The 51,691-nt window shown below is 38.2% G+C and carries 49 protein-coding genes, 1 tRNA gene, 1 other RNA gene and 1 pseudogene; 43 read left to right on the top strand and 9 right to left on the bottom strand.

Annotation, left to right across the window (positions count from 1 at the left end):
- Nucleotides 1-277 precede the first annotated feature (277 nt).
- Both COO03_RS22685 and COO03_RS22680 read left to right on the top strand, forming a co-directional pair.
- Nucleotides 278-1,039, top strand: coding sequence for a MerR family transcriptional regulator (locus COO03_RS22685; protein ID WP_097899295.1), 762 nt, complete (start codon nt 278-280; stop codon nt 1,037-1,039).
- On the top strand, nt 1,036-1,644 hold the full coding sequence (locus tag COO03_RS22680) for a hypothetical protein (RefSeq protein ID WP_097899294.1): 609 nt from the start codon (nt 1,036-1,038) through the stop codon (nt 1,642-1,644). The genes COO03_RS22685 and COO03_RS22680 overlap by 4 nt, the downstream gene beginning before the upstream one ends.
- A gap of 19 nt (nt 1,645-1,663) precedes the next feature.
- Here the strand turns inward: COO03_RS22680 and COO03_RS22675 are convergent, their stop codons facing one another.
- Nucleotides 1,664-3,073 carry an amino acid permease gene (locus COO03_RS22675; protein WP_097899293.1) on the bottom strand — a complete coding sequence of 470 codons (1,410 nt, stop codon included), beginning with the start codon at nt 3,071-3,073 and terminating at the stop codon, nt 1,664-1,666.
- A gap of 231 nt (nt 3,074-3,304) precedes the next feature.
- On the opposite strand from COO03_RS22675, the gene COO03_RS22670 reads away from it, so the two are divergent.
- The 24 genes and pseudogenes from COO03_RS22670 (at nt 3,305) to COO03_RS22550 (ending at nt 27,313) form a co-directional block, all read left to right on the top strand.
- Complete coding sequence (locus COO03_RS22670; protein WP_097899292.1) at nt 3,305-3,742, top strand: DUF4362 domain-containing protein; 438 nt, start codon at nt 3,305-3,307, stop codon at nt 3,740-3,742.
- A 331-nt stretch (nt 3,743-4,073) separates the two neighbouring features.
- The gene (locus COO03_RS22665; RefSeq protein ID WP_097899291.1) at nt 4,074-4,427 is read left to right on the top strand and encodes an ArsR/SmtB family transcription factor; all 354 of its coding nucleotides are present in this window, start codon (nt 4,074-4,076) and stop codon (nt 4,425-4,427) included.
- 1 nt (nt 4,428) lies between these two features.
- Entirely contained in the window at nt 4,429-4,869 is a 441-nt protein-coding gene (locus COO03_RS22660) for a DNA mismatch repair protein (RefSeq protein WP_097899290.1), read from the top strand.
- Between the two features lie 128 nt (nt 4,870-4,997).
- Nucleotides 4,998-6,752 carry a SulP family inorganic anion transporter gene (locus COO03_RS22655; RefSeq protein ID WP_097899289.1) on the top strand — a complete coding sequence of 585 codons (1,755 nt, stop codon included), beginning with the start codon at nt 4,998-5,000 and terminating at the stop codon, nt 6,750-6,752.
- A gap of 80 nt (nt 6,753-6,832) precedes the next feature.
- The gene (locus COO03_RS22650; RefSeq protein WP_097899288.1) at nt 6,833-7,174 is read left to right on the top strand and encodes a zinc ribbon domain-containing protein YjdM; all 342 of its coding nucleotides are present in this window, start codon (nt 6,833-6,835) and stop codon (nt 7,172-7,174) included.
- A 250-nt stretch (nt 7,175-7,424) separates the two neighbouring features.
- Nucleotides 7,425-9,401 carry an excinuclease ABC subunit B gene (uvrB, locus tag COO03_RS22645; protein WP_097899287.1) on the top strand — a complete coding sequence of 659 codons (1,977 nt, stop codon included), beginning with the start codon at nt 7,425-7,427 and terminating at the stop codon, nt 9,399-9,401.
- Nucleotides 9,402-9,406: 5 nt separating this feature from the next.
- Nucleotides 9,407-12,277, top strand: a complete 2,871-nt coding sequence (uvrA, locus tag COO03_RS22640; RefSeq protein WP_097899286.1) for an excinuclease ABC subunit UvrA — start codon at nt 9,407-9,409, stop codon at nt 12,275-12,277.
- Between the two features lie 5 nt (nt 12,278-12,282).
- Nucleotides 12,283-12,399 carry a DUF4275 family protein gene (locus COO03_RS22635; protein ID WP_230322433.1) on the top strand — a complete coding sequence of 39 codons (117 nt, stop codon included), beginning with the start codon at nt 12,283-12,285 and terminating at the stop codon, nt 12,397-12,399.
- Between the two features lie 321 nt (nt 12,400-12,720).
- Complete coding sequence (locus COO03_RS22625; RefSeq protein ID WP_097899284.1) at nt 12,721-13,095, top strand: phage holin family protein; 375 nt, start codon at nt 12,721-12,723, stop codon at nt 13,093-13,095.
- 162 nt (nt 13,096-13,257) lie between these two features.
- The gene (hprK, locus tag COO03_RS22620; RefSeq protein WP_141523273.1) at nt 13,258-14,187 is read left to right on the top strand and encodes an HPr(Ser) kinase/phosphatase; all 930 of its coding nucleotides are present in this window, start codon (nt 13,258-13,260) and stop codon (nt 14,185-14,187) included.
- 23 nt (nt 14,188-14,210) lie between these two features.
- Nucleotides 14,211-15,023 carry a prolipoprotein diacylglyceryl transferase gene (lgt, locus tag COO03_RS22615; protein WP_097899283.1) on the top strand — a complete coding sequence of 271 codons (813 nt, stop codon included), beginning with the start codon at nt 14,211-14,213 and terminating at the stop codon, nt 15,021-15,023.
- Nucleotides 15,024-15,103: 80 nt separating this feature from the next.
- Nucleotides 15,104-15,742, top strand: coding sequence for a pyrophosphatase PpaX (gene ppaX, locus COO03_RS22610; protein WP_097899282.1), 639 nt, complete (start codon nt 15,104-15,106; stop codon nt 15,740-15,742).
- 21 nt (nt 15,743-15,763) lie between these two features.
- A complete protein-coding gene (locus COO03_RS22605; protein WP_097899281.1) occupies nt 15,764-16,276 on the top strand; it encodes an acyltransferase in 513 nt (170 codons plus the stop codon).
- Between the two features lie 139 nt (nt 16,277-16,415).
- Nucleotides 16,416-17,927, top strand: coding sequence for a tetratricopeptide repeat protein (locus COO03_RS22600; protein ID WP_097899280.1), 1,512 nt, complete (start codon nt 16,416-16,418; stop codon nt 17,925-17,927).
- Between the two features lie 77 nt (nt 17,928-18,004).
- On the top strand, nt 18,005-18,961 hold the full coding sequence (gene trxB, locus COO03_RS22595) for a thioredoxin-disulfide reductase (RefSeq protein ID WP_141523274.1): 957 nt from the start codon (nt 18,005-18,007) through the stop codon (nt 18,959-18,961).
- Nucleotides 18,962-19,133: 172 nt separating this feature from the next.
- Nucleotides 19,134-19,940, top strand: coding sequence for a DUF368 domain-containing protein (locus COO03_RS22590; RefSeq protein ID WP_097899278.1), 807 nt, complete (start codon nt 19,134-19,136; stop codon nt 19,938-19,940).
- Nucleotides 19,941-20,545: 605 nt separating this feature from the next.
- Nucleotides 20,546-21,277, top strand: a complete 732-nt coding sequence (locus tag COO03_RS22585; protein WP_097899277.1) for a (Fe-S)-binding protein — start codon at nt 20,546-20,548, stop codon at nt 21,275-21,277.
- Nucleotides 21,278-21,279: 2 nt separating this feature from the next.
- A pseudogene (locus tag COO03_RS22580) lies at nt 21,280-22,729 on the top strand (LutB/LldF family L-lactate oxidation iron-sulfur protein).
- Entirely contained in the window at nt 22,695-23,396 is a 702-nt protein-coding gene (locus tag COO03_RS22575; protein WP_097899276.1) for a LutC/YkgG family protein, read from the top strand. The pseudogene COO03_RS22580 and the gene COO03_RS22575 overlap by 35 nt, the downstream one beginning before the upstream one ends.
- A gap of 283 nt (nt 23,397-23,679) precedes the next feature.
- Nucleotides 23,680-24,138, top strand: coding sequence for an NUDIX hydrolase (locus COO03_RS22570; RefSeq protein ID WP_097899275.1), 459 nt, complete (start codon nt 23,680-23,682; stop codon nt 24,136-24,138).
- Between the two features lie 20 nt (nt 24,139-24,158).
- The gene (rapZ, locus tag COO03_RS22565; RefSeq protein ID WP_097899274.1) at nt 24,159-25,040 is read left to right on the top strand and encodes an RNase adapter RapZ; all 882 of its coding nucleotides are present in this window, start codon (nt 24,159-24,161) and stop codon (nt 25,038-25,040) included.
- A 3-nt stretch (nt 25,041-25,043) separates the two neighbouring features.
- Nucleotides 25,044-25,997 carry a gluconeogenesis factor YvcK family protein gene (locus COO03_RS22560; RefSeq protein ID WP_097899273.1) on the top strand — a complete coding sequence of 318 codons (954 nt, stop codon included), beginning with the start codon at nt 25,044-25,046 and terminating at the stop codon, nt 25,995-25,997.
- Between the two features lie 88 nt (nt 25,998-26,085).
- Nucleotides 26,086-27,036, top strand: coding sequence for a DNA-binding protein WhiA (whiA, locus tag COO03_RS22555; RefSeq protein ID WP_097899272.1), 951 nt, complete (start codon nt 26,086-26,088; stop codon nt 27,034-27,036).
- A 19-nt stretch (nt 27,037-27,055) separates the two neighbouring features.
- Nucleotides 27,056-27,313 (top strand): HPr family phosphocarrier protein, encoded by a 258-nt coding sequence (locus tag COO03_RS22550; protein ID WP_097899271.1) that lies wholly within the window; start codon nt 27,056-27,058, stop codon nt 27,311-27,313.
- Between the two features lie 626 nt (nt 27,314-27,939).
- On the opposite strand, the gene clpP is transcribed toward COO03_RS22550, so the two are convergent.
- From clpP to COO03_RS22500, 8 genes are all read right to left on the bottom strand, one after another.
- Complete coding sequence (gene clpP / locus COO03_RS22535) at nt 27,940-28,521, bottom strand: ATP-dependent Clp endopeptidase proteolytic subunit ClpP (protein ID WP_097899270.1); 582 nt, start codon at nt 28,519-28,521, stop codon at nt 27,940-27,942.
- Nucleotides 28,522-28,773: 252 nt separating this feature from the next.
- Nucleotides 28,774-29,643: a DUF421 domain-containing protein gene (locus COO03_RS22530; RefSeq protein WP_097899269.1), complete on the bottom strand. Its 870-nt coding sequence runs from the start codon at nt 29,641-29,643 to the stop codon at nt 28,774-28,776.
- 20 nt (nt 29,644-29,663) lie between these two features.
- On the bottom strand, nt 29,664-29,870 hold the full coding sequence (locus tag COO03_RS22525) for a DUF1657 domain-containing protein (RefSeq protein WP_097899268.1): 207 nt from the start codon (nt 29,868-29,870) through the stop codon (nt 29,664-29,666).
- 11 nt (nt 29,871-29,881) lie between these two features.
- The gene (spoVAE, locus tag COO03_RS22520; RefSeq protein WP_097899267.1) at nt 29,882-30,232 is read right to left on the bottom strand and encodes a stage V sporulation protein AE; all 351 of its coding nucleotides are present in this window, start codon (nt 30,230-30,232) and stop codon (nt 29,882-29,884) included.
- On the bottom strand, nt 30,229-31,245 hold the full coding sequence (gene spoVAD / locus COO03_RS22515; protein ID WP_097899266.1) for a stage V sporulation protein AD: 1,017 nt from the start codon (nt 31,243-31,245) through the stop codon (nt 30,229-30,231). Before spoVAD ends, spoVAE begins: the two co-directional genes overlap by 4 nt.
- Nucleotides 31,246-31,722: a stage V sporulation protein AC gene (spoVAC, locus tag COO03_RS22510; RefSeq protein WP_097899265.1), complete on the bottom strand. Its 477-nt coding sequence runs from the start codon at nt 31,720-31,722 to the stop codon at nt 31,246-31,248.
- 34 nt (nt 31,723-31,756) lie between these two features.
- Complete coding sequence (locus COO03_RS22505) at nt 31,757-32,245, bottom strand: YhcN/YlaJ family sporulation lipoprotein (protein ID WP_097899264.1); 489 nt, start codon at nt 32,243-32,245, stop codon at nt 31,757-31,759.
- Between the two features lie 111 nt (nt 32,246-32,356).
- Nucleotides 32,357-32,563: a DUF1657 domain-containing protein gene (locus tag COO03_RS22500; RefSeq protein ID WP_097899263.1), complete on the bottom strand. Its 207-nt coding sequence runs from the start codon at nt 32,561-32,563 to the stop codon at nt 32,357-32,359.
- A 530-nt stretch (nt 32,564-33,093) separates the two neighbouring features.
- Between COO03_RS22500 and COO03_RS22495 the strand changes: the two genes are divergently transcribed.
- The 17 genes from COO03_RS22495 to ssrA all read left to right on the top strand — a co-directional run bounded on the left by COO03_RS22495 (nt 33,094) and on the right by ssrA (nt 51,071).
- On the top strand, nt 33,094-35,010 hold the full coding sequence (locus COO03_RS22495) for an APC family permease (protein ID WP_097899262.1): 1,917 nt from the start codon (nt 33,094-33,096) through the stop codon (nt 35,008-35,010).
- A 174-nt stretch (nt 35,011-35,184) separates the two neighbouring features.
- A tRNA-Arg gene (locus COO03_RS22490) sits at nt 35,185-35,260 on the top strand.
- Between the two features lie 436 nt (nt 35,261-35,696).
- On the top strand, nt 35,697-37,004 hold the full coding sequence (gene rpoN, locus COO03_RS22485) for an RNA polymerase factor sigma-54 (protein WP_097899261.1): 1,308 nt from the start codon (nt 35,697-35,699) through the stop codon (nt 37,002-37,004).
- A gap of 9 nt (nt 37,005-37,013) precedes the next feature.
- Nucleotides 37,014-37,259, top strand: a complete 246-nt coding sequence (locus tag COO03_RS22480; protein WP_097899260.1) for a glutaredoxin family protein — start codon at nt 37,014-37,016, stop codon at nt 37,257-37,259.
- Nucleotides 37,260-37,395: 136 nt separating this feature from the next.
- Nucleotides 37,396-38,424 carry a gapA transcriptional regulator CggR gene (gene cggR / locus COO03_RS22475; protein ID WP_097899259.1) on the top strand — a complete coding sequence of 343 codons (1,029 nt, stop codon included), beginning with the start codon at nt 37,396-37,398 and terminating at the stop codon, nt 38,422-38,424.
- A gap of 26 nt (nt 38,425-38,450) precedes the next feature.
- On the top strand, nt 38,451-39,455 hold the full coding sequence (gap, locus tag COO03_RS22470) for a type I glyceraldehyde-3-phosphate dehydrogenase (RefSeq protein WP_097899258.1): 1,005 nt from the start codon (nt 38,451-38,453) through the stop codon (nt 39,453-39,455).
- 134 nt (nt 39,456-39,589) lie between these two features.
- Nucleotides 39,590-40,774, top strand: coding sequence for a phosphoglycerate kinase (locus COO03_RS22465; protein ID WP_097899257.1), 1,185 nt, complete (start codon nt 39,590-39,592; stop codon nt 40,772-40,774).
- 32 nt (nt 40,775-40,806) lie between these two features.
- A complete protein-coding gene (gene tpiA / locus COO03_RS22460) occupies nt 40,807-41,562 on the top strand; it encodes a triose-phosphate isomerase (RefSeq protein WP_097899256.1) in 756 nt (251 codons plus the stop codon).
- On the top strand, nt 41,559-43,088 hold the full coding sequence (gene gpmI / locus COO03_RS22455; RefSeq protein ID WP_097899255.1) for a 2,3-bisphosphoglycerate-independent phosphoglycerate mutase: 1,530 nt from the start codon (nt 41,559-41,561) through the stop codon (nt 43,086-43,088). The genes tpiA and gpmI overlap by 4 nt, the downstream gene beginning before the upstream one ends.
- 27 nt (nt 43,089-43,115) lie before the next feature.
- Complete coding sequence (gene eno / locus COO03_RS22450) at nt 43,116-44,408, top strand: phosphopyruvate hydratase (protein ID WP_097899254.1); 1,293 nt, start codon at nt 43,116-43,118, stop codon at nt 44,406-44,408.
- Nucleotides 44,409-44,683: 275 nt separating this feature from the next.
- A complete protein-coding gene (locus tag COO03_RS22445) occupies nt 44,684-45,052 on the top strand; it encodes a CidA/LrgA family holin-like protein (RefSeq protein ID WP_097899253.1) in 369 nt (122 codons plus the stop codon).
- Entirely contained in the window at nt 45,049-45,741 is a 693-nt protein-coding gene (locus COO03_RS22440; protein WP_097899252.1) for an LrgB family protein, read from the top strand. The genes COO03_RS22445 and COO03_RS22440 overlap by 4 nt, the downstream gene beginning before the upstream one ends.
- A gap of 95 nt (nt 45,742-45,836) precedes the next feature.
- Nucleotides 45,837-46,070 (top strand): preprotein translocase subunit SecG, encoded by a 234-nt coding sequence (secG, locus tag COO03_RS22435; protein WP_097899251.1) that lies wholly within the window; start codon nt 45,837-45,839, stop codon nt 46,068-46,070.
- Between the two features lie 198 nt (nt 46,071-46,268).
- Nucleotides 46,269-47,009 (top strand): alpha/beta hydrolase, encoded by a 741-nt coding sequence (locus tag COO03_RS22430; RefSeq protein WP_179863023.1) that lies wholly within the window; start codon nt 46,269-46,271, stop codon nt 47,007-47,009.
- 505 nt (nt 47,010-47,514) lie between these two features.
- Nucleotides 47,515-49,905: a ribonuclease R gene (rnr, locus tag COO03_RS22425; RefSeq protein WP_097899249.1), complete on the top strand. Its 2,391-nt coding sequence runs from the start codon at nt 47,515-47,517 to the stop codon at nt 49,903-49,905.
- 214 nt (nt 49,906-50,119) lie between these two features.
- On the top strand, nt 50,120-50,587 hold the full coding sequence (gene smpB, locus COO03_RS22420) for an SsrA-binding protein (RefSeq protein ID WP_097899248.1): 468 nt from the start codon (nt 50,120-50,122) through the stop codon (nt 50,585-50,587).
- Between the two features lie 125 nt (nt 50,588-50,712).
- Nucleotides 50,713-51,071, top strand: a transfer-messenger RNA (tmRNA) gene (gene ssrA, locus COO03_RS22415).
- Nucleotides 51,072-51,691: the final 620 nt, after the last annotated feature.

Below are 51,691 nucleotides of genomic sequence, written 5' to 3'. Positions count from 1 at the left end.
AAGCGGTCAGGGACTTTTTCTGCCACATGCGAAGTAAAAACAGAACGAGCAAACGAGAGTAGGTTACCTTTTATTCTGCATAGCAGAGATTTAGATGTCGAGAAATTAAAATGGATTTATATACAAATAGATAAATAAAGGGAAAACGGGATGGGATTACCGATTTTATCCCGCAAAAGCTGTTTACATGAAGCGTGTAAACAGCTTTTTTGAATTTTTTCACAAAAATACTTGAAAGTTACGTTACGTCATCTTTTACAATGAAGAGGAAAGGGTGATGGAAATGATTTCGATTCAGGAACTTACAAAGGAAACGGGTGTTACTGTAAGAACGCTACGTTATTACGATCAAATAGATTTATTAAAGCCAAGCGGGAAAACGGACGGAGGCCATCGGTTATATAGTGAAGCGGATGTGATTCGGTTGCAGCAAATTTTGTTTCTAAAAGAAATGGGTTTCTCATTAAGAGAGATTACGAATATGTTAGTAACAGATGAATTCAGCTTAAAAGAATCATTGGAAAAACAACTTAAGTTTGTACAACAAGAGCAGAAAAAGTTCAACCGAATGGAACGGATTTTACAAGCTGTTGTGTATTCAGCTGAGCTAGAGGGAGAATTAGATTGGAGAATCATGTTTGAACTCATTCAACTTTCAAGGCAGTCTCCTCGTATACGCGAAATATTTCAAAAAAAGACATTTTTAGACGAGGAGCAAAAACTTCTTCGCAATTTGCCGAATATGAGCGAGGAAGATGAAAACGTTCGAGAATGGGTTGAGTTGTTAAAACAGTTGCGTGGCTTTATGAAAGAAGGCAAGGATGCATCGCATGATGAAGTGCAAGAAGCTACAAACAAACTAATGGCGAAGTGTTTAGAAATGGCGAATGGGGATGAAGCATTTTTAGATAAATTGTGGGAAGTAAGAAAATCAAAGGAAGATTCAAAGAAGATGAATATGTATCCAATTGAAGAGGAGCTTTTAATGTATATGGATGAAGCTTTTCGTATATATGATGAGAGGGAGAAGGGGAAATGAGTATACTTGCAGAATATCGTTGGTATTTTTTAATTGGTGCAGAAATTGTATTTTGGATATCGGCAATTGGATTTTTTGTACTACGTTATGGTTTTCGTTTACAGAAAGCGAGTTTTATCGCAGGCATTGTATTGCTTTTAAATGAAGTGTTTATTTTAGCGCTGGGCGCCATTGATTATTATCACACAGGTCAGTTTTCTAACTTTCAAATTATTACCGTAATTATATTATTATATGCGCTTTTATATGGAAAAAAAGATCTAAAAAAATTGGATATATGGGTACGAAAACTTGTTGCAAGATGGCGGAATGAGCCGATGCCTATAGAAGAACAATTACAGGTTACGGGCTGGGCTTATACAAAGCAAGAACTGGGGCAATGGAGCTTACATCTTATTTTGTTTACTGCTGTTCATATTGTATTTTTCTTTATGTATGGACTCGTGCCAATCGAACAGTGGGGAGATTGGTTTGAGAAAGGGATTGTTTTAAACCAAGGAGCGAGTCGTGTAAGCCAGGTATGGGGTATTGTACTTCTTATTGATACGATAATTACATTTTCATATGTCATTTTTCCAAAAAAAGAAAAAAAACTGCTGTCCTAATGGGACAACAGTTTTTTCATTATGCAACGTCTTCTTTTTGTTTATTTTGTAGCGTACTATTTTTATAACCGTAACTGAAATAAACAACAAGTCCAATTACAAGCCATATCACAAAGCCGATCCATGTGATTGCAGGCAGTTGCAATGCGAGGTATCCACAGAATAGAACAGCTAAAGCAGGAATCCATGGTACCAATGGCACTTTAAAAGCACGCGGTAGTTCTGGTTGTTTTTTGCGTAGGATAATTACTCCAATTGATACAACGATGAATGCGAATAATGTACCGATATTTGTTAATTCTGCTAGTTTATTTAAAGGAACGAAACCAGCAAAGAAAGCAACCATAGTGGCAGTAATCCAACTATTAATAACAGGTGTTTTTGTTTTTTTGTTTACACGGGAAAGTACTTTTGGTAGTAAGCCGTCTCGGCTAATTGCGTAAAATAAACGTGTTTGTCCATATAGCATAACGAGTAAAACAGTTGTAATACCAGTAATTGCTCCTAAAGAAATGAAACCAGCAACCCAATCTTGGTGAATGTATTGTAGTGCGAAAGCAACAGGATTTTTAACACCTAACTGATCGTAAGGCACAATTCCAGTCAATATCAATGAGACGACAATATATAGTATGGTACAAATTGTTAAAGAAGCAATAATCCCAATCGGCATGTTGCGCTGTGGATTTTTTACTTCTTCAGCAGCTGTTGATACAGCATCAAATCCGATGTAAGCAAAGAAAACAGTTGCAGCGCCAGTTGTTACACCAGAGAAACCAAACGGCATAAATGGTGTCCAGTTTTCAGGTTTCACATAGAAGGCACCTACACCGATAAATAGTAAGACAACAAAGAGTTTAATAGCTACCATGATAGCATTAAAGCGAGCTGATTTTTTTGCTCCCCTTGTTAATAACAGTGTCATTAGAAAAATGATACAGATTGCTGGTAAGTCTACATATGTTCCAGCTGCAGGGTTATATGCGCTTGTTAAAGCGGTAGGTAATGTAATCCCGAATCCGCTCAATAGTCCTTGGAAATATCCAGACCAGCCTGATGCAACAGCTGACGAAGCCAATCCGTATTCTAAGATTAAATCCCATCCTAAAATCCAAGCAATTATCTCTCCAAACGTTGCATAGCTATAAGTGTATGCACTACCAGATACAGGTACAGTTGATGCGAATTCAGAATAACATAATGCCGCAAATACACAGGCTAAACCGGATAAAATAAACGATAAAATAAGTGCTGGTCCTGCATGTTCTGCTGCGGCGACACCGGTAAGAACGAAAATCCCAGTTCCGATAATAGCACCGACCCCTAACATGGTAAGATCGAATGCGCCGAGTTCTTTATTTAAAGATGCCCCTTTTTGTTCGGACTGTGCTAACAATGTTGAAATGGATTTTTTGCGAAATAGATTCATATCGTTTTCTCATCCCCTTTTATTTAAAAATTCTGAAAAACATAACTTCATTTTGTCGCATAATGTCGAATCCTTGTAGTTCGTATTCTAATGTGAAAAAATAACTTTGTAAATAATTATTTTTTAGAAAATTCTACCTTTTCTGTATTTGCTGGCGTATTTACATTGCTCTTCCAGTTCATTTCGTGTTGAATGATAGTATAAAGTCAAAACGAGCTGGAGAGGATTCATATGAGAAAAGGAATTGCTTTATTGTGTTTTCTATTTTGTATCGGCAGTTTAGTAGGGTGTGTATCTTCTACAAAATCAACGGGAGATAATCAGAAAGATGATATAGTTGAAAAAGTGAGCGGAGTGACTAATTTAGATAAGTTTGAGAAATTTCTTGTTCATGTTAAAAATGGTCAGTCGGATAAAGTACGCATCGTACATTATACCGATGAAGGAGATCCAATCTTTCAAACATTGGATTATGATGGAATGAATATAAACTATACGTTTGATGATTCAAATGATAAGTTTGGTAGTACTCATAAAGGAAAAAAGAGTGATGTGTGCAGAGGAATTCTAAAAGAGGAAAGCAAGGAAAGCGTAAATTATAAATTAAGTGAATGCCAAAAAAATCTTGAATACATAAACTATTTTTTAGTGAAGGTGCCTAATGAATGAAAAAGATATTTTCATGTAAAATCTACCATTTGTAAAGGGCGTTTTGAAAAAAAGGTATGCAATATTAAGAAGATGAGTTCTGTATCAACAGAAGTCATCTTCTTTAAATTCCATTTATATCTATAATGATCTCTTAATTTCATTTTCCAACTGAGTAAAAGACTTACAAGGCTTTATTTGTGGATGCGTGAATGAGCTGCTGTTCAAATTTAATCTTTCAAAATTTGTATTGAAAATTCGAAGTCCTAGGAGTATCATATTACATATTCAAATATTTGAAGATGTAATATGATACTTTTTCAAATTAAGGGTAAGTAATGGAGGTATTTGAATGGGAAACGAAATGCAAAAATTTAAAGCTGATTTCTTTAAAGCATTAGCACATCCTTTGCGAATAGGCATTTTAGAATTATTGTCAGAGGGTGAAAAAAGCGTAAATGAAATTCAATCGATTCTTAATAAGGAAGGTTCAGCTGTTTCTCAACAATTAAGCGTACTACGTTCAAAAAATATTGTTGTTGGTACCAAAGATGGAAAACGAGTTTTATATTCTCTACGAGATCCTATGATTGTGGATTTACTGGTAGTTGCAAAGCGAATTTTTAACAACCATTTAATCGATACAATTTTAATGTTAGAGGAACTAGATGAAGCAGAGCGTGAATCGATAGTTAAGGAGGGTTAGGTTGAGCATTGAAATTAGGAAAGAAGATGTCATTCAACATGGAATAGAAATATTTCGCTCAATAGGAGCCTATCACGTTTGTAGTATTTGTATTAAAAGTGGAAATTCTTGTTGTTTTTTATGTGAATATTTACAAGATGAAGTTGGATGTCAAAAAAGAAATACAGCTTGTACAGCTTGGTTATGCGGAATTCAGAGCTCTTTATTTGACCAAATAGGATTACTAGATGAATGGAATCGTTTTTGGAGTGAAATTCCAGGACAAATGTTTCGTAGAGATATTACCCCAGATACAGTAAGGATTACATCGTTTATAGATATGAAAAAGCTAGATAGCCGGGACGGATTACTTTTAGCAGAAAGATTAAAATCCTACGTACAAGAAGGCGGAGATATAGGTAAATTAGAACGGCATTTAAGCAAAACGTATAACCAATATTAGGCTGATACTCTCTTTGTAACGAGATAGGGAGCGTTTAAATGTATTTGTAATACAAATTTATCACAAGAAAGTATTCTTTCAGAAGAAAAGAAGTACGATTGATTAAAAATAGAAAAGAAGGTTTTGTAATGAAAGGGTTATTTACAGGAAGGTTTGAAGGATATTCATTAGGGCATTTTCAAAAGGATCTTCTTTCTGGAATGATTGTCGGAGTCGTTGCGATTCCACTTGCTATGTCTTTTGCTATAGCTTCTGGCGTTAAGCCGGAGTATGGAATTTATACAACATGTATTGCCGGGATACTCGTTTCGTTATTTGGTGGTTCAAAGTATCAAATTGGAGGACCTACAGGTGCTTTTGTTCCGATTCTTTTAGGGATTGTAATTACCTATGGGTATGAAAATTTACTACTGGCCGGTTTATTAGCCGGAATTATCTTATGTCTTATGGGAATTTTTAAATTAGGATCTTTAATTAAATTTATCCCACGCCCTGTAACAATTGGTTTTACATCAGGTATTGCGGTTGGCATCTTTACGGGACAAATTGCTAGTTTTTTGGGTCTAACAGGTATAAAAAAGCATGAGGCATTTATAGCAAATTTAAAGGAAATCTTTATCCATATTGATACCATCAATTTTTATAGTATTATAACTGCTTTGATTTGCCTTTTTGTTATATTGATAACTCCAAAGATTTTGCCAAAAGTACCTGGTTCATTAGTAGGTATTGCTATTTCAACTATAATTGCTACTGTATTTTTCTCAGGTCATGTACCTACTATTGGTACAGCGTATGGTACGATTCCAAATACACTTCCACAGTTTGATATACCAGAAATCACATTAGAGCGCATAAAACAGTTAATGGGCCCTGCATTTGTTATCGCCATGCTGGGTGGTATTGAATCCCTTTTATCCGCTGTTGTAGCAGATGGTATGACAAATAGTAAACACAACAGTAACAAAGAGCTTATTGGCCAAGGAATTGCCAATGTTGTTACATCATTATTTGGAGGTATCCCAGCAACTGGAGCGATTGCCCGCACAGCAACTAATATTAAGAGTGGGGCTGTATCTCCGATGTCAGGTGTTATTCATGGAGTATTTGTGTTATCCACACTTCTACTGTTAGCGCCATATGCCTCACATATTCCACTTGCTAGTATGGCTCCTATTTTAATGGTAGTAGCTTGGAATATGAGTGAACAAAAACATTTTGTTCACATACTTAAGATGAAGACAGGGGATTCCCTTGTATTGCTTGTAACATTTTTGCTTACTGTATTTACTAGTTTGACAACAGCTGTGGAAATCGGCCTTATTTTAGCTGTTATTTTGTTTACAAAACGTATGAGTAATATGCTTGTCATATCTAAAGTGCTTCCTGATCATACAAAAAAGAATGAAAAATTGTTACCGCATGTGGTAAATAAGGCACATGATTGTCCACAAATTAGTATTTACACAATAGAGGGCCCACTATTTTTTGGTGCTGCTCAAACATTTGAACAAAACATTTTAGGGACTATTCATTATAAGCCGAAAGTTTTAATTTTACGTATGGGAAAAGTTCCGTTTATTGATACAACAGGAGAAGCATACTTTAGAAATATTATTCAGCATTTTAAAAAACAAGGTGGCGTACTTCTCATCTCAGGAATTCAATCCGAGTTAAAAATAACTCTAGATAAGAATGGATTGTACAACGAGATCGGGGAAGAAAACTTTTTTGATCATACAGGGGAAGCTATTAACTGCGCTCTAGAACATTTGAATACGAAAAAATGTATAGGGTGTAAGCATTTTGCTTTTCATGAATGTACCGGGCTTTCTCAGCAAGTTAATATAATAAATAATAAAACCAATGCATTGGATTTTTAACATTCATTTAATATACAGAGCTTATTTAATTTACTCTTTTAATGATTTTATAAAAGATAAATATGGAGGAAATAAAAAATATGTCTAATTTACCAAATTGCCCAAAATGTAATTCAGCATACACTTATGAAGATAGAAATCTTTTTGTTTGTCCAGAGTGTGCTCATGAGTGGACTTTAGAATCAGAAGCAGAAAACAATGGGAATACAAAAGTTGTTAAAGATGCAAATGGAAATGTATTAAACGACGGTGATTCTGTGACAGTCATTAAAGATCTTAAAGTAAAAGGAACTTCATCAGTTGTGAAAATCGGTACAAAAGTGAAGAATATCCGTCTAGTTGATGGAGATCATGATATTGATTGTAAAATTGATGGTTTTGGAGCCATGAAATTAAAATCTGAATTTGTTAAAAAAGTATAAATGATTTTTCATAAAATAGAATTTCGACCACTACAAATAAATTAATAGCACAGAGCCGATTTATCCTTTAGCGTACAGTTCAAGGAAATCGGCTTTTTCTTTGCAGAATTTTGCTTAGCGTATGAAATTTGCGGTTTGTTTTAAAATGAATGTCGAATTTTTTACCGAATATTTGTTCGTTTCCTTGGTTTTTTTCTGAGCGTTCGTGGTAAAATGAGAATACAGATTTTTTACGAGGAGGTCGGATTTGTTGGAACATCAATTTGAAATTGTCTCAGAATATTCCCCGCAAGGTGACCAGCCAAGAGCGATAGAACAGCTTGTAACAGGGATTAAAAATGGTAAGAAACATCAAGTGTTGCTTGGAGCGACAGGAACGGGTAAGACATTTACGATTTCAAATGTCATTAAAGAAGTGAAGAAGCCAACACTTGTAATGGCTCATAATAAAACGTTAGCAGGACAGCTATACAGTGAGTTGAAAGATTTCTTTCCGAACAATGCGGTGGAATATTTTGTTAGTTACTACGATTATTATCAACCGGAAGCGTATGTACCACAAACCGATACATTTATTGAAAAAGATGCACAAATTAATGATGAGATTGATAAATTGCGTCACTCAGCAACATCGGCTTTATTTGAACGAGATGATGTCATTATTGTAGCGAGTGTGTCTTGTATTTACGGTTTAGGTTCTCCAGAAGAATATCGTGAACTTGTTGTCTCTTTACGCGTTGGTATGGAGAAGGAACGTAATCAATTGCTTCGTGAACTTGTTGATGTGCAGTACGGCCGTAATGATATTGACTTCCAGCGTGGAACGTTTCGCGTGCGCGGGGATGTAGTTGAGATTTTTCCAGCATCCCTTGATGAACATTGTATTCGGATTGAGTTTTTTGGCGATGAGATTGATCGTATTAGGGAAGTGAATGCACTAACAGGTGAAGTATTAGCAGAACGTGAGCATGTGGCAATCTTCCCGGCATCTCACTTCGTTACACGCGAAGAAAAAATGAAAGTTGCCATTGAAAATATTGAAAAAGAATTAGAAGAACGTTTAAAAGAATTAAATGATAATGGCAAGTTGCTAGAAGCGCAGCGGATAGAGCAGCGGACGCGTTACGATTTAGAAATGATGCGTGAGATGGGCTTTTGTTCAGGGATTGAGAACTACTCCCGTCATTTAACACTTCGTCCAGCTGGTTCAACACCATATACATTGTTAGACTATTTTCCTAAAGATTTCCTCATCGTGATGGATGAGTCGCATGTAACTGTGCCACAAGTAAGGGCGATGTATAACGGAGATCAGGCGCGTAAGCAAGTGCTTGTTGATCATGGATTCCGTCTGCCATCAGCGCTAGATAATAGACCGCTTATGTTTGAAGAGTTTGAAGAGAAAACGAATCAAGTTGTGTATGTATCAGCAACGCCGGGACCGTATGAACTAGAACTTGCACCGGAAGCTGTGGAGCAAATTATTCGTCCAACTGGGCTTTTAGATCCGAAAATTGATGTAAGGCCAATTGAAGGGCAAATTGATGATTTACTAGGAGAGATACAAGACCGTATTGCGAAAAATGAGCGCGTATTAATTACGACATTAACAAAGAAAATGTCAGAGGATTTAACAGATTACTTAAAAGATGTTGGGATTAAAGTAAACTATCTTCATTCTGAAATTAAAACGTTAGAGCGGATTGAAATTATTCGCGATCTTCGCCTTGGTAAGTTTGATGTGCTTGTCGGTATTAACTTGTTGCGAGAAGGGCTTGATATTCCAGAAGTATCACTCGTAGCTATTTTAGATGCGGATAAAGAAGGTTTCTTACGTTCAGAGCGATCATTGATTCAAACAATCGGTCGTGCCGCACGTAATGAAAACGGTCATGTAATTATGTACGCAGATCGCATAACGAAATCGATGGGAATTGCGATTGAAGAGACGAAACGCCGTCGTCAAAAGCAAGAGGCTTACAATGAAGAACATGGTATTACGCCGAGAACAATTCAAAAAGAAGTGCGTGACGTGATTCGTGCAACAGCAGCAGCAGAGAGTGCGGAAGTATATGAAGCGGCGCCTGCTAAGAAGATGACGAAGAAAGAACGAGAAAAAACAATCACGAAGATGGAAGCGGAGATGAAGGAAGCGGCGAAAGCACTAGACTTCGAGCGCGCAGCTGAGCTAAGAGATTTACTGCTAGAATTAAAAGCGGAAGGGTGAAGATAGTGAGCAAAGATTTTATCGTTGTAAAAGGTGCGAGAGCGCATAACTTAAAAAATATTGATGTAACCATTCCGAGAAATCAGCTCGTTGTTGTGACAGGTCTGTCTGGTTCGGGAAAATCATCATTAGCATTTGATACGATTTATGCAGAAGGGCAGCGCAGATACGTGGAATCTTTATCCGCGTATGCGCGCCAGTTCTTAGGTCAAATGGATAAACCAGATGTGGATACAATCGAAGGGCTGTCTCCAGCGATTTCAATTGATCAAAAAACGACAAGTCGTAACCCTCGTTCGACAGTTGGGACAGTGACGGAGATTTATGATTATTTACGACTATTATTTGCACGAATTGGGACACCTATCTGTCCGAATCATGGGGTTGAAATTACATCGCAAACTGTAGAGCAAATGGTAGATCGTGTACTTGAATATCCAGAGCGTACGAAATTACAAGTGTTAGCACCGATTGTGTCAGGACGTAAAGGTACGCACGTGAAAGTATTAGAAGATATAAAGAAACAAGGTTATGTCCGTGTTCGTGTCGATGGAGAAATGCTTGATGTATCTGAAGAGATTACATTAGATAAAAATAAGAAGCATTCTATTGAAGTCGTAATTGACCGTATCGTTGTAAAAGAAGGGGTTGCAAGCCGTCTTGCAGATTCTCTTGAAAGTGCATTGAAACTTGGAGGAGGCCGTGTATTAATCGATGTGATTGGAGAAGAAGAACTTTTATTTAGTGAGCACCATGCTTGTCCGCATTGTGGTTTTTCAATCGGTGAGTTAGAGCCACGTATGTTCTCTTTCAATAGTCCATTCGGTGCATGTCCGACTTGTGATGGGCTTGGTTCGAAACTAGAAGTAGATTTAGAACTTGTGATTCCAAACTGGGATTTATCATTAAATGAGCATGCGATTGCTCCTTGGGAACCGACAAGCTCACAATATTATCCGCAATTACTGCAATCTGTTTGTAATCATTACGGAATCGATATGGATATGCCTGTTAAAGATATTCCGAAAGACTTATTTGATAAAGTACTGTACGGAAGTGGAGAAGAAAAGGTGTATTTCCGTTATGTGAATGACTTTGGTCAAGTGAAAGAAAGTGATATTTTATTTGAAGGGGTTATTCCAAATATTGAACGGCGTTATCGTGAGACGAGTTCTGATTATATTCGTGAACAGATGGAAAAGTATATGGCGGAGCAAGCGTGTCCGAAATGTAAGGGTGGCCGCTTGAAGCCAGAAAGCTTAGCTGTTTTTGTTGGCGAGAAAACAATTGCGGATGTAACGAAGTACTCAGTTCAAGAGGTTTATGATTTCTTCTCAACCATTGAACTAACAGAAAAACAAGAAAAAATTGCTCGTTTAATTTTACGTGAAATTAAAGAGCGTGTAAGCTTCTTAATTAACGTAGGGCTTGATTATTTAACTTTAAGCCGTGCCGCAGGGACGTTATCTGGTGGTGAAGCACAGCGCATTCGCTTGGCGACACAAATTGGCTCTCGTCTTACGGGCGTACTATATATTCTAGACGAGCCTTCCATCGGGTTACATCAGCGTGATAATGACCGTCTAATTCGTACATTGCAGGAAATGCGTGACTTAGGGAATACGCTCATTGTTGTTGAACATGATGAAGATACAATGATGGCTGCCGATTACTTGCTTGATATTGGTCCTGGCGCAGGGATTCATGGTGGGCAAGTTGTATCAGCAGGCTCGCCAGATGAAGTGATGAATGATGATAAATCATTAACAGGCCAATATTTAAGCGGTAAGAAGTTTATTCCGGTTCCACTTGAAAGACGAAAAGGGGACGGCCGTAAAGTTGAAATTATTGGTGCGAAAGAAAATAACTTAAAAAATGCGAAAATGTCATTCCCGCTAGGTACATTTGTAGCGGTAACAGGTGTGTCTGGTTCTGGAAAGAGTACGATGGTGAATGAGGTTTTATATAAATCGTTAGCACAGAAATTGTATAAGGCGAAGAGTAAGCCAGGGGCTCATAAGCAAATTAAAGGTCTTGAGCATTTAGATAAAGTCATTGATATTGATCAATCACCAATCGGACGTACACCGCGTTCAAATCCAGCGACATACACAGGTGTGTTCGATGATATCCGTGATGTGTTTGCTCGAACAAATGAAGCGAAGGTACGTGGATATCAAAAAGGACGCTTTAGCTTTAACGTGAAAGGCGGACGTTGTGAAGCGTGCCGCGGTGATGGGATTATTAAAATTGAAATGCATTTCTTACCAGATGTATATGTTCCGTGTGAAGTATGTCATGGTAAACGTTATAATCGTGAAACACTAGAAGTAAAATATAAAGATAAAAACATTTCTGAAGTATTAGGAATGACGATTGAAGATGGAGTAGAATTCTTTGCGAACATCCCGAAAATTAAACGGAAGTTACAGACGCTCGTAGATGTAGGACTTGGCTATATGAAATTAGGTCAGCCGGCTACTACGCTATCAGGCGGTGAAGCGCAGCGTGTGAAACTAGCATCTGAATTGCATCGCCGTTCTACAGGCCGTACGTTATATATTTTAGATGAGCCGACGACAGGTTTACATGCGCATGATATCGCACGCCTTCTAGAAGTATTACAGCGCCTTGTTGAAAGTGGTGAGACAGTGCTTGTAATTGAGCATAACTTAGATGTGATTAAGACAGCTGATTATATTGTTGACCTTGGTCCAGAAGGTGGAGACAAAGGTGGACAGATTGTTGCATCAGGTACACCGGAGCAAGTGGTCAAAGAAGAGCGTTCGTATACAGGGAAGTATTTAAAAGAAATTTTAGAGCGTGATACAGCTCGTATGAAAGAGAAGATGAAAGAGGTTGAAGTAGGGAGCTAAGCCAATTGGCTGGCTCCTTTCCTTATTTTTGGTATGTTGTAGACAAAGGGTTTAACTGGACTTATGTACAAACGCATGAAACGGGATGGTATGGTTCTTATTTTAGCTGGGAAAAATGGTAAGATTGTAAGAAAACTACTTTAGAGTGATAGGTATACAAATATGAGGGATGGAATAAGCTTTTATATAATTCTATTTTGGTTTCCTACCATATAAGTCACGGCTATGAAAAACAAAAGGTGATCTACACTCGTTTTCTCATTTTGTTTTTACATGGCATGGGGCTAAAAAAGGTCCTGACTGCTTCTAAGCATGGCCAGATGCTCTTTTCCTACCAAAAAAGAAAAGTTTTCTCTCGTTTTTTAATTTATTTACATGCTACTTGGCGTTTGCTAGCCATTAGCGTATGATTAAGTATATATGTCAAAAGGATGTGTAAGAAAATGAGATGGATTCTATCACTTCTTGTAAATAGCGTTGTGTTAATTGTTGTATCCGGTCTTCTAAAGGGAATCGCACCAGACGCATTTTACATAGAAAATATACAAACAGCAATTATTGCGAGTATTATTTTATCGATTTTAAATGTGTTTGTGAAACCTTTATTAATTTTAATTACGTTGCCAATTACTGTTTTAACATTCGGTTTCTTCCTAGTTGTGATTAATGCAATTACGCTAGAAATGACAGATTCATTATTAGGTGATGCTTTCAACATATCAGGATTTGGGGTAGCAATTATTGCGGCAATTTGTATTTCTATTTTAAATATGCTGATTGATAAAGTAATTGTTGAGCCGTTATCTGAAAAGAAATAGAAAAATGACAAAAGGAAAAACATTTCATGGGACTCATGAAATGTTTTTTTCTATTTAATAGAAACGATATTTCTTGTTTTCAGAAAAAAATGGTACAATATCGGTTAGAATGGAGTTTTACATCAAATGAGACTGAACCCGCAGCGGAGTGGAGGTTTACATATGCCGAAAGTAAGGACAAAAGATTTAATTGAACAGTTTCAATTGGAATTAGTAAGTGGTGAAGAAGGCATTCACCGTCCGATTGATACGAGTGATTTATCGCGACCTGGGATTGAAATGGCAGGATTTTTCACATATTATCCAGCGGATCGTGTACAGCTTCTTGGAAAAACAGAGCTTACTTTTTTTGATACATTAACAAATGAGCAAAAGCAAGAAAGAATGAAAGTTCTTTGTACAGAAGAGACGCCATGTATTATTGTAACGCGTAGTCAAAATGTACCTGAGGAATTGTTACAAGCATCACGTGAATCTGGTGTACCTCTTTTACGTTCTTCCCAAACGACGACAAGACTATCAAGTCGTTTAACAAACTATTTAGAAGGGAAGTTAGCACCAACAACTGCTGTTCATGGTGTATTAGTAGATATTTACGGTGTTGGTGTTTTAATTACAGGTCAAAGTGGTGTTGGGAAAAGTGAAACAGCACTTGAGCTTGTAAAACGCGGTCATCGATTAGTTGCGGATGATAGCGTCGAAATTCGTCAAGAAGATGAAGATACTTTGGTGGGAAGCTCGCCAGACTTAATTGAGCATTTACTAGAAATTCGTGGTTTAGGTATCATTAACGTAATGACACTATTTGGTGCAGGAGCAGTGCGAAACCACAAGCGCATTACACTTGTAATTAATCTTGAGATTTGGGATCAAAAGAAAAACTATGATCGTCTAGGCCTTGATGAGGAGAAGATGAAAATTATAGATACAGAAATTACGAAGATTACACTTCCAGTTCGTCCTGGTCGAAACTTAGCTGTTATTATTGAAGTAGCAGCCATGAACTTCCGATTAAAACGCATGGGAGTTAATGCTGCACAGCAATTTTCAGAGCGCTTAATGAGTGCGATTGAACTAGGTAATCAGGAGTAATTTAGGAGAGGGAGGTCATACATATGCTTTTAGGGTCTGTACCACAGTTAGACCGTATAGCAATTCAGCTTGGACCGTTCCCAGTTTATTGGTATGGGGTTATTATCGGTACAGGTGTGTTGCTTGGACTTTGGCTTGCTACTCGCGAAGGGGAACGATTAGGTGTTCCGAAAGATACATTTATCGATCTTGTTTTATTCGCAGTACCAATTTCCATTATTTGCGCGAGAACGTACTACGTTATTTTTGAGTGGCAATATTATGGGCAAAACCCGATTCAAATCTTTAATATTCGTCAAGGTGGTTTGGCGATTCATGGCGCTTTAATTGGGGCTGTTATTACGGGAATTATTTTTGCAAAAATACGCAAAGTTTCCTTCTGGAAGTTAGCTGATATTGCGGCGCCAAGTATTTTGCTTGGACAAGCAATTGGACGCTGGGGAAACTTTATGAACCAAGAGGCCCATGGCGGTGAAGTAACAAGACAGTTTTTAGAAGGTTTACATTTACCGCAATTTATTATTAATCAAATGTATATTGATGGTGTTTATTATCATCCAACGTTCTTATACGAGTCATTATGGGATTTTGCAGGTGTAATTCTATTGTTATTATTGCGCAAAGCAAATTTACGCCGTGGTGAATTATTCTTTACGTATTTAATTTGGTATTCGGTTGGACGCTTCTATGTAGAGGGTTTACGTACGGATAGCCTCATGTTAGGGCCGCTTCGTATTGCACAAGTGATGTCCATCGGGCTTATTATCATGTCTATCATTTTCATTATTGTGAGACGTAAAATGGGATATGCTAATAAAAGATATGCAGAAAAGTAGAGAAAAGTAGCATCTTACATGAGATGCTGCTTCTTTCATATTTGGGCAACTGAAGAATAGACAGGAAGGGACCAGGGAAAATGAAAATAAATACAGTGCTGTTTGATTTAGATGGGACGTTAATTAATACAAATGAACTTATTATTTCTTCTTTTTTACACACCTTAAATATATATTATCCAAATCAGTATAAGCGTGAAGATGTATTGCCATTTATCGGTCCATCTTTGCAAGAGACATTCAGTTCAATTGATGAGAGTAAAGTGGAAGAGATGATTCAGTGTTATCGTCAGTTTAACCATGAGCATCATGATGAATTAGTAGAAGAATATGAAACGGTTTATGAGACAGTTCAAGAATTAAAGAAGCAAGGGTACAAAATTGGGATTGTTACAACGAAGGTAAGACAAACGGTAGAAATGGGTTTAAAGCTTTCAAAGTTAAACGGTTTTTTTGATGTTGTTGTCACAATTGGTGACGTGGAGCATGTTAAACCACATCCAGAACCAATTCAAAAGGCGCTAAAGCTACTAAATGCAAAGCCAGAAGAAACGTTAATGGTTGGCGATAATCATCATGATATTGTAGGCGGACAAAACGCAGGTACGAAAACAGCAGCAGTGGCATGGACGATTAAAGGTAGAGAGTATCTAGAATCGTATAAGCCAGATTATGTATTAGATAAAATGAGTGATTTGTTATCCATTTTATCTGAATAGCGGGTAAGGGGAGAGAGTAAAGTGCGACGAACAACGCGCTACCCTGTTTCAGGAGCAAATTCATTATGGAATGTGTATAAAACGGTATCCTTTTGGAAGGTCATGAAAAATTTTATGGTCATTCAAATTGCGCGCTATACGCCATTTTTAACTGTGAAAAATTGGTTGTATCGCACGTTTTTACGGATGAAAGTAGGAAAGCAAACATCATTTGCACTTATGGCCATGCCAGATATTATGTTTCCAGAAAAGATTACGGTTGGAACAAATTCAGTAATTGGCTATAATACAACAATTTTAGCTCACGAATATTTAATTAAAGAATACCGTCTTGGAGAAGTCATTATAGGGAATGAAGTGATGATTGGAGCGAATTCCACTGTTTTACCAGGTGTGAAGATAGGGGACGGTGCCATTGTTTCAGCAGGTACACTTGTTCACCAGGATGTACCAAATGGTGCATTTGTAGGTGGAAATCCGATGCGTATCATTTATACGAAAGAAGAAATGGCGGTAAGAGAAGGTCAATGTTAAAAATGTAACATTTCCCTTCTCTTTTTATGAATAAAAAGGAAATAATTGATTATAATATACTGTTTTGTTTTTTACGGAATCGTTTATACTTAAAGATAGAAGAATGTATGAGCGAAGAAAACAAAAAACTGGAGGATATATGGGGAAAAATCAAAGAATATACAAGGAGAACGGACAAGTTATCTCTTTTAATCAATTAGCAGATTTCTTTTATAAAAAAGGGATGAGAGCTTATCAGGGTCATAAATTACAAGATGCAATTAAATATTTTCGAAGAGCGACACAAAGCGAGAAAGAGCCGTTTATTTTATGTCAATTAGCAACGGTATTATCGGAAGTTGGTGAGTATCAAGAATCAAATCAGATTTTCTTGAAACTGATTCGTTCGAATCCTGATATTGAACAGTGCTATTATTTTATCGCAAATAATTATGCATATCTTGGTTTGTTCCAGCAAGCAAAGAAGTATGCCGAGCAGTATTTAGAAGTAGCGACAGAACAAGAATTCGTGGAAGATACGCTAGAATTGCTTGAGATTATGGAAGAAGAATCGATGGATACGGAAGAGCTTGAAGATGAAGATGAGCTAATTGTCATGCAGGAGGAAGCAAACCGTTATATTCGTAACGGACAATTAGAGGAAGCGATTGCTACGCTTGAAGTTGTGACGAAAGATTATCCAGAATTTTGGTCGGGCTATAATAACTTAGCAATTGCGCATTTTCAATCAGGAAATGTAGATCAGGCACTCAAGCTAACCGAGATGATTTTAGAGAAAAACCCTGGTAATATGCACGCGCTTTGCAATGCGCTTATTTTTCTATATTCAATTGGGGAACATAAACAAGTAGAATTTTTAGCAGGACAATTAGAATTCGTATATCCGATGTCGTTTGAACATCGTTTAAAGCTAGGGACAACGTTTGCGACAATTGGTCACTTTGCAAATGCTTATAAGTGGTTAAGATTATTAAAACGCCAAGGATATGAAGGAGATGTTAGCTTCTATTACTGGTTTGCATACTCAGCTTATATGGTAAAAGATCACCATACAGCGGAAAAGATGTGGCAATCTGTTGTAGAATTGCACCCTGATAAAAAGGGAAAAGAGCCGTGGAATGCTTTAAATTTAGCTGATGAAGGGCAAAATGTTTTGTTTGAAGAACTGCGAAAATCTTTCCAGCAAAGTGCAACGTTAGAAGAACAAATGCTAGCTTTATATTTAATGAATGAATTAACAACACCTGAGAAAATTGGGTTTTTCTTTGATATAACGCAAGCGAAAAATGGTGTTCCAATTGTGTCACAGCTTGCGAAATACTTCTTTTTACTTAATAGTCATAAGAGTATTCCAGGCGAATTACAGCCGTTTGAACAGTGTGTTCGGATTGCGGATGCCTTATATAATTATACAAATAAAGAAGATGAATTGATTGAAGAGTGCTTACATTTTTGGTTTTGCACTTTCATACGTTTATATACATCGGGAACAGTCTTTACGAATGTATTTGGCTGGTCGGCGGCAATTGAATATATTGTACGCGGTGAACAAAGAAATAAGATGACACAGGCCGAACTTGGAAATATATATAATGTATCTGTAGCAACTGTAAGAAAATATGTGAAAGCAGTAAAGCGTACGCACGCATAGGCAAATCATTGGGAAAAAAGAGATGCTAACAGTATAATGAGGGTAAGTTATGGTAGGAATGAATAGGAGTGAATAGTGTGTCAGAAGAAAAAATTTATGATGTCATTGTTATTGGTGCTGGGCCAGCTGGGATGACAGCTGCAGTGTATACATCTCGTGCAAATTTGAGCACGCTTATGTTAGAACGTGGTATTCCAGGCGGACAAATGGCAAATACAGAAGATGTAGAAAACTATCCAGGTTATGAATCCATTTTAGGGCCTGATTTATCAAATAAAATGTTCGAGCATGCGAAAAAATTTGGTGCTGAATATGCATATGGTGATGTAAAAGAAATCATCGATGGTAAAGAGTATAAAACAGTTGTAGCTGGTAAAAAAGAATACAAAACACGCGCAATTATCGTTGCAAGTGGTGCAGAGTACAAAAAAATCGGTGTGCCAGGTGAGAAAGAACTTGGTGGCCGCGGTGTATCATACTGTGCAGTATGTGACGGCGCATTCTTTAAAGGAAAAGAACTGGTTGTTGTTGGCGGCGGAGACTCTGCTGTTGAGGAAGGTGTATATTTAACACGTTTCGCATCAAAAGTAACAATTGTTCACCGTCGTGATGCTCTTCGTGCACAGAAAATTTTACAAGACCGTGCTTTCCAAAATGAAAAAGTAGATTTCATTTGGAATCACACTGTGAAAGAAATTAACGAAGAGAACGGTAAAGTAGGTAGTGTAACACTTGTAGATGTAAACAGTGGTGAAGAGCAAGAATTTAAAACAGATGGTGCGTTCATCTACATCGGCATGTTGCCACTATCAAAACCATTTACTGAACTTGGCATTACAAATGAAAATGGTTATATCGAAACAAACGAACACATGGAAACAAAAGTTCCTGGTATTTTCGCAGCTGGTGATGTTCGCGAGAAAATGCTTCGTCAAATTGTAACAGCAACTGGCGACGGTAGTATTGCAGCGCAAAGTGCACAGCATTATGTGGAAGAATTACTAGAGGAATTAAAAACTGTAACAGAAAAATAGGGAATGTGATTCCCTTTTGAGAAGAAAGCTACATGAATCGTAGCTTTCTTTTTTTATTTTTTACCTTAAATGTCAAATGTTTGTCAAAAATTCTTTGGATTACAAGATTACCCATTGATATACTAGACTTTACGGAAAAAAATGAAAATAAGAAATGAGGAGTTTATTCGGTATGGAATGGCGTAATATATATCGAGGTTTTTGTATGGGGGTTAGTGATTTAATTCCTGGGGTGAGCGGCGGCACAATTGCTGTTGTACTAGGGATTTATGAAAGGCTGCTTGCGGCGATTAGTGGATTCTTTAGTCGTGAGTGGAAAAAACATTTGAGTTTTTTGATTCCGCTTGGTGCTGGCATAGCGGCAGCATTTTTAACATTAAGTCATGTGATTAAATATTTACTGGCAAATCATTATGAGCCAACACAGTTTTTCTTCCTTGGTTTAATCTTAAGTATTTTACCAATGTTAATGAGGGAAGCAAATGCAAAAGAAACATTTAAAGCAGGACATATTGTGATACTAATAGTTGCAGCGGCACTTGTAGCTGTAACAGCATTATTTAAGCCGGATAAAGCGGCGGACCCAATTACGACGTTAACAATTTTAAATACAATTGGTCTATTTTTTGCAGGATGGATGGCGAGTATGGCTATGCTTCTTCCAGGGATTAGTGGATCATTTATTTTATTAATTATTGGTGTCTACCCAACAGCAATTAATGCTTTAACAACATTAAATCTGCCGTTAATTGTAGTAATTGGTGCAGGTGTTATGATGGGATTTGTTGTAAGTAGTAAAGGAATTAGCTATTTATTAACACATTTTAAAAGCGCAACATTCGCTGCGATTATCGGACTTGTGATTGGATCAATCGTAGTTGTATTTCCTGGAATTCCGTCCGGTGGCATGTCAATTGTAAGTTCTATTATTACGTTTGTATTAGGGTTTGCGATTGTATCATATTTTAGTAAGAAATAAGTGATTGAGGGATAGCCCTCAATCACTTATTTTTTTGTTTAGCATGAATTGTCCGGAAAAACTTGCTTGGTTCAGTTTATATATATTGAAAAAACTGACATAAAACCCTTTCTTTTTAGGAGAGGACGAGAGCAACTGGCCGTGCGTAGAAGTGGTCAAGGCCTTTTTCTGCCACATGCAAGGTTTAAAACAAAGGGAGAAAGGGAGTGAAGGTCACGTTTTACTCTGCGTAGCAGCGACTTCTATGTTGAAAAATGATTAGTAATCAGTGTGGGGTGAAGATTACTAATCATTTTTATTAATAATTTTTGTATTTTTTACCAATAATATGTGAAAGAGGTAGATTTGAAGAAGTTGCTTGAACTTATATACATAAGTTGAATGACATAAAACCCCTTTCTTTTTAGGGGGGACGAGAGCAACTGGCCGTGCATAGAAACGGTCAGGGCCTCTTCCTACCACATTTAAAAGGGAGTGAAGGTCATGTTTTATATGTAAAAGGATATATAGTAATTACCTTTATTTTTCTAGTTTACTCCGCTATTTGCAAACAGTAAGAATCTTACCACAGGATTCAGATAAAAGCTTTATTTGGAGGTGTCTATATGAAAGTGTCGGTATTTATTACGTGTCTTGTTGATGTTTTTTATCCAGAAGTAGGAAAAGATGTTGTTGAGATTCTTGAAGATTTAGGCTGTGAAGTCGACTTTCCAAAAAACCAAACTTGCTGTGGCCAGCCTGCTTATAATAGCGGGTATCATAAAGAAACGAAAACGGCTGCAAAGCATATGATTGAAGCGTTTGCTGGTTCAGAGTATGTTGTGGCACCATCAGGCTCTTGTGTCATGATGGTTCATGAGTTTTCAAGTTTATTTTCTGAAAGTGAAACAGAATGGCGGCAAAAAGCTACGGAACTTGCAAATAAAACGTATGAATTTACGCAGTTTATTGTAGAGGTACTAGGAAAAGAAGATTTAGGTGCAAAGCTTCATAAAAAAGCAACCGTTCATACATCCTGTCATATGAGCCGGTTAATGAATATTAAAGAGCCTCCTCAAACATTATTAAAACATGTAAAAGGGTTGGAAGTCACTCCGTTGTCCCACAATTATGATTGTTGTGGATTTGGCGGTACATTCGCAGTGAAGATGGCGGAAGTCTCTGAGCAAATGGTTGATGAAAAAGTGAAGCATATTATGGAAACGGGTGCGGAATTGTTAATCGGGATGGATTGCAGTTGCTTAATGAATATAAAAGGCCGATTAACCCGTAATGGTTATCCAATTGAAGTGAAGCATATTGCGCAAGTGTTAAATGAGGATAGAGGGGGGATATAAAAATGGGAATGAAAATCGGGAACGATCCCTTTCATAAACGTGCTGAAACAGGTATTGGGGATCAATTCATGAGAAATGCTGTTAAGAAAGCGCAAGATGGTCTTAGAAGCAAGAAATTAAAAGCTACTGAGAGTCTTGGGAATTGGGAAGAATGGCGTTCTTTAGGAGAAGAGATTCGAAAGCATACATTAGAAAATCTTGATTATTATTTATATCAACTCACTGAAAAGATTGAGCAAAACGGTGGTTCTGTTTATTTCGCAGAGACTGCTGAAGATGCGAGGGAATATGTAAAAGGGATTATAAAAAAGAAAAATGCGAAAAAAATTGTAAAGTCAAAATCTATGGTAACGGAAGAAATCAGTCTAAATGAAGCAATTGAAGAAGTTGGCGGGGAAGTATTAGAAACAGACTTGGCAGAATTTATTTTACAAATTAATGATCATGATCCACCATCGCATATTGTTGTTCCATGTCTTCATAAAGATAAAGAAAGCATTTGCGAGTTGTTTAAAGAAAAAATAGGTTATACCGGGCCAGCTGATCCCGAAAAAATGGCGAGGTTTGTACGGAACTATTTGCGTAATGACTTTTTAACAGCGGATGTAGGCGTGACGGGATGTAATTTTGCTGTTGCGGAGTCCGGGTCTATTTCGATTGTAGCGAATGAAGGGAATGCGAGATTGGTTACGACCATTCCAAAAACGTTAATTACCGTGATGGGGATGGAGCGCATTGTCCCAACATGGGAAGAACTTGATGTTTTAGTAACGCTTTTGTGCCGAAGTTCTGTAGGACAAAAGTTAACAAGTTATATTACAGGTTTAACGGAACCTGGGGGGACAGATGGACCTGAGGAATTTCATTTAGTAATTGTTGATAACGGTCGTTCTAATATTTTAGGAACAGAGTTTCAAAGTGTTCTGCAGTGTATTCGGTGCGCAGCATGTATTAATGTGTGTCCAGTATATCGTCATATCGGAGGACATGCATACGGCTCAATCTATCCAGGGCCAATTGGTGCTGTATTGACACCGCTTTTAGGCGGATATGATGAATATAAGGATTTACCTTATGCATCTAGCCTGTGCGGAGCTTGTACGGAAGCGTGTCCGGTGAGAATACCTTTACATGAATTATTAATTCAGCATCGGCGACAGATTGTAGAGGAAGCAAAAAAGTCTCCTGTAGCGTGGGATATGGCAATGAAAGGATTTGAAAAAGTGGTGAAGAGCTCGAGGTCGTTCTCTTTAGCAGCGAGGACAGCTCCGTATGCATTAAAGCCTTTTACAAAAGGAGATAAAATTGAACGTGGGGTAGGACCGTTAAAAGCTTGGACAGAAGCAAGAGATTTTCCAGCTCCGAAAAAACAACCGTTTAGAGATTGGTTTGAAAAGCGGAAAAGGGAGGATCGATAATGGCCATTCAAAATCGCGAAGAATTTTTATCTAAGGTATCAGAAAGACTTGGGAGAAAACGTCCGGAAACCGTAGAAAAGCCGAGTTGGTCTGTTTCTCCGCAATGGAGCGTTTTTGATGGATTAACAAAGGATGAGCTTGTATTGAAGCTGATGGAACACTGTGAAACTATTCATACGGAAGTTCGGCGAACAGAAAAGGCTAACCTTGTAGAAACGTTACACTCCTTTATGAAAGAATGGAATATCAAATCTGTTATTTATTCAAATGATGAACGGTTTGATGAATATAATCTTAGTGAATTTTTAACAAATGAAGGGACAATACATTTTCATAAATGGGATTTATCCCATAAGGAAGAGAGTATTGAATTTGCGAAAACAGCTAATGTTGGAATTACATTTTGTGATATTACTCTTGCGGAATCAGGAACTGTCGTTTTATTTAATGATGGTATGAAAGGGAGACACGTTAGTCTTCTTCCTGAATCGTATATCGCAATTGTCCCCAAAAGTACGATTGTCCCCAGATTAACACAAGCTACAAAGATGATTCATCATCAAAATATTGAGGGTGAAGCCATTCCGTCTTGTTTGAACTTCATCTCTGGTCCGTCAAACAGTGCTGATATTGAAATGAACCTCGTCGTAGGTGTACATGGACCGATAAGAACAGCGTATATTATTGTCGATGATCAATAATCGTTTAAGACTTCTCTATAGGGGTCCTGTTTACAAAGTAATTAGTGAAAGATGAAGGTGTCCGACTGATAAAAGTTTCACCTTATCTCTGTACAATTGCTTATAAGATATGCAAATTACTGAGGTATTCTATTTTGTAACTGAATGGCGATGGGAATCGATTCCCATCGTTTTTTGTTTGTTTAGGCTGGGAGTTCCTTCATTGTGACAAACTGTTTTTGATAGTATAATGAAATGAGTATGTGATGAAAAAATTCGTCATTAGTAGCTGAGGTGAAGAAGCATGCAAAGAGTCACAAACTGTGTATTAATTAAAGATAGTGAAGTGCTCCTACTACAAAAGCCTCGTCGAAATTGGTGGGTCGCACCAGGCGGAAAGATGGAGCGCGGTGAGACTGTAAGAGATTCAGTTGTTCGTGAATATCGTGAAGAAACAGGTATTTATTTAAAGAACCCAGCATTAAAGGGGGTCTTTACCTTTGTCATCCAAGAGGGTGATAAAGTTGTTTCCGAATGGATGATGTTTTCATTCTTGGCAACAGATTTTGCAGGAGAAAACAAATTAGAAAGCGAAGAAGGCATCATTGGCTGGCATACATTTGATAAAATTGATGAGTTAGCAATGGCACCGGGAGATTATCATATTATTGATTATTTAATCAAAGGAAACGGCATAATTTACGGTACATTTGTATATACACCAGATTTTGAACTACTTTCATATCGATTGGATCCAAGCTAAACCTTCGAGGAGGGGATACGATGACAGAGAATAATGATATTAAAATGGTAATTATTACAGGAATGTCTGGTGCAGGAAAAACAGTAGCTCTGCAAAGTTTTGAAGATTTAGGATATTTTTGTGTAGATAATTTACCTCCGATGTTACTGCCGAAGTTTGTTGAGCTTATGGCAGAGTCAAAAGGAAAAATGAATAAAGTGGCACTCGGTATTGATTTACGTGGCCGTGAATTTTTTGAACATTTATGGGGATCACTTGACGATTTATCAGAACGCACGTGGATTATTCCTCATATTTTATTTTTAGATGCAAAAGATAGTACGCTCGTAACACGTTATAAAGAAACGAGACGTTCGCATCCACTTGCACCAACTGGTTTGCCGTTAAAAGGGATTGAGGCAGAGCGTAATTTATTAACAGACATGAAAGCAAGAGCAAATATTGTACTTGATACGTCTGATTTAAAACCGAAAGAACTACGTGAAAAGATTGTTCATCTGTTTGCAACAGAGGGTGAGCAAGCATTCCGTGTAAATGTGATGTCATTTGGATTTAAGTACGGCATTCCAATTGATGCAGATTTAGTATTTGATGTTCGTTTTTTACCAAATCCATACTATATTCCACAAATGAAGCCATTAACAGGACTTGATGAAGAAGTTTCGTCATATGTGCTCAAGTTTAATGAAACACATAAATTTTTGGAAAAGTTGACGGATCTTATTAGTTTCATGCTTCCGCATTATAAAAGGGAAGGTAAGAGTCAGCTTGTGATTGCAATTGGATGTACAGGTGGGCAACATCGTTCTGTTACGCTTGCAGAATACCTTGGGAAACATTTGAAACCAGAGTATATGGTTCATGTATCTCATCGTGATGTGGAGAAGAGAAAGGGCCATTAAGGGATGAAAAAAGAGAGAAAACCTAGAATTGTCATTATGGGAGGAGGAACTGGACTATCTGTTTTATTAAGAGGATTAAAAAAGTATCCGGTTGATATTACAGCGGTCGTGACAGTTGCCGATGATGGTGGCAGTTCGGGTAGATTACGTGATGAACTAGAAATTCCACCCCCAGGCGATATTCGTAACGTGCTTGTTGCGTTATCAGATGTAGAGCCGCTTGTGGAAGCTTTATTTCAACATCGTTTTACATCCGGAGAAGGATTAACAGGTCATGCGTTAGGAAACTTATTATTAGCAGCCATGACTTCCATTACGGGGGACTTTTTCCATGCTATTACAGAAACGAGTAAGGTGTTAAATGTAAGAGGACGTGTATTACCAGCGGCAAATCAAAGTGTTGTGCTTCATGCAGAACTTGAAGATGGGGAAATTGTAACAGGCGAATCAAAGATTCCTTACTTTGGAAAGAAAATTAATCGTGTCTTTTTAACACCTGGGGATGTAGAGCCGTTATATGAAACATTGGCTGAAATTCAGCGGGCAGATTTACTCGTATTTGGTCCAGGAAGTTTATACACAAGTATATTGCCGAATTTAATCGTGAAAAAAATCGGAGACGCCGTTCTTGCTGCAAAGGCGAAGAAGGTATATGTATGTAATGTTATGACACAAGCTGGTGAAACGATGGGTTATACTGCATTTGATCATATCCAGGCGCTACATGATCATCTTGGAACCTCATTTATCGATACTGCGATTGTGAATAATCATGATATTCCTTGTCCATTACGTAAATTGTATGCAAAAGAAATGTCTGAACCTGTTGTAGTTGATGAAGAACGTTTCGCTGAGAATAACATTAATTTGATTCAAGATGAATTAGCGAAGTACGATGATCAAGTTGTAAGACATGATACATTAAAATTAGCTTCTATCTTATATTCGTTGTTATAAGCGTGCGTTATCTCTTTATGAGATAACGCTACTCATTCATATAGGACAAGATTTTTGTTCCAAAATATCGTATAAGGAGGTGTTGACTGTGTCATTTGCATCAGAAACAAAGAAAGAGCTCACGAAGCTTGAAATGAAGGAATGCTGTGAGAAAGCAGAATTATCAGCATTGCTTCGGATGAACGGATCGCTTTCTTTTTCAAACCGTCGTCTTTCCATTGATATTCAAACAGAAAATGCAGCAATCGCCAGAAGAATTTACACATTGCTGAAAAAAGGATATGACGTGACGGTAGAATTACTTGTTCGTAAAAAAATGCGACTGAAGAAAAATAATGTATATATCGTTCGACTTGTTGAAAAATCCCGCGAAATATTAGCGGACCTTCAAATTGTTCGAGAAGATTTTTCATTTATTCGGAATATATCACAGGAATTAATTGAGAAAAAATGTTGTAAACGATCGTATTTACGAGGTGCATTTTTAGCAGGTGGTTCAGTAAATAACCCAGAAACATCATCTTATCATTTAGAGGTCTTTTCGTTATACAAGGAACATAATGATTCTATATGTGAACTGATGAACGGATTTGATTTAAATAGTAAGACATTAGAAAGGCGAAAAGGATATATTACGTATTTGAAAGAAGCGGAGAAAATTACAGAGTTTTTAAATATTATCGGTGCACATAATGCACTCTTAAGGTTTGAGGACATTCGAATTGTTCGCGATATGCGTAATTCAGTGAATCGCTTGGTGAACTGTGAGACGGCCAATTTAAATAAAACAATTGGTGCGGCACTAAGGCAAATTGAAAACATTCGTTACATTGATGAGACGGTTGGGCTTGATATTTTGCCAGATAAACTGCGAGAGATTGCACAACTAAGAATTAACTATCAAGATGTAACATTGAAAGAATTAGGCGAGATGGTATCTGGGGGGAAAATCAGTAAATCAGGTATTAATCATCGCTTGCGTAAAATCGATGAAATTGCAGAAAAATTACGCACGGGGGAAACAGTAGTAAAAAAATAAGAGCAAAGGGGAGAGAACTGTGGTTCAAAAAAAGGTTACAGTTTCATTAAAAAACGGCTTACAAGCACGTCCGGCTGCGTTGTTTGTACAAGAGGCGAATCGTTTTCATGCTGATATTTTCATTGAGAAAGATGGAAAAACAGTCAACGCAAAGAGCATAATGGGGATTATGAGCTTAGCGATTGGATCTGGCTGCAACGTAACAATTACGACAGAAGGTTCAGATGCAGAAGCAGCTTTAGAAGCGCTAGCTGCATATGTGCAAAATAAAGAATAAAAGCTATCGCAGGCGCGGTAGCTTTTTATTGTTAGATGTTGTCGAACGGTCGATAAAAAAAGACTATCGCTTGAGCGATAGTCTTTTTTTTTATATTCAGCGACCATTTTGAGCGAGCCGCCTGCGCTTTAAAGTTATATCCAGCTCCGACGGCTAGAATCTTCGGTCGTTTCGCCCCCTCGGACGAAGCAAAAAGCGCTTCTCTGTCGGGTGCTCCAACGCCCTGCGATTCTGAGCGAGCCGCCTGCGCTTTTAGTGATATCCAGCTTCAGCGGCTAGAACAGTTGGTCGTTTCACCCCTTCATTCGAGGCAAAAAGCGCCTCGGAATCAGGGGTTCCAACGCCCTCCTGTTCTAAACGAGCCGCTTCCGCTTTTAAATCTATCCAGCTCCAGCGGCTAGAATGGTCGGTGGCTTCGCTTCTTCCGCCGAGGTAAAAAGCACCTCTTTGTCAGAAGCTCCATCCCCCTCCCATTCTGAGCGAGCCGCTTCCGCTTTTATGAGTATCCAGCTTCAGCGGCTAGAACAGTCGGTCGTTTCACCCCTTCATTCGAGGCAAAAAGCGCCTCGGAATCAGGGGTTCCAACGCCCTCCTGTTCTAAACGAGCCGCCTGCGCTTTTAATATATTAACGATTTGTAAAGATTTTATCGATTAAGCCGTATTCTAGTGCTTTTTCTGCTGTCATGAAGTTGTCGCGGTCTGTGTCGCGTTGTAGAACTTCTAATGGTTGACCTGTGCGCTCAGAAAGAATTTGGTTTAATTTTTCACGTAAGAATAGGATGCGTTTTGCTGCAATTTCAATTTCAGTTGCTTGACCTTGTGCCCCGCCAAGTGGTTGGTGAATCATAACCTCACTGTTTGGAAGTGCAAAACGTTTTCCTTTTTCACCTGCTGCAAGTAGGAAAGCACCCATAGATGCTGCCATACCAATACAAATTGTTGATACGTTTGGTTTAATAAATTGCATTGTATCGTAAATTGCCATACCTGCTGTGATAGAACCACCAGGGCTGTTGATGTATATGTGAATATCTTTTTCTGGATCTTGAGATTCCAAGAATAAAAGCTGGGAAACGATTGAGTTTGCTACGTTATCATCAATTGCGCTACCAAGCATAATGATGCGGTCTTTTAATAGGCGAGAGTAAATATCGTAAGCGCGTTCTCCACGATTTGTTTGTTCAATTACTGTAGGAATTAAATTCATCTGTTATTTCCTCCTTTGAAAGCTTTCTTAGTCTTATAATACAATTATGGTCAATAAAGGTCAAACGAAACCACTTTAAATCAAAAAAATATGTAGTTGTACCATGATTTATTCGCTATGTTTTTGAAATTCCCTGCTTATGTATCTTCAACATCATAACCGAATTATATAAATTTAAACGTCATGAGAGAAGTATGTTATTTACAAAAAAACAAAAGAACGCCTTTTCTAATAGAAGCGTTCTCTCGTTTCCTATTCTTTTAAGAGGTAGGTGACTTTATTTAAGATATACTCGATTTGCTTTGCGTTCTTGCTATACATTTGACTTGCCGATTTTGATTTTGTTTCTAAAGAAAATAATTCAAGATCAGCATGACATTTTTTTAAGGAAGCTAACAATAATGGTTTATCTTGAGGAGAAGGCATTTGAATTTTATCATTATAGATGTCAACAGTGAGCTGTCCATAGGAATCAACTTGTCCAAGAAAAACATTTTCGATCATTACCCCAATTTTTTCCAATTCAGCATGAAGCCAAGCGCGATTATGACCGCTAGCTGAAAGAGGCTCATCCAGCACATTTCCATCCATAATGACTGTGTGTGTTTCTTTTTCATTTGGTAACTTTAATCCAATATCTTTTGCTGTTAATGGCTGTTTATCTTTCTTCAGTAAGATATTTAATTCACCATTTGGTTCTAATACGGCAAATTCCACATCCGCTATATTGAATACATCTTTCTTTCGAAGAAGTTCGAGTAATTCATCACTTGTATACTTTTCTTTCTTTAAATTGTCCTCAAGCACTTTGCCATCTTTTATAAACACGGTGGATTTACCTTCAAAGAAATCACGTATTGTTTTATTTTTTAGCGAAATAAGCCCTGCGAAAAACGGTACGATAGCGAAAACGAGCATACTGGAAACACCGTGGAAAAAGTTTTGTTCTAGTCCCGTCGATACTTCCGCAGCGATATCGCCAATTGTCATACCAGCTATATATTCAAAGAAGGAAAGTTGAGAAATTTGTCTTTTTCCAAGCCACTTTGTAATGGCAAATAAAACAATTAAGACACATAAAGAACGGATGATGACAAGTGGCCATTCGGGTATGTGAGACATAGTAATTCCCTCCAGTTTGCCTAAAATCCTTTATACTGTGGTTCTTCTAATTCCAATACTGAAATTCGGTTCTTTAGATCAGCGATGACGCTGTCCATTTCTAACATACATTCATGAAAAATGCGTTTTGCTTCTTCGTCTGCAGCATTTTGTGAAAGAGTACTTAAACTAGCTTGTGCTCCTTTTAAACTAGCAAGACACGTTTTTACACTAGCAACAACAGTCATGAAAACACCTCTTATCCTTTCGGTTTAAATAATAGAGCTCCGATGAATCCGAAAATAATAGCCGCTGATACACCGGCGCTTGTTACTTTAAACATGCCAGTTATAACACCAACGATTCCATGCTTTGCTGCTTCTTCCATGGCTCCGTGAACAAGGGCGTTCCCAAAGCTTGTAATGGGAACTGTCGCTCCAGCGCCTGCGAAATCGATTAAAGGCTCATATAAATTGAATCCATCTAGTATAGCGCCGATAACAACGAGTGTTGCCATTGTGTGAGCAGGCGTCAGCTTCACGACATCAAACATAAGTTGGCCGATTACACAAATCAGCCCACCGATGACAAAAGCCCAGAAAAAAATCATTGTTGTACACCTCCAAGTTCAATGGATACAGCATGAGCGATGCACGGAATGGTTTCGGATTGCTGGAATGTAATGGGAGACAGTAAAGCACCTGTCGCAACAACAAGCATTTTTTTGAATTCCCCTTGTTTCATTCGGTTTAATAAATGCCCGTATACGACTGTTGCTGAACAGCCTGCACCACTCCCGCCTGCTAAGACAGGTTGTTCTTCCTTATAAATGAGTAATCCACAATCTTGAAATTGTTTGCTCGTTACTTTTGTTCCGTGCTTATGCAGTAAATCGTAGGCAATCTCACGCCCAACATGACCGAGGTCGCCCGTTACGATTAAGTCATAGTAAGATGCATCAATTTGCCTTTCGCGTAAATGTGCCTCGATTGTATCGACAGCAGCAGGTGCCATTGCGCCTCCCATATTAAAGGGATCAGTTAACCCCATATCAACGACTCGTCCAATTGTTGCAGATGTCACACTTGGGCCGTATCCTTCACTACTCAAAAGGGCAGCGCCTGCACCAGTTACAGTCCATTGCGCGGTAGGTGGTTTTTGACCGCCGTATTCCGTTGGATAGCGGAATTGTTTTTCAACAGCAGTGTTATGACTGGATGATCCTGTTAATAAATATTTTGCGCCTTTTGCATTAACGATACTTGCACCGAGAGCAAGGCCCTCCATGGAAGTAGAGCAAGCGCCAAATAATCCAAGATAAGGTGTACCGAGTGTACGACATGCAAAGCTTGAAGGAGTAATTTGATTAATTAAGTCCCCTGCAAGTACAAATTGAATATCTTCTTTACGAAGTTTTGCTTTTTCCGTTGCGCGGCTGCAAGCTTCTTCAAATAAAATTTTATGTGCCTTTTCATAAGAGTCTTGTCCCAGCCATAAATCTTCATGAAGAGTATCGAAGTCTTCAGGGATTTTTCCGTTCGCTTCAAATGGCCCACCGATTACGCCTGTTGAGATGATGACTGGTTTATTTTCAAATATCCATGTTCGGTGTCCTTGTAACATTTACAGCCCTCCCCATTGAACGAGAATGGTTTTAATAAGAGCAATCACAAAAGCAGAAAATACACCAAATAAAATAACGGCCCCTGCTAATTTGAACATGTTACCACCAACACCAAGGACAAAGCCTTCTGTTCGGTGTTCAATACAAGCAGCGATAACAGAGTTGCCAAATCCGGTAACTGGAACAGCTGTCCCAGCCCCAGCAAATTGTCCGAGGCGGTCATACACGCCGAAGCCAGTGAGTAACATGGAAATGAAAATGAGTGTAGCTACTGTAGGGTTTCCGGCAGATCGCTCGGTGAAATCAAAATAGGTGATATAAAAGGTCGAAATGAGTTGGCCGATGAAACAAATGAGACCGCCAACAAAAAAGGCTTTTATACAATTCTTTAAAACGGGACGCTTTGGTTCGCGCTGTTGTTCAAATTTTTTATATTCCTGTTGTACAGGTGTTAAGTTTTTGTCTTTACTGGACATTTGAATCCTTCCTTTTCCTTTAGAAAACGTACAATTACGTATCAGATTTCATTTCTGATTGAATGATCTTTAATTGCTTTTTAATCTGATCCTTATTTACTATTTTTTTCTTAATTTTGTTTTCGAGTTTATCTAACATCATAAAAATTTTTCGATCTGTACTTACGTGAATATTGAAAGTTGGATACTCGTTACTGAGTTGCGTTTTAAGTTTGCTTCGCAGAGGTTTCAAACCAAATCTTTCATGATGTTCTGGTTTAACAGCTATGTAAAGATCTAAATTGGAGTTAACGGCTGCCGCTTCTGTGATTTCTTCCATAGCGAGTGCTTTCTTCTTTGCGCCTTGAGATATCGACTGATTAAAGGATTCTGTACTCATTTTCGTTAACTTTGGACCCTTCTTTTCCTCTGTTTGTTTTGCTTTTTCTTTTTTTACTTTTTTATCTAATGGACTACTGCCACAGCCGGCAAGTGAACTGAGCAGGAGTACGAATAACGCGGTTATGATGCCAATTTTTCGCATTACAATCATTCCATTTCTATTGCTTTATGTAATTTGAGCGAAAAAGGATGATATGGAATCATCCTTTTTCGCTCAAAAAGTGCGTACCATCAGAAGAGATGGTACTGTCACTTATTGTTGTGAGTATTGAGGCTCTTCCTGCTGAACTTCGTCTAAACGTGGGTTTAAAGATTCAATGATAGATTGTGTTTGTTGTGCAGCTGTTTGGAAAAGTTGTTTTGCTTGTTGATTATCTGTATCAAGAGCAAACCCCTCTAAGCTTGCTTGTGCACTTTTTAATCCAGAAACAGTTTGTTTTAATTTTGTAATTACAGTCATTGAATGAAGCCTCCTTTGGAATATCAATTCAAAGATTATGATTTGTGAGTAAGCATGAAAATATAATTACCAAATTTAGGTTTCATTTGAAGTGTAAATTTTCATCCATATGTAATTTGAAAATGTAAGGGATTAGCAGGTTTTCCGTATATAGGTTAAAAGCGACATCAACTCCCTTTTTTTTTGAGGTGGACGAGGGCATCTGGCCGTGCGTAGAAACGGTCAGGGCCTTTTCCTATCACATGCAATGTTTAAAACAAAAGGAGAAAGCAAGTAGCGGGCATGTTGTATTCTGCATAGCAGCGACTTATATGTCGGAAAATTAAAATGAATATATATTTATGATGACAAATTGTGATATCAGTAGTTATATTTATTTAAGAATTACGATTATGTATGAATTTGTAGGCTTTTGATTGAGGGTATTTTCAAAAGGGACATATTTTATATTTCGTTGTTCAAAATATCATGTATCAATTCAAATATGGAGAATAAACATTAGCAAATAGCGATTAAAAGGAGAAAGAGTTATGGATCATCATACTTTAGTTAGATGGCTGGAAGCAATGTTAGTTATATTTGCACTAATTGCAATTTGGTTTTCTGCAAGTAATTTCAGTAGTGTGAAGCGCTTTTTAATTGGTCGTCCGATGCGAACGTCAGAGCTTCATGCACAACATAACAAACTATTTTGGTTAATTGCGCTGCCAATCCTTTCAGCAGATTTGTATTCATCTGTTGCATATGGACCTGAATCAGGAATGACAGAACTTGCAGGACTTGGTCCTGATGCGAAATGGTTAATCTTGCCGATTACCATTTCTACTATCGTTCTTTTGGCAATTTTGATTGTATCGTATATTATGGGGATTTTGGCATATCCAAACGGCGGGGGAGCGTATGCTATCGCGAAAGATAATTTCAAGCCACGCTGGGTTTCTCTTGTTGCCTCTAGTTCGCTGCTCGTTGATTATGTGTTGACTGTAGCTGTATCTGTATCTGCAGCTATAGAAGCGGTTTCTTCTGCGTATCCTGTAGTCGCTCCATATGAAACGATTTTAGCAATCTTATGCGTCATTATCTTAGTGCTTGTGAACTTACGCGGATTAGCAGAATCAGCTCGCGTTTTTGCTTGGCCGACATTCGGTTTTATGATTTGTATGTTAATTTTAATCTTTACGGGATTTTTTGATGAACTGCGTCACGGGTTTATTCAACCAAGTACACCGAGCTTTGGAACAGTTCCAGAGGGCTTAACAACTTTACTAATTTTGAAAGCGTTCAGTTCAGCTTGTTCAGCACTTACAGGAATTGAGACGATTTCAAATGCAGTTCCTATTTTTAGAGAACCACAGCAAAAAAACGCAATTAGAACGTATATTGCTCTAGGTTCGATCACAGCTGTGACACTTTTAGGCTTTTCGTATCATCTGTATGCGAAAGGTATTACGCCAGACCCACACAACACGATGTTGTCGCAGTTAGCTGGCATGTATTTTGGACATGGAATTTTATATCAAGTAATTATATGGTTTACGTTTATAGTGTTAATTTTAGCGGCAAACTCTACATTTACAGGGTTTTCTCAGCTTGCTGCGATTGTAGCGGCAGACGGATTTTTGCCTCGAAGTTTAACAAATCGTGGAGACCGTTTAGGATATTCGAATGGAATTATTGTGCTAGCATCACTAGCATGTATTTTAATTATATCGTTCCATGCGCATACGAATGCGTTAATTCCACTATATGCGATCGGTGTTTTCCTTTCGTTTACAGTAGCGCAAATTGGTTTGATGCGCCGCTGGAAACGAGTAAAAGGATCGCATTGGAAAATCAAGTTTACGATTAATACAGTTGGTGCTGTGATTACATCAATTGTTGCTGTTATTTTTGCCGTTACAAAGTTTACGGGCGGCGCTTGGGTTGTATTAGTTGTCTTGCCTATTATTATTTTCATCTCAATGTCCATTCATAGGCATTATGAAGATGTTGCAGAAGAATTGCGCATCGATATGAAAACGATACGTCCAGAAGCAAGCGATGTAGTCACGCTCGTTTTAGTGTCAGGCGTTCATCGTGTTGTGAACAACACGATATCCTTTGCGAAAAGTCTAAATGTTGATCCGATTGCTGTATACGTTGGTTTCGATGAGGCGTCTATAAATAAAATGGAGAAAGAGTGGAAAGAATGGGGAACTCCTTGTAGACTGGTAGTTCTTCGCAGTAAATATCGTTCTCTACTTGAACCATTGAATCGTCTTATTAAAACAATAGAGGCGAAACAAGAAGCTGAGGGAGGACACATCCATATTATTATTCCGCAATTCATTTCGCACAAATGGTGGCATCATGTATTACATAACCAGAGTGCACTTCTTTTACGAATGTGGTTTATTCGTCATAAAGATATAGTCATTACAACAGTTCCATATCATTTGCATAAATAATATCGTTCAATTATTGGCGGCCTACATCATTACGCGATGTAGGCCGCATATTGTATTGGGAGTTATTCAGGAATTGCGAAATAAGAAGTAATTGCTTCCAAAACGAAGATATCGTATAATAAACAGTGCGTGATAGGATAAATGGTGTCCTTTTGCTGTAGAATTTATGATAATGCGCCCATAGCTCAGTCGGATAGAGCGGTGGTTTCCGGTACCACGTCTGCCGGGGGTTCGAATCCCTCTGGGCGCGTCAAAAAGTCCTAACTTACATTTGTAGGTTAGGACTTTTTTTATTTCTCCCTTGTTATATCTAGTAATAACATTTACTATTAGTATGTGGTAATAAAAATGTTCTATATGTCCACTTTGATTTTCAAACGTATAAGTCGCTGCTCTGAAGAACAAAAGGTGAACTGCATTCGTTCTCTTTTTTGTTTTAACATGGCATGACCGTTTCTATGCATGGTCGGATGCTCTCTCCCACCTAAAAAGAAAGGTTTTATGCCGTTTTTTCAATTTGCATTTATATGTTTTTTTATTGTTTTCTTTCAATATTATTCATTTTTCGGTTGTAAGATGGATATTTCATTAATACATATAAATTAATAATATTTTGGAATGGGTATCTGCACAGGATTCTCCTTTTAACAAACTTATTGTACAATAGAAACAAGGGGGAGATTAGTTTGAAGGCAAGTCTTTTACAAGAACAAAGCTTACGTTTGGCCATGACACAAGAGTTAAGACAAGCGATTACAATGCTCCAATATAATGTACAGGAGTTAACGGAGTTTTTGTATGAGCAATCGTTAGAGAATCCCCTTATTGAGTTAGGTGGCTTTGAGAGGGAGAAGAAAAAGAGCTCAAGCAAAAGTAAAAGTACAAGCAAACAAATCGACAATCAAATGGAAATTTATAGTGTGGATTCGACAACGATTCAGCAACATTTATTAGATCAAATACAGTATTATAAAATAGATGAAGAACAGCGAAAAGCAGCTTCTTTCATCATTATGAACATGGATGAGAATGGTTATTTACAAGAAACAAATGAAGAATTAGCAGAACTACTTGATGCGCCGATTGATGTAGTGGACTGTGCTATGAAGCTTGTCCAGTCGCTAGAGCCAGCAGGGGTAGGAGCGCGTAATATTCAGGAATGTCTATCCCTTCAATTGAAGCGCTTACAAACGAAAGATACACTCTCAGAAATGATTGTGGATGAATATTTCTCATATTTTGTTAAGAAAGATTGGCGAAAATTGATCCAGGTTATGAAATGTAGTAACGAGGAATTACAATCAGCTGTTGATTGTATTACATCATTGCAGCCGAAACCAGGACTTGCGTTTTCTTCTGAGAAGCCGCTTTATATTGTTCCTGATATGGCCGTGAAAAAAGATGGTGATTGCCTCGTTTTACAAATGAATGAACGCAACATGCCGAAGATTGAAATTCATTCAGAGTATAGTGCACTTCTTCATAATAGTGAAAGTGAGGTTGCTTCTTATGTCTCTGAGAAGTATCAGCATGTTCAGTGGATTATGCGCAGTTTGAAGCAACGAAAACAAACGCTTTTGCAAGTAATGGAAATTATTATGAAGAAACAACGTGATTTCTTTTTAAAAGGTTCGGAATATTTAAAACCACTTTCTTTAAAAGAAGTGGCAGAAGAATTAAGTGTACATGAGTCTACCATCAGTCGTGCTACGCGTAATAAATATGTACAAACGCCGCATGGATTGTTTGAAATGAAGTCATTCTTTAGTAACGCGGTAGTTACAACAGAAGATGAAGCTATTTCTACTAAGCGCGTAAAACAATTCATTCAAACGCTTGTAGAACAAGAAAATAAGAAAAAACCACTTTCAGATCAAAAAATTTCAAAATTGTTAGAAGACGAGCATGAAATTGTTATTTCTCGTAGAACAGTTGCAAAATATCGAGAACAAATGAACATTCCGGCCTCTTCTTTAAGAAAAACAATTGGATAGGTGAAGAAGATGAAAGTTGTTTTGTATACGAAAACGGACTGTGGTCTTTGTGTGAAAGCAAAACAGATTTTGAAAGAAGTACAAAAGGTATATTCTTTTGAAATTGAGGAAATAGATATATATGAAGATGATGAGCTTTTAGAAAAGTATCAAATTATGATCCCGGTCGTAGAAATTGACGGAAAACAGGCGTTTTACGGTGTCATTCACAAAGATGTCATAATAAACTATATAAACAATTCAGTTAAGAGTTGAATAAGTTTCTATCTCCTGTTACAATAATACACGTAGCAGGGATTATTTTTTTAAACCATGTGGGACGCAAAATGTCACTACGGGACATAGAGTGACCATGAGGTGAAAATGAACCAATGTAGTGAGGAGAAATGATATGCGCTCATGGATTCAGAACATGAAAAAATTATTACCCGATCTGCTACCTGTTATGCAAACAAGAATGCAAATTCTTCAGCACATTCGTCTTATGCAGCCGATTGGAAGAAGAAACTTATCTGCAAGTCTTGGTATGACAGAAAGAGTATTGCGAAGTGAAGTGCAAGTTTTGAAAGAACAAAACTTAGTTCACGTCGCTTCTTCTGGAATGACTTTAACAGAAGAGGGAACAGCTTTAGTTCTTGCTTTGGAAGACTTTATGAAAGAAATTTCCGGGTTAAAGGTTTTAGAAAAACAACTCAAGGAAACATTAGACTTGGATGAAGTTTTCGTTGTCCCTGGTGATAGTGATGAATCACCTTGGGTCAAACTGGAGATGGGCCGTGCTTGTGTGAGTTGTATAAAAGACCGTTTGACAGCGAATAATATCGTTGCTGTGGCTGGAGGAACAACGCTAGCTGCTGTTGCGGACATGATGCAACTTGATTGTAAAGATTTACATATGCTGTTTGTCCCAGCACGTGGTGGAATTGGAGAAGGTGTCGAATTAGAGGCCAATACCATTTGCGCCAAAATGGCACAAAATACGATGAGTAATTATCGCTTATTGTATGTTCCAGACCATGTAAGCAGCGAAGCATATGCGTCTATTGTGACAGAGCCTTCTGTGAAAGAAGTTCTTGAGTTGATTCGATCTTCCAATATCGTCATTCATGGAATAGGTGATGCGTTAACAATGGCACGTCGCAGAAATACTTCGGAAGCAGATTGGTTAAAGATTAAAGCAAGTGAAGCAGTTGGCGAGGCTTTCGGTTATTACTTTAATGAACAGGGTAATGTCGTTCATAAAGTACAAACAGTGGGCATGCAGCTAAAAGATTTACAACATGTATCTCACGTTGTTGCAGTCGCTGGAGGATCTTCAAAAGCAAAAGCTATACAGGCTGTAATTAAACAAGGGCACACTTCGATTCTTATTACAGATGAAGGTGCAGCAAAACAGTTAACAAAGGGTATTACCCTTTAATATAATCCCCCAAGGAGGAAATTCAAATGACTAAAATTGGTATTAATGGATTTGGACGTATCGGACGTGTGGTATTCCGCGCAGCTCTTAACAACCCTAACGTGGAAGTAGTAGCAATCAACGACTTAACAGACGCTAAAACTTTAGCTCACCTTTTAAAATATGACTCTGTTCACGGAACAGTAAATGCAGAAGTATCTGCTAACGGCGACAGCATCATCGTTAACGGTAAAGAAATCAAAGTTATCGCTGAGCGTGACCCAGCTCAATTACCATGGAGCGACTACGGCGTAGAAGTAGTAGTAGAGTCTACTGGACGCTTCACTAAAAAAGCAGACGCTGAGAAGCACCTAGGTGGATCAGTTAAAAAAGTTATCATCTCTGCACCAGCTTCTGACGAAGATATCACAATCGTTATGGGTGTTAACCACGAACAATATGATGCAGCTAACCATAATGTAATCTCTAACGCTTCTTGTACTACAAACTGCTTAGCTCCATTTGCTAAAGTATTAAACGAAAAATTCGGTATCAAACGCGGAATGATGACAACAATTCACTCTTACACTAATGACCAACAAATCTTAGACTTACCACATAAAGATTTACGTCGTGCACGTGCAGCAGCAATGAGCATGATCCCAACTACAACTGGTGCAGCGAAAGCAGTAGCATTAGTATTACCAGAACTTAAAGGTAAATTAAACGGTGGCGCAGTACGTGTTCCAACTGCTAACGTTTCTCTTGTTGACTTAGTTGTTGAACTTGATAAAGAAGTAACAGTTGAAGAAGTAAATGCAGCATTCAAAGCAGCAGCTGAAGGCGAATTAAAAGGTATTCTTGGATACAGCGAAGAGCCATTAGTATCTATCGACTATAACGGATGCACAAGTTCTTCTACAATCGATGCATTATCTACAATGGCTATGGAAGGCAATATGCTTAAAGTTCTTTCTTGGTACGACAACGAAACTGGTTACTCTAACCGCGTAGTTGACTTAGTAGACTACATCGCTTCTAAAGGTCTTTAATTCTTAAGTTTATCAGTTATCAATGACAAAACGAGGGAGAGGGTTTGTTCCCTCTCTCTTCTTTCGTTTTAGAAGCAAATGTGATAAGCTTTTGAATGGGTTTTGTCAATCCTAACTAGTCGGAGGGAAATCCAATGAACAAAAAATCAATTCGTGACGTAGATTTAAAGGGTAAACGAGTATTTTGCCGCGTTGACTTCAACGTGCCTATGAAAGATGGCAAAGTTACAGACGAGACTCGTATTCGTGCAGCTCTTCCTACAATTCAATATTTAGTAGAGCAAGGTGCGAAAGTTATTTTAGCAAGTCACTTAGGGCGTCCAAAAGGCCAAGTAGTAGAAGAAATGCGTCTTACTCCAGTAGCTGCACGTTTAGGTGAGCTTCTTGGTAAAGACGTAAAAAAAGCAGACGAAGCATTCGGACCAGCTGTACAAGAAATGATTGCAGCAATGAACGAAGGCGACGTATTAGTTCTTGAAAACGTACGCTTCTATGCGGGCGAAGAAAAGAACGATGCAGAATTAGCAAAAGAATTTGCAGCTCTTGCTGATCTTTTCGTTAATGATGCATTCGGTGCAGCTCACCGTGCTCATGCTTCTACAGCAGGTATTGCAGACTACCTACCAGCAGTATCAGGCTTCTTAATGGAAAAAGAGTTAGAAGTATTAGGTAAAGCACTTTCTAACCCAGAGCGCCCATTCACAGCAATCATCGGTGGTGCGAAAGTAAAAGATAAAATCGGTGTAATTCGTCATCTACTTGATAAAGTTGATAACTTAATCATTGGCGGCGGACTTGCTTATACATTTGTAAAAGCAATGGGTCATGAAATCGGACAGTCTCTATGTGAAGATGACAAAATTGAACTAGCAAAAGAATTTATGCAACTAGCAAAAGAAAAAGGCGTAAACTTCTATATGCCAGTTGATTGCGTCGTTGCAGATGACTTCTCTGAAACTGCAAACCGACAAGTTGTAGATATCGATTCTATTCCTGCTGATTGGGAAGGATTGGATATCGGACCAAAAACAAGTGCAATTTATGCAGATGTAATTAAAAACTCTAAGCTTGTTGTATGGAACGGACCAATGGGTGTATTCGAAATGGCTCCATTTGCAGAAGGTACAAAAGCAGTAGGACAAGCATTAGCAGATGCAGAAGATACATACTCTGTTATCGGCGGTGGTGACTCTGCAGCAGCTGTTGAAAAATTCGGTATGGCTGACAAAATGAGCCACATTTCTACTGGCGGCGGTGCGTCATTAGAATTTATGGAAGGTAAAGAGCTTCCAGGTGTAGTTTGTCTTAACGACAAATAAGTAGCAGCCAAAGAAAAAGGACGGTGCAAAGCATGCGTAAACCAATTATCGCAGGTAACTGGAAAATGAATAAAACTCTATCTGAAGCAGTTAGCTTCGTAGAGGAAGTAAAAGGTCAAATCCCAGCAGCTTCAGCTGTTGATGCAGTAGTTTGCTCTCCAGCTCTTTTCTTAGAGCGTCTTGTAGCGGCTACGGAAGGAACTGACTTAAAAGTAGGTGCACAAAACATGCACTTCGAAAAAAATGGTGCATTCACTGGCGAAATTAGCCCAGTAGCACTTAGCGACTTAAAAGTGAGCTATGTAGTACTTGGTCACTCTGAGCGTCGTGAAATGTTCGCTGAAACAGACGAAACGGTAAACAAAAAAACTCTTGCAGCATTTGAACATGGTTTAACACCAATCGTTTGCTGTGGTGAAACTTTAGAAGAGCGCGAAAGCGGAAAAACATTTGATCTAGTAGCAGATCAAGTGACAAAAGCACTTGCAGGTTTAACAGAAGAGCAAGTGAAAGTAACTGTTATCGCATATGAGCCAATCTGGGCTATCGGTACAGGTAAATCTTCTTCTGCTGCAGATGCAAATGAAGTATGTGCGCACATCCGTAAAGTTGTTGCAGAAGCTGTTTCTCCAGCAGCTGCAGAAGCTGTTCGTATTCAATACGGCGGCAGCGTAAAACCAGAAAACATTAAAGAATACATGGCACAAACTGACATCGACGGCGCTTTAGTTGGCGGTGCAAGCTTAGAGCCTGCTTCCTTCTTAGGTCTTCTGGAGGCGGTAAAATGAGAAAGCCAACAGCTTTAATTATTCTTGACGGTTTCGGACTACGAGAAGAAACTTACGGGAATGCTGTAGCACAAGCTAAGAAACCTAATTTCGACGGTTACTGGAACAAATTCCCTCACACAACGCTAACAGCATGTGGTGAAGCGGTAGGTCTTCCAGAAGGTCAAATGGGTAACTCTGAGGTTGGTCACTTAAATATCGGTGCTGGCCGCGTAGTATATCAAAGCTTAACACGTGTGAACGTTGCAATTCGTGAAGGTGAGTTCGATAAGAACGAAACATTCCAAAGCGCAATTAAGCACGTAAAAGAGAAAGGTACAGCCCTTCACTTATTCGGCTTACTTTCTGATGGTGGTGTGCACAGTCACATTAACCATATGTTTGCACTACTTCGCTTAGCTGCAAAAGAAGGCGTGGAGAAAGTATACATCCACGGATTCTTAGATGGCCGCGATGTTGGACCGCAAACAGCAAAAGGTTATATCGATGCAACAAATGAAGTAATTAAAGAAATAGGAGTAGGACAATTCGCGACTATCTCCGGTCGTTATTACTCCATGGACCGTGACAAGCGTTGGGATCGCGTAGAAAAATGTTACCGTGCTATGGTGTATGGCGAAGGCCCTACTTATAAATCAGCACTTGAGTGTGTAGAAGACTCATATGCAAATGGTATTTATGATGAATTCGTATTGCCGTCTGTAATTGTTAATGAAGATGAAACGCCAGTTGCAACAATCAATGATGATGATGCAGTTATCTTCTATAACTTCCGTCCAGACCGCGCAATTCAAATTGCACGTGTATTTACAAACGAAGACTTCCGTGAGTTTGATCGTGGTGAAAAAGTACCTCACATTCCAGAATTCGTTTGTATGACACACTTTAGTGAAACAGTAGATGGTTACGTGGCATTCAAGCCAATGAACCTTGATAACACATTAGGTGAAGTTGTTGCGCAAGCGGGATTAAAGCAACTTCGCATCGCGGAAACTGAAAAGTATCCGCACGTTACATTCTTCTTTAGCGGTGGTCGTGAGGCTGAATTCCCAGGAGAAGAGCGTATCTTAATTAACTCACCGAAGGTTGCAACGTATGACTTGAAACCTGAAATGAGCATTTACGAAGTAACCGACGCTTTAGTAAATGAAATCGAAAATGATAAACATGATGTGATCATTCTTAACTTTGCAAACTGTGATATGGTTGGCCATTCTGGGATGATGGAACCAACAATTAAAGCAGTAGAAGCAACTGACGAATGTTTAGGAAAAGTTGTAGAAGCGATTCTTGCAAAAGATGGTGTAGCACTTATTACTGCTGACCATGGTAATGCTGATCAGGAATTAACTCCTGAGGGACAACCAATGACAGCTCATACAACGAACCCGGTTCCTTTCATCGTTACAAAAAATGATGTTGAATTACGTGAAGACGGCATCTTAGGAGATATCGCTCCAACAATGCTTACACTTCTTGGTGTTGAACAACCAAAAGAAATGACAGGTAAAACAATTATTAAATAATACGTATATAAAAGGAGAGAAAATACTATGTCAACAATTATTGATATTTATGCTCGCGAAGTCCTAGACTCTCGTGGTAACCCAACTGTAGAAGTAGAAGTTTATACAGAAAGCGGCGCATTCGGACGCGCATTAGTACCAAGTGGTGCATCTACTGGTGAATACGAAGCAGTAGAATTACGTGACGGTGACAAATCTCGTTACCTTGGTAAAGGTGTTCTGAAAGCAGTAGATAACGTAAACGAAATTATCGCTCCAGAAATCGTTGGTTTCGACGTAACTGACCAAGCTGGTATCGACCGTGCTATGATCGAATTAGATGGCACTCCAAACAAAGGTAAATTAGGCGCTAACGCTATCCTTGGTGTATCTATGGCAGTAGCTCACGCAGCAGCTGACTTCGTAGGTCTTCCATTATACCGTTACCTTGGTGGATTCAATGCGAAACAATTACCAACTCCAATGATGAACATCATCAACGGTGGTTCTCACGCTGATAACAATGTTGACTTCCAAGAGTTCATGATCTTACCAGTTGGTGCTCCAACATTCAAAGAAGCTATCCGTATGGGTGCGGAAGTATTCCATGCATTAAAAGCTGTATTACATGACAAAGGTCTTAACACTGCAGTAGGTGACGAAGGTGGATTCGCTCCAAACCTTGGTTCTAACCGTGAAGCATTAGAAGTAATTATCGAAGCTATCGAAAAAGCTGGTTATAAAGCTGGCGAGAACGTATTCTTAGGAATGGACGTTGCTTCTTCTGAGTTCTACAATAAAGAAACTGGTAAATATGACCTTGCAGGCGAAGGCCGTAGCTTAACTTCTGCAGAAATGGTTGATTTCTACGAAGGTCTTTGCAACGACTTCCCAATCATCTCTATCGAAGATGGTTTAGACGAAAACGACTGGGATGGCCACAAATTATTAACTGACCGTCTTGGCAAAAAAGTTCAATTAGTTGGTGACGACTTATTCGTAACGAACACGCAAAAACTTGCTGAAGGTATCGAAAAAGGTATCTCTAACTCAATCTTAATTAAAGTTAACCAAATCGGTACTTTAACTGAGACTTTCGAAGCAATCGAAATGGCTAAACGTGCTGGTTACACAGCAGTTGTATCTCACCGTTCTGGTGAAACTGAAGATGCTACAATCGCTGACATCGCAGTTGCAACTAACGCTGGCCAAATCAAAACTGGTTCTATGAGCCGTACTGACCGTATTGCGAAATACAACCAATTATTACGCATCGAAGACGAACTAGGCGAAATCGCTGTTTACGATGGTTTAAAATCTTTCTACAACCTTAAAAAATAATTGTAGAAAATAATGACAGACCGTGAGAAATCACGGTCTGTTTTTTGTGTTTCTTTTTTTAGAATAGTAAATACTAAAATTCAGAAAATAAAAACTTTATGTTTTAGGTCAATGTTTTTGACGTAAATTCCGCTCGAAAATGCAGTCATATCAAGGGTGTAAGCGTATAACACATGAGATTTTTTTTGTCAAGTCAATAAATTGCAGGTTTTTATAATTTATACTATGATAAGAATTGAAAACAGAAGATCGTATAAACATGAGGGATGATGAACATGAAGTTTACAAAGATTATTGTCCAAGTTGCAGCGCTTTACGTGTTTTACATGATTGGAACATGGGTAGAAGAGATGTTGAATCTTCCAATTCCGGGAAGTTTGATTGGAATGTTTTTACTACTTATTTTACTCAGCATGAAGGTTCTTCCTGTGAAATGGTTTGATTTAGGAGCAGAGACACTCGTTGCTATTATGCCGTTTCTATTGATTCCACCAACGATTGGTTTAATGAATTACGGTGCTTTTTTTATGAGTAAAGGAATTTCTCTATGCATTACCGTTATCGCGAGTACATTTTTAATTATTATTGTCGCAGGACATACAGGACAATATCTTGCGAATAGAAAGGAAAAAGAATCACGATGAGCAATATATTAACCGGCATCGGTTGGGTTATTCTTACAGTGCTATTATATCAATTATCTAAAAAGATCTATAAAGTATTACCAACACCGTTTACGATTCCAATGATTGTCGCAACAGCATTAATGATTGTCTTATTATTGGTGCTTGATATACCATATCAACAATACATGCAAAGTGGTGGAGGCTGGATTTCCAAACTGCTTGGACCAGGTGTTGTAGCATTTGCAATTCCACTTTATAAGCAGCGTCACGTGTTGCGAAAATATGTTGTACCGATTGCAGGTGGTGTAATCGTTGGAACAACAGTTGCAATTGGAAGTGACCTCATCATTGCTTCACTTATGGGGACAGATAAAAGTTTAATTTTATCTTCTTTACCAAAATCGGTAACAATGCCAGTTGCGATGAGTGTATCAGAGCAAGTTGGTGGTGTTCCATCATTAACAGCAGCATTCGTTGTTGTTGCAGGGATTACAGGAACAATTACAGGCCCAATTCTATTAAAGTGGAGCCGCGTTACAAACTCTGTTGGTAGAGGAATTGGATTTGGCTGTGCATCACATATTATGGGTGTTATGAGAGCAATGAAAAATAATGAGAACGAGGGTGTTATTGGATCGGTAACAATGACATTAACAGCGATTTTAACATGCTTACTTGGACCGTTATTTGCGAGTATGTTTATGTAATAAAGAAAAGCGGGAGCAATTGAACAGCTCTCGCTTTTCTATAGAATTTATGCTAACATTTAAACTAACTGAATCTTTGTAGGAGGTACACTGAGGTGCATACGTTATTATCAGTTTTACTTATTATTGTATCGATTTTAATAATTGTTATGGTACTTATGCAGTCTAGTAATAGTTCAGGCCTTTCAGGTGCAATTTCAGGCGGTGCAGAGCAATTATTTGGTAAGCAAAAAGCACGCGGAATTGAAGCAGTATTAAACCGTATTACAGTTGTTTTAGCTGTATTATTCTTCGTACTAACAATTAGTGTTACGTACTTGAACATATAAGCAAAGGCCTTGCTTTTAACAGATATGGAAAAAGAAGAAGCGTTAGCGGATTCGTGCTAATGGTTCTTCTTTTTTGTGCTCATTTATATTCCATTATTCGAAAAAAGTTTCTAATTAGATTATGGAAATGGAACTATGGTAAACTAAGGACAGAAACAATACGACTAGATTACAGAAGAGAAAGAGGAGAAGAAGATGATGAAATTAGCATCTCCGAAACCATTTACATTTGAAGGTGGAGACCGTGCTGTTTTATTACTACATGGATTCACGGGGAATTCAGCTGATGTACGTATGCTCGGGCGTTTCTTAGAGAAAAAAGGTTACACTTGTCACGCCCCAATTTATAAAGGACATGGTGTGCCTCCAGAGCAACTTGTTCATACAGGTCCTGAAGACTGGTGGAAAGACGTAATGAATGCTTATCAGCATTTAAAAGATCAAGGATATGAGAAAATTGCTGCTGTTGGATTATCACTTGGTGGTGTATTCTCATTAAAACTTGCTTATACATTGCCGATTTTAGGTGCTGTGCCAATGTGTGCCCCAATGTATATTAAGAGCAAAGAAATTATGTACCAAGGTATATTGGCGTATGCACGTGAGTATAAAAAACGTGAACAAAAATCACCAGAGAAAATTGCTGAAGAAATGATGGAATTTAAGAAGACACCAATGAATACATTGAAAGCACTGCAAGACTTAATTCGTGACGTACGCAACAATGTCGATATGATTTATGCACCAACATTTGTTGTACAAGCACGTCATGATGAAATGATTAATACAGATAGTGCTAACATTATCTATAACGGTGTAGAGTCCACGTTAAAAGAAATTAAGTGGTATGAAGACTCTACGCATGTCATTACGCTTGATAAACAACGTGATGAGCTACACGAAGATGTATATAACTTCTTGGAGCAACTAGATTGGTAAGATCTAGTTGCCTCTTTTTTTCATGGGGGATTAAAACCACTTTTTTAGGTGTGAGAGAGGATCCGCCTGTGGCTAGAAGCGGTCAGAGCCTGTTTTGGCCCCATGCCAAGCTTTGAAAACAAAAGGAGAAAGCGAGAGGAGATCTTCTTTTATGTTCAAAGCCGGTAATTAGGGTCAGTAAATCGAAATGAATTACTGAAATCTATTCTTTTTTTGGTGGAAGAGGGGTCCGTCCTTGGCTAGAAACGGTCAGAGCCTGTTTTGGCCCCATGTCGCGTGAAAAAACAAAAAGAGAAAACGAGAGAAGACTTTCTTTTGTTTTCAAAGCTTCGACTTAGAGGAAAGTAAATCATACATAGAAATAAACATCTAAGACGAGAATCTTACTGCACACAAGTAGCAGAATAAATGGTAAAAAACGAGTGTTTGTAGAAGTTTCACTTTATATAGAGTCAATGTTTCGGATACACTAAATAATATGAGGGTTTAAAGGAGGTATTTTTGCTTGGAAGAAATCATTCAAGAACATATTGATAAGTTGTTATTATTTATGAAAGAAGAAGCGTATAAACCGTTAACGATACAAGAATTAGAAGCTGCGTTTGGGATTGAAGATTCCGCTGGCTTTAAAGATTTTGTAAAGGCACTTGTTATGATGGAAGAAAAGGGACTTGTTGTTCGTACACGCAGCAATCGTTATGGTCTTCCAGAAAAGATGAATTTAGTGCGAGGTAAATTAATCGGGCATGCGCGTGGTTTTGCTTTTGTTGTCCCAGAGGAGAAGAAAACGGGAGACGATGATCTTTTCATCCCGCCTACAGAATTAAATGGTGCACTTCATGGTGATACAGTATTAGCGCGTGTTAGCTCGCAATCAAGTGGTTCACGTCAAGAAGGTACAATTGTTCGTATTTTAGAGCGTGGAACGAAAGAACTAGTTGGTACATATACAGAATCGAAGAACTTTGGTTTCGTTATACCTGATAATAAGCGCTGGACAAGTGATATTTTCATCTTGAAAAGCGCATCAATGGGTGCTGTAGAAGGCCATAAAGTAGTTGTGAAAATTACGAGCTATCCAGAGAACCGTTTAAGTGCGGAAGGTGAAGTTATTCAAATTCTAGGTCATAAAAATGATCCAGGGGTAGATATTTTATCTGTCATTCATAAACATCATTTACCTTTAGCGTTCCCTGAAGAAGTTATGGAACATGCAAACGGTGTACCAGAAACGATTTCAGAAGAAGATTTAAAAGATCGTCGTGATTTGCGTGATCAAATGATTGTTACAATTGATGGCGCAGATGCGAAAGATTTAGATGATGCGGTAACAGTAACAAAGCTTGAGAACGGTAATTATAAACTAGGTGTTCATATCGCGGATGTGAGTCATTACGTTCAAGAAGGTTCTCCAATTGATGTTGAAGCAGCTGAAAGAGCGACGAGTGTATATCTTGTTGACCGTGTAATCCCAATGATTCCACATCGTTTATCTAACGGTATTTGTTCATTAAATCCGAAAGTAGATCGCCTTACATTATCTTGTGAAATGGAAATCAATAATCTAGGTGATGTTGTAAAGCATGAGATTTTCCAAAGTGTAATTAAAACGACAGAGCGTATGACGTATGCTGATGTTAGAAGCATTTTGGAAGATGAAGACGAAGCGCTAATTGAACGTTATGAGCCGCTAGTGCCAATGTTTAAAGAGATGGGGCAGTTAGCACAAATTTTACGCGAAAAACGTATGCGACGCGGTGCGATTGACTTCGACTTCAAAGAAGCAAAAGTACTAGTAGATGAAGAAGGAAAACCAACGGATGTTGTGATGCGCGATCGTTCTGTATCAGAAAAGCTAATTGAAGAGTTCATGCTTGTTGCCAACGAAACAGTAGCAGAGCATTTCCACTGGATGAACGTACCGTTTATGTACCGCGTCCATGAAGATCCGAAAGAAGATAAATTAGAGCGTTTCTTCGAGTTTGTCACAAACTTCGGCTATGCGGTAAAAGGACGTGCGAATGACATACATCCTCGTGCACTGCAACAAATTCTTGAAATGGTTCAAGGGCAGCCAGAAGAAGTCGTGATTTCGACAGTTATGCTTCGTTCGATGAAACAAGCTCGTTACGATGCGGATAGTTTAGGTCACTTCGGTTTATCAACAGAGTTCTATACACACTTCACATCACCAATTCGCCGTTACCCAGATACAATTGTTCATAGATTAATTCGTGAATATATCATTAACGGTAAAATTGATAATGAAACACAAGCGAAATGGCGTGAAAAGTTACCAGAGATTGCAGAGCATTCTTCTAATATGGAACGCCGTGCTGTTGAAGCAGAACGTGAAACAGACGAACTGAAAAAAGCAGAATATATGCTTGATAAGATCGGTGAAGAGTATGACGGTATGATTAGCTCTGTAACAAACTTTGGTTTATTCGTAGAGCTTCCAAATACAATTGAAGGTCTTGTTCATGTTAGCTATTTAACAGATGATTACTATCGTTATGACGAACAGCACTTTGCGATGATTGGGGAACGTACAGGTAACGTCTTCCGCATCGGTGATGAAATTACAATTCGCGTTATTAATGTAAACAAAGAGGAACGCGCGATTGATTTTGAAATCGTCGGTATGAAAGGCACTCCGAGACGTAAATTTAAAGATCGTCCAGTTGTTATTGAGCAGCCGAAAGACGGTAGAAAGAGACGTAGTGGTCGCGGCGGACGTAATAACGAGCGTGGCGGTGCACGTGACAATGAACGTGGTGGTCAAGGGAAAGGGTCATCTGGTCGTCCAGAGAAAAAAGATGGTAATGGTAAAAAGAAAAAGCCATTCTTTGAAAATGTCCCAGGATTTAAGAAGAAAAAGAAAAAGCGTAAGTAAGAATAAAGTGGCTTCGCTTATATACTGAGCGAAGCTACTTTCGCTTTTTATTTGATCTAGCTCCAGTGGCTAGAATCTACGGTCGCTTCGCCCCCTCGGACGAAGCAAAAAGCGCTTCTTTGTCGGGAGCTCCACCGCCCTAAGATTCTAAACGAGCCACTTCCGCTTTTCTTTAACATTTGTTACAATAGTAAAAATAGAGGAGGGACAGATAATGCCAAAAGGTAGCGGTAAGGTTATTGCACAAAATAAAAAAGCATTTCATGATTATTTCATCGAAGAAACATACGAAGCAGGGCTTGTCCTTCAAGGGACGGAAATTAAATCGATTCGCGCTGGGCGCGTAAACTTGAAAGATGCGTTTGCACGTATACATAACGGTGAAGTATGGGTTCATAATATGCATATTAGTACGTACGAACAAGGGAATCGTTTCAACCATGATCCACTTCGTACGAGAAAATTACTTCTTCATAAAAAAGAAATTGAGAAGTTAGCGGGCTCTGCAAAAGAAACTGGTTACGCATTAGTTCCACTTAGAATTTATTTGAAAAATGGATTTGCAAAAATGGCACTTGGTTTAGCAAAAGGTAAGAAGCAATATGATAAGCGTCACGATTTAAAAGAGAAAGAAGCTAAACGTGAAATTGCACGCGCGTTTCGTGATCGTCAAAAGATGTAATACAGATATTTACATTTGTAAAACGGCGCGCGTATGATATAATAACTTATGTAAGGTTGTTGCACATTGAAAAACAGCTCTTAGTAGCTATCACGATATTTCTTCGTATGCTCCATTTCTATCATGGGGACGTTACGGATTCGACAGGGATAGTTCGAGCTTAGGTTGCGAGTCGAGGGGATCGGCCTCGTTAAAACGTCAAAGCCTATAATTGGCAAACAACAAAACAACTTCGCTTTAGCTGCTTAATACAGCTTAGCGGTTCCTCCCTCCATCGTCCATGTGGTAGGGTAAGGGACTCAAACTAAGTGGACTACGCCGGAGTTCGCCGTCTGAGGGCGAAGGAAGAGAACAATCAGACTAGCAACTTGGAAGCCTGTCGATAGGCCGAAGAGTTCGCGAAATTCTAATATATCGACTACACTCGTAGAAGCTTAAGTGCCGATATTTTTGGACGTGGGTTCGACTCCCACCGTCTCCACCAATACATATTTGGTGGTTTTTTTATTTTTTTGTGATATGAACCATAAGTTTGCCGGAACGGCAAGCTTATGGTTCTTTTTGTTTACGGCCAACTTATGCTTCCTACAATAAACTTTAAAATTACTCATAAAATGCAAAGAAATGCTTTACCTCTTCAAGTAACGAATTTTAAGTAGTTTTACTTACTAAGCTAATACTTTTAAGTATCCACCAAACGAAAATTTTATCTCTTTATAGCTTTTCATGGGAATTCAGCTTATTTTTTCATTTTCTTCTTTTTCGTATGTAATATTGCATATGAGAATGTATTGATAAAATTGTAAGCGCTTACTATAATGGAGGCATAAAGATAAATTACATCTTAGTAACAACAAAAGAGGAGGAAATAATATGACAATCGCAATGGCAATTTTAAAATTTGTAGGTGGAGTACTTCCATTAGTTCAAGAACTTTTAAAAGCATTTATGTAAGTTTAATACTTAGCAATTATTTATGAATAATTATCATACTTTAATACGAAAAAAGGAAGGCAGGAGTTGATTTTTTTGGAAATTAAGAAAAATATCAAAGGAATAAAATTCCTAACATGTTTATTAGTTAGTTTATGCACTATTAATTAT

It is taken from the genome of Bacillus sp. AFS098217, from assembly GCF_002551815.1.
In the GTDB taxonomy this organism is placed as follows: Bacteria; Bacillota; Bacilli; order Bacillales; family Bacillaceae_G; genus Bacillus_A.
Note: the sequence above shows the minus strand (reverse complement) of the source record. Positions and strands in the feature narration are given on the sequence as shown.

What these genes read in the sequence shown, in the direction of transcription:
- COO03_RS22625 (WP_097899284.1), top strand. Translation starts at nt 12,721, where the DNA reads ATGAGATGGATTCTATCACTTCTTGTAAATAGCGTTGTGTTAATTGTT.
- COO03_RS22430 (WP_179863023.1), top strand. Translation starts at nt 46,269, where the DNA reads ATGAAATTAGCATCTCCGAAACCATTTACATTTGAAGGTGGAGACCGT.
- COO03_RS22655 (WP_097899289.1), top strand. Translation starts at nt 4,998, where the DNA reads ATGAAAGGGTTATTTACAGGAAGGTTTGAAGGATATTCATTAGGGCAT.
- gap (WP_097899258.1), top strand. Translation starts at nt 38,451, where the DNA reads ATGACTAAAATTGGTATTAATGGATTTGGACGTATCGGACGTGTGGTA.
- COO03_RS22500 (WP_097899263.1), bottom strand. Translation starts at nt 32,563, where the DNA reads ATGACTGTAATTACAAAATTAAAACAAACTGTTTCTGGATTAAAAAGT.
- COO03_RS22530 (WP_097899269.1), bottom strand. Translation starts at nt 29,643, where the DNA reads ATGTCTCACATACCCGAATGGCCACTTGTCATCATCCGTTCTTTATGT.
- COO03_RS22445 (WP_097899253.1), top strand. Translation starts at nt 44,684, where the DNA reads ATGAAGTTTACAAAGATTATTGTCCAAGTTGCAGCGCTTTACGTGTTT.
- COO03_RS22600 (WP_097899280.1), top strand. Translation starts at nt 16,416, where the DNA reads ATGGGGAAAAATCAAAGAATATACAAGGAGAACGGACAAGTTATCTCT.
- COO03_RS22575 (WP_097899276.1), top strand. Translation starts at nt 22,695, where the DNA reads ATGGCCATTCAAAATCGCGAAGAATTTTTATCTAAGGTATCAGAAAGA.
- COO03_RS22505 (WP_097899264.1), bottom strand. Translation starts at nt 32,245, where the DNA reads ATGCGAAAAATTGGCATCATAACCGCGTTATTCGTACTCCTGCTCAGT.
- COO03_RS22665 (WP_097899291.1), top strand. Translation starts at nt 4,074, where the DNA reads ATGGGAAACGAAATGCAAAAATTTAAAGCTGATTTCTTTAAAGCATTA.
- hprK (WP_141523273.1), top strand. Translation starts at nt 13,258, where the DNA reads ATGCCGAAAGTAAGGACAAAAGATTTAATTGAACAGTTTCAATTGGAA.
- COO03_RS22650 (WP_097899288.1), top strand. Translation starts at nt 6,833, where the DNA reads ATGTCTAATTTACCAAATTGCCCAAAATGTAATTCAGCATACACTTAT.
- COO03_RS22570 (WP_097899275.1), top strand. Translation starts at nt 23,680, where the DNA reads ATGCAAAGAGTCACAAACTGTGTATTAATTAAAGATAGTGAAGTGCTC.
- COO03_RS22525 (WP_097899268.1), bottom strand. Translation starts at nt 29,870, where the DNA reads ATGACTGTTGTTGCTAGTGTAAAAACGTGTCTTGCTAGTTTAAAAGGA.
- eno (WP_097899254.1), top strand. Translation starts at nt 43,116, where the DNA reads ATGTCAACAATTATTGATATTTATGCTCGCGAAGTCCTAGACTCTCGT.
- COO03_RS22495 (WP_097899262.1), top strand. Translation starts at nt 33,094, where the DNA reads ATGGATCATCATACTTTAGTTAGATGGCTGGAAGCAATGTTAGTTATA.
- COO03_RS22560 (WP_097899273.1), top strand. Translation starts at nt 25,044, where the DNA reads ATGAAAAAAGAGAGAAAACCTAGAATTGTCATTATGGGAGGAGGAACT.
- COO03_RS22670 (WP_097899292.1), top strand. Translation starts at nt 3,305, where the DNA reads ATGAGAAAAGGAATTGCTTTATTGTGTTTTCTATTTTGTATCGGCAGT.
- spoVAD (WP_097899266.1), bottom strand. Translation starts at nt 31,245, where the DNA reads ATGTTACAAGGACACCGAACATGGATATTTGAAAATAAACCAGTCATC.
- COO03_RS22590 (WP_097899278.1), top strand. Translation starts at nt 19,134, where the DNA reads ATGGAATGGCGTAATATATATCGAGGTTTTTGTATGGGGGTTAGTGAT.
- COO03_RS22440 (WP_097899252.1), top strand. Translation starts at nt 45,049, where the DNA reads ATGAGCAATATATTAACCGGCATCGGTTGGGTTATTCTTACAGTGCTA.
- rapZ (WP_097899274.1), top strand. Translation starts at nt 24,159, where the DNA reads ATGACAGAGAATAATGATATTAAAATGGTAATTATTACAGGAATGTCT.
- smpB (WP_097899248.1), top strand. Translation starts at nt 50,120, where the DNA reads ATGCCAAAAGGTAGCGGTAAGGTTATTGCACAAAATAAAAAAGCATTT.
- ppaX (WP_097899282.1), top strand. Translation starts at nt 15,104, where the DNA reads ATGAAAATAAATACAGTGCTGTTTGATTTAGATGGGACGTTAATTAAT.
- tpiA (WP_097899256.1), top strand. Translation starts at nt 40,807, where the DNA reads ATGCGTAAACCAATTATCGCAGGTAACTGGAAAATGAATAAAACTCTA.
- spoVAE (WP_097899267.1), bottom strand. Translation starts at nt 30,232, where the DNA reads ATGATTTTTTTCTGGGCTTTTGTCATCGGTGGGCTGATTTGTGTAATC.
- COO03_RS22675 (WP_097899293.1), bottom strand. Translation starts at nt 3,073, where the DNA reads ATGAATCTATTTCGCAAAAAATCCATTTCAACATTGTTAGCACAGTCC.
- COO03_RS22585 (WP_097899277.1), top strand. Translation starts at nt 20,546, where the DNA reads ATGAAAGTGTCGGTATTTATTACGTGTCTTGTTGATGTTTTTTATCCA.
- COO03_RS22465 (WP_097899257.1), top strand. Translation starts at nt 39,590, where the DNA reads ATGAACAAAAAATCAATTCGTGACGTAGATTTAAAGGGTAAACGAGTA.
- spoVAC (WP_097899265.1), bottom strand. Translation starts at nt 31,722, where the DNA reads ATGTCCAGTAAAGACAAAAACTTAACACCTGTACAACAGGAATATAAA.
- clpP (WP_097899270.1), bottom strand. Translation starts at nt 28,521, where the DNA reads ATGAATTTAATTCCTACAGTAATTGAACAAACAAATCGTGGAGAACGC.
- gpmI (WP_097899255.1), top strand. Translation starts at nt 41,559, where the DNA reads ATGAGAAAGCCAACAGCTTTAATTATTCTTGACGGTTTCGGACTACGA.
- cggR (WP_097899259.1), top strand. Translation starts at nt 37,396, where the DNA reads ATGCGCTCATGGATTCAGAACATGAAAAAATTATTACCCGATCTGCTA.
- lgt (WP_097899283.1), top strand. Translation starts at nt 14,211, where the DNA reads ATGCTTTTAGGGTCTGTACCACAGTTAGACCGTATAGCAATTCAGCTT.
- COO03_RS22680 (WP_097899294.1), top strand. Translation starts at nt 1,036, where the DNA reads ATGAGTATACTTGCAGAATATCGTTGGTATTTTTTAATTGGTGCAGAA.
- COO03_RS22480 (WP_097899260.1), top strand. Translation starts at nt 37,014, where the DNA reads ATGAAAGTTGTTTTGTATACGAAAACGGACTGTGGTCTTTGTGTGAAA.
- COO03_RS22685 (WP_097899295.1), top strand. Translation starts at nt 278, where the DNA reads ATGGAAATGATTTCGATTCAGGAACTTACAAAGGAAACGGGTGTTACT.